This is a genomic window from Streptomyces atriruber, from assembly GCF_001418325.1.
Classification (GTDB): Bacteria; Actinomycetota; Actinomycetes; order Streptomycetales; family Streptomycetaceae; genus Streptomyces; species Streptomyces atriruber.
The window spans coordinates 278-41,475 of record NZ_LIPN01000096.1; the positions used below are offsets into that span (position 1 = coordinate 278).

The following is a 41,198-nucleotide window of genomic DNA, read 5'->3' on the forward strand; positions in this document are numbered from 1 at the left end:
CCAGGTACTGGGTGGTGAGGAGCACCGTCGTGCCCTCCCCGGCCAGCTTCCGCACGGCCTCCCAGATGGCGTTCCTGCTGTGCGGATCGAGGCCGGTCGTGGGCTCGTCGAGGAAGAGCACGGCGGGGCGGGTGATCAGACCGGCCGCGAGATCGAGGCGGCGCCGCATGCCGCCCGAGTAGGTGCGGGCGGGCCGGTCCGCCGCCTCGACGAGCCCGAACCGCTCCAGGAGCTCCTCGGCGCGCCCGCGCGGCGCGCGCAGCAGACGGGCGAAGAGCCGCAGGTTCTCGCGGCCCGTCAGATCGCCGTCGACCGATGCGTACTGCCCGACGACACCGATGTGCCGCCGGACCGCCGCCGGGTCCCGCACCACGTCGTGCCCCGCGACCCGGGCGGTCCCGGCGTCCGGCGTCTGCAGGGTCGTGAGCACCCGCACCGCGGTGGTCTTGCCCGCGCCGTTCGGTCCGAGGAGTCCGCAGACGGTCCCCTCCGCGATCGCCAGGTCCAGGCCGCGCAGGGCGCTCACGGCCGTGTCGCCGGAGCCGAAGCGCTTCTCCAGACCTTCACTAAGTACAGCGTACGTAGAAGTCATACCGTGCACGGTACATCACTACGTACGCTGTACGTAACTAACATGGGGGGCGAGGTGATGATCAATGGCGGGCCGAGCGGCCACTCCCGAAGTGATCTGGGCGCGCCCCGAGCGTGCGGGCCGCGGCCCCAAGCCCGCGTACAGCAGGACCGACATCGCGGCGGCGGCCGTCCGCATCGCCGACGCGGACGGCATCGACGCGGTGTCCATGCGGCGGGTGGCGGGTGAGCTGGGCTGCGGCACGATGTCGCTGTACAACTACGTGCCGCGCAAGGAGGACCTGTACGAGCTGATGGTCGACGCGGTCAGCGGCGAGTACGAGCTGGCCGAGGAGGCCGTGGGCGGCGACTGGTACGCCGGGATGCTCGGCATCGGCCGGCAGAGCCGGGCGATCCTGCACCGGCACCCGTGGCTGGTGCGCGTGATGTCGACGGTCTACGGCCTCAGCCCGAACGCGCTGCGGTACCTGGAGCACTGCCTCGGCGTCCTGGAGGGCCTCGACGCGCCCTACGGCACCAAGATGGAGCTCATCGCCATGGTCAACGGCACGGCGATGACGTCCGTCGCCAACGAGATCGCCGTCGCCGAGCGCACCAGGGACCTGCCCTGGTCGCCGGAGCAGGAGCAGCAGGCCCGGTCCGCCTACCTGGCCGGACAGCTGGCGGACGGGGCGTATCCGCGGCTCGCGGGGATGCTGGCGCAGGCGCCGCCGCCCGGTGACGCGGAGGAGAGCTTCGAGCGGGCGCTGCGCAGGCTCCTCGACTCGTTCCGCCCGGTGCCCTAGAGCAGGGCGAACTGTCCGTCGGGGCCCTCTTCGTGGTGGTCGAGGACGGACGCGGGCCGCCGCGCGGTGTCGGGCACGGGCAGTACGCCCGCGCCGCGCAGCTCGTCGCCGGTGATCCCTGGGCCGAGGGAGCCGGTCAACTCCTTCTGGGCGGGCGCAAGTTCCGCCATCAGGGCGAGCACGGTGATCAGTTCGAGCAGTTCGGACGTCCACGCCCGGGGCCACATTCCGGGCCGGATCGCCGCCAGCGTCCCCGCCTCGGCCGCCTCCGTGCGCAGCGCGAACCAGCGCTCGACGACGCGCACCCCGCTCACCTCGTACTCCCACGCCTCCCGCGGCACCGGCGAGATGACGCCCTCGCCGCCGACCCACAGGACCTCGTCCTCGGTGTCGTACGACAGGGCGGCGGGCCGTGCGGGCAGCGGTGCCCTGACGTACGGCCTGCGGCCGCCGGGCAGCTTCGGCCGCTCGCCGTTGCCGCGCAGCTGCAGCCAGAGCAGCCGCCGTCCGAGCTCCGTGCCCCGCGCCCAGGCACCGCCATCGCGGGTGAGCGGCACCCGGCAGCCCGCCGCCGATCCGGTTCCTGCCACGAGCACCCACGCCAGCAGGTCGCGCGCGGCGACCTCGCGGCCGAGCACGTCCGACAGGTGCGCGAGCAGCCCCGGCGCCACGTTCGGCTCCAGGCCGCCGGGGCGCCGGAACAGCGGCCGGATCCGCCCCGGCCGCCCCGCCGGGGAGCGGCCGTCCGGCAGCACCCCCGTGGCGAGGACGGCGGGCCCCGCGGCCCCGGGGACGTACCCCTGCTCGACGGCGAAGAGCTGCCCCTCGCCCGCCACCCGCCACAGCTCGGGCCGGGCGACGTCGAGGAGGCGGTGGTCGGGGATCAGCCACTGCTCGTCGAAGGGCCCGTGCAGGACGCGCACGGGCTCGGGGCAGGGTCCCGTCTCCTTGGCCAGCCTGCCCGTTCCGCCGGGGTGGCCGGGCAGCTGGGCGACCGCGGTGTGCAGGGTGCGGGCGCGCGTGGGGCGGAAGAGGGCCTCGCGGTCCGGGCCACGGGAGCGGACGAAGGTGTCCCAGCGGGCCTTCAGGGATGCGGCGTCCGGGCCCATCGGCCACCCCCGGCCCGTCCGGAGCGGTGCGACGGACCACGGCATGAGGTCCGCGAGCAGCGGCGCTTCGTCGTGCGTCACGCCCGGCATCGTACGACGTGCCCGCCCGGTCCTGTCAGAGCCTGTGTCATAACCCCGGTCGGATCAGTGGGCGTCGTCTGGTGCGTGCGATCGCAAGGCGCCGGAGCGTCCTGAGTGGGGGTCCCCCCCCCGGGCCCTTCAGGCCTGGGGGAGGAGCTACCTGGGCGTTTCGGCAACGCGGCGAGCGTGCGTGCCGGGCGGCGACCACCCGGCCGGGGTTATGACACAGGCTCTCACGTCGCGTCGAGCGTGACCGAGAAGGAGAAGCGGTCGCCGCGGTAGTGGATGCGGGCCACGTCCAGCGTGCGGCCCTCCTCGTCGTAGGTGACGCCCGTGTAGTGCAGGATCGGGCTGAGCAGCGGCACTTCGAGGAGCCGCGCGGTCTCCGGGTCGGCGAGCGTGGCCTCGACGGTGTCGGTGATGCGGCTGATGCGGACGCCCACCACGTCGCGCAGGACCTTCGTCATGGGCCAGCGCACCAGGTCGTCCAGGTCGATGCGGGCCGCCAGTTCGGGCCGGATGTAGTTGCGGGCGTGGTTGGTCGGCTCGCCCGTCTTCTCGTCGCTGCGCAGCCGGTGGTACGTGGCCACCTCGGCCGACCCCGGGAAGTGCCCGGCGAGTTCGCCGGGGAGCGGGGTGGTGCCGTGGTCGAGGAGGCGGGTGGTCATGCCCGACTGCTGGGCCACGATCGCGTCGACCGAGCCCAGCAGACGGACGGGGGAGCCGCGCCGCGCGCTCGGCTCGATGAAGGTGCCGCGCCGCCGGTGGCGGGTGATCAGCCCCTCGTCCTCCAGCTCCTTGAGTGCCTGCCGCATGGTCAGCACGCTCACTCCGTAGTGCCCCGCCAATTGCTCCTCGGTGGGCAGCCGGAGCGGGGCGTCCGGGGCGCGGCCGAGTATCGAGGCGCGCAGGGACTGCGACACCTGGTACCAGAGCGGCAACTTCCGATTCAGGACGATCGAGTCCGGGGCGAATGCGGTCACGGTCTCTCCGAATCAGAGTGGTATTGCGTCAGTTGCGGAAGTGGCGCTCCAGACCCTGCCATACGTCGTCGTAGCCGCGCTGCAGGTGGGACGCCCCTGCCGCCTGTTCCGTCGCCGTCACCGGCCACCGCGTCTCGAACATGAAGGCAAGGCCGTCATCGATCTTCTGCGGCTTCAGCTCGGCGGCGGACGCCCTCTCGAACGTCTCGCGGTCCGGGCCGTGCGCCGACATCATGTTGTGCAGCGAGCCGCCGCCGGGGACGAAGCCTTCCGCCTTCGCGTCGTACGCACCCTCGATCAGGCCCATGTACTCGCTCATCACGTTCCGGTGGAAGTACGGCGGGCGGAAGGTGTCCTCGCCGACCAGCCAGCGCGGCGCGAACACCACGAAGTCGACGCCCGCGAGGCCCGGGGTGTCGGACGGCGAGGTGAGCACGGTGAAGATCGACGGGTCCGGGTGGTCGTAGCTGATCGAGCCGATCACATTGAAGCGGTGCAGGTCGTAGACGTACGGGACGTGGTTGCCGTGCCAGGCGACCACGTCGAGCGGGGAGTGGTCGTACGTCGCGCGCCACAGGTTGCCGCAGAACTTGTTGACCACCTCCACCGGGCCCTCGACGTCCTCGTACGCGGCGACGGGAGCGCGGAAGTCACGCGCGTTCGCCAGGCCGTTGGCGCCGATCGGGCCGAGGTCGGGGAGCTGGAAGGGGGCGCCGTAGTTCTCGCACACGTACCCACGGGCCGTCGCGTCCAGGAGCTCCACGCGGAAGCGGACGCCGCGCGGGATGAGCGCGACCTCGCCGGGCTCGGCGTGCAGCAGCCCGAACTCGGTGCGCAGCAGCAGCCCGCCGTGCTCGGGCACGACGAGCAGCTCGCCGTCGGCGTCGCTGAACACGCGGTCGGTCATCGAGGAGTTGGCGTGGTACAGGTGAATGCCCATGCCGGTGCGCTGCGCCGCGTCGCCGTTGCCGCCCAGCGTCCACAGGCCCGCCAGGAAGTCCGTGCCGGGCGCGGGCTCGGGGAGCGGGTTCCAGCGCAGCCTGTTCGGGTCGGGCACCGACTCGGCGAAGGGTGCCGTGCGGACCGTGCCGTTGTCGACGCGCGTGAACTGCGGGTGCGCGGCCGAGGGGCGGATGCGGTACAGCCACGAGCGGCGGTTGTGCGCGCGGGGCTCGGTGAAGGCGCTGCCGCTCAGCTGCTCGGCGTAGAGACCGAGGGGGGCGCGCTGGGGAGAGTTGCGGCCGTGCGGCAGTGCGCCGGGCACTGCTTCGGAGCTGTGTTCGTTGCCGAAGCCGGAGAGATAGGTCAGCCCTTCGGCGGTCTTGCGTGCGTCGTGCGTGCCCGTGTCCGCCCGGTTCGCATCGGCCCGGCCCGCGTTGCCTGCGTGGTCCCCGCTCATCACACCGCTCCCTCATCAGTGATTCCTATGGAACACCGTAGGATTCCCATTTTCCTTGCGCAAGAGGAAGCGGGAATGTGAGCGATGCTCTACTCTCCCGGAATGCCCCACCCGAACCCGTCCAAGGACCCGCGCCCCGGCTCGCGCCCAGGTCCGCGGTCCGACCCGAGGCCCCCGGCCTCCATGCGCCGCGTCCCCGTGCAGGAGCGCAGCGCCGAGCGGCTGACCCGGATCCTCGACGCCTGCGCCGCCGTCCTGGACGAGTCCGGTTACGAAGCCCTCACCACCCGCGCCGTGGCCCAGCGCGCGGGCGTCCCGATCGGCTCCGTCTACCGCTTCTTCGGCAACAAGAGGGCGCTCACGGACGCGCTGGCCCACCGCAACCTCGACGCGTACGCGGAACGGGTGGCCGCCCGCGTGACCGGCATCGACCACGGCGACTGGCGCGGCGCCGTCGACGCGGCCTTCGACGAGTACCTGGTGATGATGCGCACCGTCCCCGGCTTCGGTCTCGTGGACTTCGGCATCCCCTCCGCGCCGGACGCGATGCCGGACGCGAACTCGCAGGTGGCCGAGCGGGTGGCCGCCCTGCTCGCCGACCACCTGAACCGCCCGCTCGACGCCGCCCTGCGCCGCACCGTCCTCGTCGGCGTCGAAGCGGTGGACGCGGTCCTCCAACTGGCCTTCCGCGCCGACCCGTCGGGCGACGCGGCCCTCGTCGACGAGGCGCGGGTCCTGCTGCACGCGTACTTCGCGCGGTCGCTGGACTGAGGAGGGGCGGGGCCCGACACTGAGGTGATCGCACCCGATGGCGGGCCGAGGGGGAACATGGGGCGAGTGGTGTGCGTCCACGGGATCGGCCAACAGCACATGGGCGAGAGCCAGTTGTACGCCTCCTGGCGCCCGGCGCTCGCCGACGGACTGACCCGCGCCGCCGCGCCGCCCCTTGCCGCGTCGGACGTGACCTGCGTCTTCTATGGGGACCTGTTCCGGCCCGCGGGCCGGACGCTCGCCGTCCTCGACCCGCCGCTCGACGCCTCCGACGTCGCCGAGGGGCTGGAGACCGAGCTGCTCCTGCAGTGGTGGGCGGAGGTCGCCCGCACCGACCCCGCCGTCCTGCCGCCCGACGCCCGCACCCGCGCGCCGTGCAGCGCGCGCTCGACGCGCTGAGCCGCTCCCGGTTCTTCGCCGACGTGGCGTTGCGCGCCCTGATCCTCGACCTCAGGCAGGTGCGCGCCTACCTCACCGACCCGGCCGTCCACGCCGAGGTGCAGCGCCGCGTCGTCGCGGCCGTCACCGACGACACCCGGGTCCTGGTCGGCCACTCCCTCGGCAGCGTCGTCGCCTACGAAGCCCTGTGCGCGCACCCCGAGTGGCCCGCCAGGGCGCTGCTGACGCTCGGCTCCCCGCTGGGCATCCGGCACCTGGTCTTCGACCGGCTGCGGACCGGTCCGGGCGGCAGCCCGGGGGACTGGCCGGGCCGCGTCGGGCACTGGACCAACATCGCCGACGCGGGGGACGTCGTCGCCCTGGTGAAGGACCTGCGTCCGCTCTTCGGCGAGCGGGTGCGCGGCCACCTCGTGCACAACGGCGCCAAGGCCCACGACGTGACCCGCTATCTGTGCACCGAGGAGGCGGGCAGAGCGGTGCGGGAGGGATGCGGTGACGGCTGACGAGCCCGCCACGAAGCCCGCGCCGGCACGCCGATTCCTGCTGTCGACCGCGGTCCCGGACGTGCACGCGCACCCCGAGGTGGCCCGCCCCGAACTCGCCGACGACGTGGCCCGCGTCGACCGGCTCTTCCTCGGCGAACTCGGTTACCGCAGGGGCGCGGACCTGGGCCTCGGCCCGACCCGCGAACAACTCACCAAAGGCCTGCGCGCATTCGCCACCGCCCCCGAACGCGCCCCCGACGACTACGTCGTCCTCTACCTCGCCTGCCACGGCGTCACCGCCGAACGCAGCGGCCGCCACTACCTGCTGCTCGCCGACAGCGACGCCCGCGACCTGCGGGGCACCGCCCTGCCCACCGAGGACCTCGTGGCCCTGCTGTGGGAGGACACCCCCGTGGCACGACTCCTCGTCCTCATCGACGCCTGCTACGCCGAAGAGGGTGCCGACAGCGCGCTGCGCGCCGCCCTCGAAGCTCGGCGCACCCACACCTCCGTCACCGACCCCGGCTCCACCGGCCTGGTGATCATCGCCGCCTCCCGGCGCAAGGAGGAAGCGGTCGCCGGAGCCCTGTCCGCGGCCTTCGACCGGGCGGTGCGCAGCCAGGCCACCGCCGGACACGTGCCCGCCCACATCGGCATCGGCCAGGTCATGCGCGCCATCAGGGCGGACCCCCTGGTCCCGCCGACCCAGCGGGCCAACTGGTCCGTGACGCACGCCGTCGCCGACATCCCCGACTTCCTGTCCAACCCCCGGTACGTCCCCGGTGCCTCCGGCCTCAAGCTGGAGGAGATCGACCGCATCATCGACCTGGCGGGGCGTGAACGCCGCGCCCGCACCGCCGAGTTGACCGGGTTCTTCCTGCCCAGGGCCCGCGGCACGGACGTGCCCACCGAAGAGGTCTGGGACTTCACCGGCCGCCACACCGCCCTGACCGACATCACCGACTGGCTCGCACCGCACCGCGCCGCCGACCGCCTGTGCGTCGTCACCGGCGACCCCGGCTCCGGCAAGTCCTCCCTCCTCGGCATGGTCACCGTGCTCACCGACGCGGCCCACGCCGCCGCCGTGCCCCGCACCGGACTGCCCGCGCGGCTCCCCGAACCGGGCGCCGTGGACGTCGCCGTCAACGCGTCCCACAAGACGAAGCGTCAGCTCCTGGACGCCCTCTCGGCCGCATCCGGCTGCGCGGCCGCGTCCCTCGGCGCACTCGCCGCCCACCTCCAGGCGCGCTCGGAACCCCTCGTCGTCCTCATGGACTCCCTCGACGAGGCGCTGGACCCGCACGACACGGTCGAGGAACTCATCGCCCCGCTCATCGACCCCCGGCGCCAGCTCCCGCTGCGCCTCCTCGTCGGCGCCCGCCCCCACATCGCCCGCCTGCTGCCCGCCGCGGCGAGCCGCATCGACCTGGACGACGAACGCCACGGCGACCCGCAGGCCGTCCGCGCCTACACCCGCAAGCTGCTCACCACGCCGGGATCCGTGCTCTGCACGGCGCCGCCCGACCGCGTGGACGCCATCGCCCACGCCATCGCCGAGGCGGCGGGCCGCTCCTTCCTGGTCGCCCGGATCACCGCCCGCACCACCGCCCGCGAGACCCGCGTGCCCGACCCGGACGACCGGCGCTGGCGCGACGAACTGCCGCGCCTGCCCGGCGAGGCGATGGAGCGCGACCTCGAACAGCGCCTCGGCCCGCTGGCGGGCCGGGCCCGCGACCTGCTCCGCCCGCTCGCCTTCGCGCAGGGCGTGGGCCTGCCGTGGGGCGGGGTGTGGCCGCGCCTGGCGACGGCGATCAGCGGCCGGACGTACGGGGACGAGGACGTCGTCTGGCTGACGCAGACTGCCGGGTCGTACGTGGTCGAGAGCGTCGAGGACGACGAGTCCGTCTACCGGATCTACCACCGGGCCCTCGTCGAGTACCTGCGCGAGGGCCGCAGCGCCCGGCGGGTGCAGGGCGTGGTCGCAGGAGTCCTGAAGGACCTGGACCACGCCTACGTACGCCGGTACCTCGCACTGCACGCGGCGGAGGGCGGCGTCCTCGACCCGCTGGTGGAGGACGCGGACTTCGTGCTCACCGCCGACCCGGACCAGCTCCTCGCCGCGCTGCCCCGGCTGCGCACGGCGAAGGGACGGCGGGCCGGGCGTGCGGTACGGGACGTCGAGGAGCTGCTGCGGAGCCGGTCAGGCGTACGCCGCCGCGGGCCGCCGCGAGCTGGTGGTCGCCGCGGTCCACGATGGCTTCGTACACACCCGGGTCGCGCTCCCCTCCGTCTGTGCCGGCCTCGCCACCGGCCCCCGCGGCGAGCTCGCCGTCGCCACCCGCAACGGCGTGATCCTCCTCGATGTCCCCGACACACGGCCGTGACCAGGAGTTTTGCGCTTATTGCTCGCGCGTCAACATCTTGTTAACGCTTGATAGCGAGTCCTAACGTCATCCGGACCGCCAGACCTGGTGGGAGTTCGATGGTGAACGTTAGGTAGCCCCCATGCTGACAATCCTCGGATTCGTCATGATCGCCACCTTCCTGGTGCTGATCATGATGAAGAAGATGTCGCCGATCGCGGCACTGGTGCTGATCCCCGCGCTCTTCTGCGTGTTCGTAGGAAAGGGAGCCCATCTCGGGGACTACGTCCTCGAAGGCGTCGGCAATCTGGCGCCCACGGCGGCCATGCTCATGTTCGCCATCGTGTACTTCGGCGTCATGATCGACGTCGGCCTTTTCGACCCGATCGTCCGGGGCATCCTGCGCTTCTGCAAGGCGGACCCGGTGCGCATCGTGGTCGGCACCGCCGTGCTCGCCGCCATCGTCTCCCTCGACGGCGACGGCTCGACGACCTTCATGATCACGGTCTCGGCGATGTATCCGCTGTACAAGCGCCTCAAGATGAGCCTCGTCGTGATGACGGGTGTCGCCGCGACCGCCAACGGCGTCATGAACACGCTGCCCTGGGGCGGCCCGACCGCCCGCGCAGCGACCGCACTCAAGGTGGACGCCGCCGACATCTTCGTGCCGATGATCCCGGCGCTCGCGATGGGGCTCGTCGCCGTCTTCGTCCTCTCGTACGCACTGGGTCTGCGGGAGCGCAAGCGGCTCGGCATCCTCTCGCTGGACGAGGTCCTGGAGAAGGAGACGGCCGACGAGACGGTCATGGTGGGCTCGGCCGGTGGCGACGGCGGTACGTCGCTGACGAAGAAGCCCACCGGGGGCGCGGGCGACGGCACCGACGCGGACGCACCCGGGAGCGAGGGAGCGAGCGAGAGCGACGACGGCTTCCAGGGGCTCGACCCCCACCGCGCCACCCTGCGCCCCAAGCTCTACTGGTTCAACGCGGCCCTCACCGTCCTGCTGCTCACCGCCATGATCATGGAGTGGCTGCCGATCCCGGTCCTCTTCCTGCTCGGCGCCGCGCTCGCCCTCACCGTCAACTTCCCGCACATGCCCGACCAGAAGGCCCGCATCGGCGCCCACGCCGAGAACGTCCTCAACGTCACCGGCATGGTCTTCGCGGCCGCCGTCTTCACGGGCGTCCTCCAGGGCACCGGCATGGTCGACCACATGGCCGACTGGCTCGTCGACGCCATCCCCGAGGGCATGGGACCGCACATGGGCCTGGTGACCGGGCTGCTCTCCATCCCGCTCACGTACTTCATGTCCAACGACGGCTTCTACTTCGGCGTCCTGCCGGTCCTCGCCGAGGCGGGCCAGGCGCACGGCGTCGGCACCCTGGAGATCGCCCGCGCCTCCATCGCAGGTCAGGCCCTGCACATGTCGAGCCCGCTGGTGCCCGCCGTGTACGTCCTCGTCGGCATGGCCAAGGTCGAGTTCGGCGACCACACCAAGTTCACCGTCAAATGGGCCGTGCTCACCTCGCTGGTCGTGCTCGGCGCCGGAATCCTCTTCGGCATCATCTGATGCCCACCGCGTCATCCGGGCCCGGTGGGAGGGGCTGGCTGCTCCGTCTCGTCATCGCCTTCAGCTTCGCGCAGGGGGCGGTGTCGATGGCGCGGCCCGCCGTCTCCTACCGGGCCCTCGCGCTGGGCGCCGACGAGCGGGCCATCGGCGTCATCGCGGGTGTGTACGCGCTGCTGCCGCTCTTCGCCGCCGTACCGCTCGGGCGCAGGACCGACCACGGGCGGTGCGCGCCCCTGCTGCCCGTCGGCGTCGTCCTGATCGCGGGCGGCTGCGCCCTCAGCGGCGTCGCGGACTCGCTCGCCGCGATGGCGGCCTGGAGCGGTGTGATGGGGCTCGGGCACCTCTGCTTCGTGATCGGCGCGCAGTCGCTCGTCGCCCGGCAGTCCGCACCCGCCGAACAGGACCGGAACTTCGGGCACTTCACCATCGGCGCCTCCCTCGGCCAGCTGGTCGGGCCGATCGCCGCCGGTGCCCTGATCGGCGCCGACATGGACCGCACCAGCGCCCTCGCCCTGCTCGTCTCGGCGACGGTCGCGGCGGTCTCCCTCACCTCGCTGTGGCGCATCGAGCACCCGGGGCGGCACTTCGCACCGGAACGTGGCGGGCGGGTGCCGGTCCTCGGCATCCTGCGCACCCGTGGCGTGCCCGCGGGCATCTTCATCAGCCTCGCCGTGCTCTCCGCGACGGACATCCTCACGGCGTATCTGCCGGTCGTCGGCGAGCACCGGGGCATCGCGCCCGCCACGGTCGGACTCCTGCTCTCCCTGCGGGCCGCCGCCACCATCGCCTGCCGTCTGGTGATGACCCCGCTGATCCGGCTCCTCGGCAGGACGGCGCTGCTGACCACCACCTGCCTCCTCGCCGGGCTGCTCTGCGCGGGCATCGCGCTGCCCGTCCCGGTGTGGGCCCTCGCGCTGGTGCTCGCGGTGCTCGGCTTCTGCCTCGGTGTCGGTCAGCCGCTCTCCATGACGACCGTCGTCCAGGCGGCACCGGACGGCGCGCGCTCCACGGCGCTCGCGCTGCGGCTCACCGGCAACCGGCTGGGGCAGGTCGCGGCGCCCGCGTCGGCGGGCCTGATCGCGGGGGTCGCGGGTGTGGCGGCCCCGTTCGTCATGCTGGGCGGGCTGCTGTTCGTCGCCGCGGGGCTCGGCGCACGCAAGCGCCCCGGAGGCGGCGCCGGCAGCCTCCGGGGCACTACTGACCGTGTCGAGCGGCGGGTTACGAGACGATCTTGAGGAGCTTGTTCGGCGAACCCGAGCCGGGGCTGGTCACCACGTTGGGCGTGGCACCGTTCGTCAGGGCCGAGGAGACCTGCGCCGGCGTGGCCGAGGTGTGGCCCGCCAGGTAGACCGCCGCCGCGCCCGCGACGTGCGGGGTGGCCATCGACGTACCGGAGATGGTGTTGGTCGCCGTGTCGCCGGTGTTCCAGCCCGCCTTGATGTTCACGCCGGGCGCGAAGATGTCCAGGACCGAGCCGTAGTTGGAGAAGCTGGCCCTGGCGTCCGTGTTGCTGGTGGCGCCGACCGTGATGGCCTCGGGGACGCGGGCGGGCGACGTGTTGGCCGCGTTGGTGTTGGCGTTGCCCGCCGCGACCGCGTAGGAGACGCCGTCGGCGACGGACTTCTTCACCGCGTTGTCGAGCGTGGTGGAGGCGCCGCCGCCGAGCGACATGTTGGCCACGGCAGGAGCGCCCGCGGCGTGGTTGCCCGTCACCCAGTCGATGCCCGCGACGACACCGGCGGTGGTGCCGGAGCCGTTGTTGTCGAGCACGCGGACGGCCACGATCTTGGCCTTCTTCGCGACGCCGTACGTCTTGCCCGCGATGGTCGTGGCGACGTGCGTGCCGTGGCCGTTGCCGTCCTGGGCGGTGTTGTCGCCGTCGACCGCGTCGTAGCCGTTCACCGCGCGGCCGCTGATCTCGGAGTGCGTGATCCGCACACCGGTGTCGATCACGTACGCGGTGACGCCGGTGCCCGCGCTGTCCGGGTAGGTGTAGGTGCCGGACAGCGGCAGCTTCGGCTGGTCGATGCGGTCCAGGCCCCAGGGGGCGTTGGACTGGGTCGCATCGACGTGGAGTCTCTGGTTCTGCTCGACCGAGGCGACCGCGGGATCGGCGGCCAGTCTCTTCGCCTCCGTCGCGCTCAGCTTCGCGGAGTAGCCGTTGAGCGCGGACTTGAAGGTCTTCTGCACCGAGCCGCCGTACTCGGATATCAGGTCCTTGCCCTGGCTCGTGGCGGCCTTCAGGCCCGAGCCCTCCTTCAGCGTGACGAGGTAACTGCCCTTGATCGCGTCGGCGGAGCCCGCCGCGATCACGTGGCCCTCGGCCGGGGCGGCCTGGGCGGGCAGAGCGGTGACCGCACCGAGGACCGCGGCGGCGGTGGCGGTCGAGATCGCCGCGGCGATCACAGTCTTCTTGCTGCGAAGCATGGCCATTACGAGGGAGTCCTCCTCATAGGCGGCGTGCCCGGGTCGGGCGACGCGACTGTGGGGGGTGTGCGGGATCGCACACACAGATGGGAGCGGTGAGTGCCGCTCCCGTCGCGATCAGTAGCGTGGCCGCTCCACCCGTCCGGAGCAAGAGAGTTGACGCCTTGTCATGCCACTTTCACGTTTCTGAAATCGAATACGTGACGAATGCGTGGGGTGTGTCCGGAAAACAGACCGGGGCGGGAGAGGGCGCGGATGCCGCGCGGGCACCCCGAACCGTCCGCTGAGCGGACGAGACGCTGGTCAGAGGCCTTTCGTGAATCTGAAGGAGGGACGGAGAAGGACTCGGCGGTGAGTGGAGTTCCGTCCGGGGACGCCTTCGCGGAGTCGGCCGGACGGCTCAACCGGAATGGTGTGCGGCCGCCCGAAGCGCCCGGGTGCCCGCGGCGCACCCCTCCCGCAGTCCGTCGTACTCGGCGGCCGTCAGCTGCTTGCGCGCGGAGTCGCGACGGCCGTGGTCGAGCTGCGCGCACGCGCTCTCCAGCCACCTCGGGTCCGGCTCGACGCCGACGAACGCGGCGAGCCGGGCCAGCTCTTCGTGCGGTGCGTCGAGGAGGCCCTCGTAGCCGAGCGCCATGCCCTGCCCCGGTGGCAGCTCGTCGAGGAAGCACACGCCCTCGGTGACCAGTTCGGACCACAGGTCGCCGAACTGCCGCACGGGGAAGGCGCGATCCCGCACGAGGGCGGGGTCGAAGCTCTCGCCGAGCAGCGACGCGAGGTCCGGCGGCAGTCGGCGCGCCTGCTCGGCCGTCAGCTCGGCGAGGTTCCCGACGCCCGTCAGCTCCCCGATCTCCCGCATCAGGCTGATCACGCGGTACCCGGAGTGGCGGCTCATCGACAGGGCGCAGTCCGGCCCGTCCCGGAAGAGGTGCACGAACTTCGCGTACGGGAAGGCGGCGCGCAGCCGTGGCGCCCAGCCCGTCGAGTAGCCGGAGCGTTCCACGACGGCGGTGCGGCCGAACCGGGCGCCGAGCAGCTCGAAGAGCGCCTCGTGGTGGGCGGCGGGCGCGCGCTCTGGCCACTCGACGACCGCCGCGCGGATCTCGTCGAGCAGACCGTCGGGGTCGTCGGTGAGGTGCGGCAGCACCATGAGGGAGAGGGCCGGGATGCCGGTGGTCTCGGGGGCGTACCGGCCGGAGGTGCGGTTGTAGAGGAACTCCGGCATCGGCACTCCGCTGCGGAGCATGGCCGCGAAGTATGGGGTGGGCCGGAAGAGGGTCTCCCAGAACTCCGCGCCCGGCAGCGGGCCCTCGGGGAAGGCCGCGTCACCCACCGAGGCCATGTACTCGTTGAGGCTGAGTACGTCAGGGTGGCTGTTGAGGATGCGGGACAGCGCGGTGGAGCCGCTGCGGCCCGTGCCGATGACGAAGGTCAGGCTGCGCAAGGTCACTCTCCGGGGGGCGTCGCGGATGTTCCGGGGTCCTGTGCACCTCAGCACAGGGGAGGCGTGCGCACCAGGTGGCAGCGGCACGGTGCGGAACGGCGCCGCCCCCGTCCCCTGATGCCCCTGGTGTCAGAAAACTATCAGCGCTAGTTTGTAACGCGGACGACTACCTGGAGGAATGCGATGAAGGCCCACGACGGGATGTACATCGACGGCGCCTGGCGGCCGGCTGCGGGCACCGACACCATCACGGTCCTGAACCCGGCCGACGAGCGGCCCGTCGGCCAGGTCCCGGCCGGTACCGCGGAGGACGTCGACACCGCGGTCCGCGCCGCCCGCGCCGCACTGCCCGGCTGGGCCGCCACCCCGCCCGCCGACCGCGCCGCCCTCATCGGCGCGGTCCGCGACCGCCTCGTCGCCCGCAAGGACGAGGTCGCCGAGACCGTCACCGCCGAGCTGGGGGCGCCGCTGCCCTTCTCCCAGGCCGTGCACGCGGGGGTGCCGATCCTGGTCTCCGGCTCGTACGCCGAGCTCGCGGCGACCCACCCCTTCCAGGAGAAGGTGGGGAACTCGACCGTGTATCTGGAGCCGGTCGGTGTGGTCGGCGCGATCACCCCCTGGAACTACCCCCTCCACCAGATCGTCAACAAGGTGGCCCCCGCGCTCGCCGCGGGCTGCACGGTCGTCCTCAAGCCCGCCGAGGACACCCCCCTCACCGCCCAGCTCTTCGCCGAGGCCGTGCACGAAGCGGGCGTGCCCGCGGGCGTGTTCAACCTCGTCACCGGCCTCGGCCCGGTCGCGGGGCAGGCCCTCGCCGAGCACGAGGGCGTCGACCTCGTCTCGTTCACGGGCTCGACGGCGGTCGGCAAGCAGATCGGCGCCACCGCGGGCGCGGCCGTCAAGCGCGTCGCCCTGGAGCTCGGCGGCAAGTCCGCCAACGTCATCCTGCCGAGCGCCGACCTCGCCAAGGCCGTCAACGTGGGCGTGGCCAACGTCATGTCCAACTCCGGCCAGACGTGCAGCGCCTGGACCCGCATGCTGGTGCACACCGACCGGTACGACGAGGCGGTGGAGCTCGCCGCGGCCGCGGCCGCCAAGTACGGCGACCGCATCGGCCCCGTCGTCAACGCCAAGCAGCAGGCGCGCGTGCGCGGCTACATCGAGAAGGGCGTCGAGGAGGGCGCCCGGATCGTGGCGGGCGGTGCCGAACCGCCCAAGGACAAGGGCTACTACGTCCAGCCCACGGTCTTCGCGGACGTCACCCCCGAGATGACCATCGCCCAGGAGGAGATCTTCGGCCCGGTGGTCTCGATCATCCGGTACGAGGACGAGGACGACGCCCTGCGCATCGCCAACGGCACCGTGTACGGGCTCGCGGGCGCGGTGTGGGCGGCCGACGACGCGGAGGCGGTGGCGTTCGCCCGCCGGATGGACACCGGCCAGGTCGACATCAACGGCGGCAGCTTCAACCCGCTCGCCCCCTTCGGAGGCTACAAGCAGTCGGGCGTCGGCCGCGAACTGGGTGCGCACGGCCTGACCGAGTACCTCCAGACCAAGTCCCTGCAGTTCTGACCCGCTCGACCCAGTCCTGATCCGCTCGACGCCGTCCCGAACCGCTCGACGCCGTCCGTGCGGTTCCGACCCAAGGAGTACGTGAACGTGGTCCGCGCCGCCATCCTGCCCGCCGTCGGCTCCCCGCTGGAGATCGCCGAGATAGACCTGCCGGAGCCGGGCCCCGGCCAGGTGCGGGTGCGCCTCGCAGCCGCCGGGGTCTGCCACTCCGACCTGTCCCTGTCCAACGGCACGATGCGGGTGCCGGTGCCCGCCGTCCTCGGCCACGAGGGAGCGGGCACCGTGGTCTCCGTCGGCGAGGGCGTCACGCATGTCGCGCCCGGCGACGGGGCCGTCCTGAACTGGGCACCGTCCTGCGGCAGCTGTCACGCCTGCGCGATCGGCGAGGTGTGGCTCTGCGGCAACGCCCTCGCGGGCGCCGCGGACGTCTACGCCCGGCGCCCCGACGGCAGCGACCTCCACCCGGGCCTGAACGTCGCCGCGTTCGCCGAGGAGACGGTGGTCGCCGCCAACTGCGTCCTGCCGGTGCCGGACGGCGTCCCGCTCGCCGACGCGGCGCTGCTCGGCTGCGCCGTCCTGACCGGGTACGGCGCCGTGCACCACTCGGCGCGGGTCCGCGAGGGCGAGAGCGTCGCGGTCCTCGGCGTCGGCGGGGTGGGTCTCGCCACGCTGCAGGCGGCCAGGATCGCGGGCGCCGGACGGATCGTCGCCGTCGACGTCTCCCCGGAGAAGGAGGAGTTGGCCCGCTCGGCCGGCGCCACGGACTACGTGGTGGCCTCGGAGACGACGGCCCGCGACATCCGCAAGCTCACCGGCGGGCAGGGCGTGGACGTGGCGGTGGAGTGCGTGGGCCGCGCGGTGACGATCCGTACGGCCTGGGAGTCGACGCGGCGCGGCGGACGCACCACGGTCGTCGGCATCGGCGGCAAGGACCAGCAGGTCACCTTCAACGCCCTGGAGCTCTTCCACTGGGGCAGGACGCTGTCCGGCTGTGTGTACGGCAACTGCGATCCGGCGGTCGATCTGCCGGTCCTCGCCGACCACATCCGGGCGGGGCGCCTGGACCTGGGCGTCCTGGTGACCGACCGGATCGGGCTCGACGGCATTCCGGCGGCCTTCGAGAACATGATCGCGGGCAAGGGCGGCCGGGCACTGGTCGTCTTCTGACCGGTCCCGTCTCCGCTCGGTCCCCGGCGGCTCCCCTTCGGGGTCAGTCCCCGTCGCCCGAACCGGTCAGCCGCGGAAAGGACTTGGCCCCGGCCAGGAACACGAACGTGGTCAGGACGAACGGCCAGGTGAAGGCGTGGCCGCCGGACGGTGCGAAGAGCGCCGACACGGCGGGCCCGAGCGCCGTCGCGGCGGCGGCCCCCACGAGTGCGTACGTGAGGGTCGCCGCCCGGGCCGGCAGGAAGACGCCGCACAGGGCGAGCGCCACGAGCACGGCGTTGTAGCCCATCGTGCCGTCGGCGATCCGCGCCGCGGGCGCGCCGAGACCCCACGCGGTCGCGACGCCCACGGCGTTGCCGAGGCATGCGACGGCCGCCGTGCGGGGCCCCGCGACGAGGAGGCCGAGCAGCAGCAGGGCGCCCACGTACCACTGCGGCATGAAGAAGATCTGGGCGAAGCCCGCGAGGAACCCCCGTGCGAGCTCGGCCGGTTCGACGGCCGTCGTGCCCGACGCGGGCAGGGGGAGCGCGGCCGGCCCCTGCCCGGTGTGCCAGAGCCGTCCGAAGCCGGGCGCGGCGATGGTCACCGCGGTGGCGAGCAGACAGTACGGCAGGGTGAGCGAGGGCAGGCCCCAGACACCGAGCAGCCGGACCACGGCCGCCGTCACGACCGTGACGACCACACAGCCCGCGACCGCGAGCAGCGCCGTCGACACCTGCTCCGCGCCCAGGAAGACCGCGAAACAGAGCGCCGTCAGACAGGCGTTGAAGCCCTCCAGGCCGGTCGAGACCCGCTCGTGGTCCACGCCGAGGAGCCGTGCCGTGGCCGTGCCCACGGCGGTGCCGAGAAGCCCATAGATCCCGTACTCCCAGCCCGCCGCGAAGAGCGCCGCGCTGAAGAGGAGGCCCGTGACGGCGTTCGGCAGGAAGGTGACCTGGGCCTGACCGCGCAGTACCTGCGCCGCGAAGAGCCGGACGCGGGGCGGCCCGACTGCCCGCTCTCCGCGCCCTGTTGACCCCTCTGGGCCGCCGGTCCTCGAACCCTCCGGTTCTCCGGTCGAGCCCCCGGCGTCCAGCGCATCCATTGCGTGCCCCACGGCCACTCCCGCGTTACGTCCCTGTTTCGTCCGGCAGGACGGATGCAGACTACATCTACCGAACCGCCTCGAACCACGTCATCAGGACGTCGTTGTCGAACGACTCGCGGGCCGTCACGCGGAACCGCGTGGGGTCGAACTGCCCGTCGAAGACGGGGATTCCGGCCCCCGCGACCACGGGGTAGCTCTTGACGATCAGCTCGTCGAGCTCGGGCAGCAGCGCGGCCGCGACCCGGCCGCCGCCGCACAGCCAGATGTCCTGCCCCTGCTGCCGCTTGAGGTCGCGGACCAGCGCGAGCGGGTCACCGGCCGCCACGGTCACCGCCGGGTCCGGGGCGGTGCCGAGCGAGTTCGACAGTACGAACTGACGCAGGTGCGCGTACGGGCTCGGGGTGCCGTGGGCCAGTGCCTGGCGGTAGGTGTTGTGGCCCATCAGGACCGTGTCGAAGCGCGCATTGGCGGCGTCCGCCAGGCCGACGTGCGGGCGCAGGGCGGTGGGCACGGTCTCGGGGAAGCGGGCGTTGACCCGGGCGGCGTACTCCGCGGCCCGGTCCGCGTCGCCGACGGGGTAGAAGTCGTACTCGCCCTTCGGGCCCGCGATGTATCCGTCGACGGAGGCGCCGATGTAGTACACGAGCTTGCGCATCTGGTAACTCCCCCTGTAGTACTCTTGCTGTAGTGGTCGAAACGTAGTACTTCAGATGGAGTGGTGTCAATGGTGCGCAGGAATGACGGTCGGCGGGCGGCCCTGGTCGACGCCGCCATCGAGGTGCTGGCCAGGGAGGGCGCCCGCGGGCTGACCTTCCGGGCGGTGGACACCGAGGCGGGGGTGCCGACCGGTACGGCGTCCAACTACTTCGGCAACCGCGACGACCTGCTCACCCAGGCGGGCGCCCGGGTCTACGAACGCCTGACGCCCGACGCGGCGGAGGTCGAGCGGCAGCGCTCGGCCAAGCCGGACAAGGAGACGTACGTCCAGCTGATGCGCGAGGTCGTCGGCCGCGTCAGCGGTTTCCGTACGGGCTATCTGGCGCTGCTCGAACTGCGCCTGGAGGCCACCCGGCGCCCGGAGTTGCGCGCCGTCCTCACCGAGCGCGTCCGCGCCGACCTGGCGGCCAACCTCTCGTACCACGAGGCCTCGGGGCTGCCCGGCGACGCCACGGCCGTCAAGCTGCTGTACCTGGCCTTCAACTGGCTCATCGTCGAACAGCTCACCCTGCCCGACTTCCTCTCGGACGCCGAGCGCGACGCCCTCGTCGCGGCCGCGGTGGAGCGCATCGTCACGGAGTGAGCGGGCCGGGCGCCCGGTCAGAAGGCGTCGATGCCAAGGTGCGCGGCGAACGCCCGCGCCCCGGCCGGTGTGACCCGTACGGCGCGCCCCGAGCCGATCCGCTCGCACCAGCCCGCGGCCAGCGCGTGCCCGCACAGCGCCGCCCCCGCGACCCCGGCGAGGTGCGGCCTGCGCTCGGTCCGGTCCACGCAGGACCGGGCCAGCGGCCGCCGTCCGCCGCGCGCGAGCTCGATCCCCAACTCCCCGAACCAGGCCACCCCTTGGTCGGTCAGGGCGAATCCGGTGTCCTGCCGCAGCAGCCCCCGCTCCGTCATCGCCCCGGTGACCGTGATCCCGAGCCGCCCCGCCAAGTGGTCGTAGCAGGTGCGGCCCCGTGCCATCGCGCCCGCGGCGCCGGCCTCGCGCAGCGTGCGCGGCCGCACCGGGGCCCCGGGTGCCGCGTGGGCGGCGAGGTCCTCGACGAGCTGGGCGGCCCGCGCGTCGGTCAGTCTCACGTACCGGTGCCTGCCCTGGCGGGCCTCGGTGAGCAGGCCGCCCGCGACCAGACGGTCCAGGTGCTCACTGACGGTCGAGGGCGCGACGCCCGCGTGCCGGGCCAGCTCACCGGCCGTCCAGGCCCGCCCGTCGAGCAGTGCGAGCAGGCAGGCCGCCCGCGTCTCGTCGGCGAACAGCCCGGCCAGCGAGGCGAGGGCGGGGGTGAGGGGGTCGGCGTTCTTCGTGGGGCCCGGCTTCATGCCTCCAGGATGGGGCAGGAACGGTTCGGCGCGGGCCGAACCGTCGGGGCCCTCGGGGGCCGGACCGTCAGGTGCGAGCCGTCACCTGTTCGTACTGCAGCGCGAGACCGTCGAGCAGCGCCTGCAGGCCCGTCTCGAAGGCGCGCTCGTCGATGACCTGTTGCCGGTCGGCGAGCAGATGGGCCTGGCCGAGGTGGGGATAGTCGGCGGGGTCGTACGCGGCCTCGTCGTCCACGAAGCCCCCGGCGAACGAGCCGAGCGCGGAGCCCATGATGAAGTACCGCATCAGCGCGCCGATCGACGTGGCCTGCGCGGCGGGCCAGCCCGCGTCGACCATCGCCCCGAACACCGCGTCCGCGAGTCGCAGTCCGGCCGGTCTGCGCCCGGGGCCGCTCGCGAGCACCGGCACGATGTTCGGGTGCAGGGTGAGGGCCGCCCGGTAGGAGACCGCCCAGTCGTGCAGCGCCGTACGCCAGTCCCGCGGGTCGGCCGCCTCGAACATCGACAGGTCGACCTGGGCGCTCACCGAGTCCGCGACGGCCTCGAGGATCTGGTCCTTGGTGCGGAAGTGGTTGTAGAGGGAGGGTCCGCTGACGCCGAGCTCGGCGGCGAGGCGGCGGGTGGAGACGGCCGCGAGGCCCTCGGAGTCCACGAGCGCGCGCGCCGTCCCGACGATGCGTTCTCGGCTGAGGAGGGGCTTGCGCGGTCGGGCCATGCGGCACATAGTAGGGCTGCCGCAACAAACTAGCAGTGCTAATTTAAAATCAGACGTCACGTTCCGACCGGAGAGGTGCCCACGATGAACCTGGAGCTCAGCGACGAGCAGGCCGCCGTCCGGGAGCTGGCCGAGGACTTCGTCGCGCGTGAGATCGCTCCGCACGTCGTCGAGTGGGACCGCGCCGAGAGCGTCGACCGCGGCCTCGTGAAGAAGCTCGGCGAGGTCGGCTTCCTGGGGCTCACCATCGACGAGGAGTACGGCGGATCGGGCGGCGACCACCTCGCGTACTGCCTGGTGACCGAGGAGCTCGGGCGCGGGGACTCCTCCGTGCGCGGCATCGTCTCCGTCTCGCTCGGCCTGGTCGCCAAGACCATCGCGCACTGGGGCGACGAGGAGCAGAAGCGGCGGTGGCTGCCGGGGCTCACCTCGGGCGAGCTCGTCGGCTGCTTCGGGCTCACCGAGCCGGGGACGGGCTCCGACGCGGGCAGCCTCACCACCAGGGCCGTGCGCGACGGCGGTGACTACGTCATCAACGGCACCAAGATGTTCATCACGAACGGCACGTGGGCCGACGTCGTGCTCCTCTTCGCCCGCACCGGAGACGCCCCGGGCCACAAGGGCGTGTCCGCCTTCCTGGTTCCCACCGACACCCCCGGCCTCACCCGCCGCACCCTGCACGGCAAGCTCGGCCTGCGCGGCCAGGCCACCGCCGAACTCGTCCTGGAGGACGTGCGCGTCCCGGTGTCGGCCATGATGGCGCCCGAGGGCAAGGGCTTCTCGGTCGCCATGTCGGCCCTGGCGAAGGGGCGCATGTCGGTGGCGGCGGGCTGCGTCGGCATCGCGCAGGCCGCCCTGGACGCCGCGGTGCGGTACGCCACCGAGCGCGAGCAGTTCGGGAAGACCATCGCCCACCACCAGCTGGTGCAGGAGCTGATCAGCGACATCGCGGTCGACGTGGACGCGGCGCGCCTGCTGACCTGGCGGGTCGCCGACCTCATCGACCGGGGGCAGCCCTTCGCCACGGAGTCCTCCAAGGCCAAGCTGTTCGCCTCCGAGGCCGCCGTGCGCGCCGCCAACAACGCCCTGCAGGTCTTCGGCGGTTACGGCTACATCGACGAGTACCCGGCGGGCAAGCTGCTGCGCGACGCCCGCGTGATGACCCTCTACGAAGGCACCAGTCAGATACAGAAGCTCGTCATCGGCCGTGCGCTGACGGGAGTTTCGGCCTTCTGAGTACCCACCTGAGTACGTGAGCGGATACGGCGCCGAAGGGGCCTCGCCGAAGCTGTGTCCATGACTGAGCCGCCCGTCAAGCAGCAGACCACCAACGCCTTCTACGGCCAGGCCGTGGCCTCCTTCGCCGTCTCCATCGCCGCCGTCGCCATCGGCATCGGCTATCTGGACGCCTCGGCCTGGGTGCGGGGCTTCCTCGCCATCGCCGTGCTCTATCTGACGACCTCCGCGTTCACCCTCGCCAAGGTGATCAGGGACCGGCAGGAGGTGGTGCAGATCGTGAGCCGCGTCGACCAGGCCCGCGTCGACCGGCTGCTCACCGAGCACGACCCGTTCGCCAAGCCCTGACCGGAGCGCTAAGCGCTTGCTCACCGTCAGGGGTATGGTGTCCCTTCCGAACGCTGAAGGAGTGGACATGGGAACGGCGGAGGAGACGCCCGGCGAGGAGCAGCCGTGGGGCGAGGTCAGCCCCGACGCGGCCAGGCGGCTGCTGGTCGCCGCCGTCGAGGCCTTCGCCGAGCGCGGCTATCACGCGACGACGACCCGGGACATCGCGGGCCGCGCCGGCATGAGCCCCGCCGCGCTCTACATCCACTACAAGACGAAGGAAGAGCTGCTCCACCGCATCAGCCGGATCGGCCACGACAAGGCCCTGACCATCCTGCGGACCGCCGCGGACGGCGAGGGCGGCCCCGCCGAACGGCTGGCGGCGGCCGTGCGCTCGTTCGTCGGCTGGCACGCCGCCCACCACATGACCGCCCGCGTCGTGCAGTACGAGCTGGACGCGCTCGGCGAGGGGCACCGCACGGAGATCGTCGCGCTGCGCCGCAAGTCGGACGCGGCCGTGCGGGACATCATCAACGACGGGGTGCGGACGGGGGAGTTCGACGTCCCGGACGTGCCGGGCACCACGCTCGCCGTGCTGTCGCTCTGCATCGACGTCGCCCGCTGGTTCAACGCGGCGGGACACCGGACGCCCGACGAGGTCGGCGCGCTCTACGCCGACCTCGTCCTGCGGATGGTGGGTGTGCGGACCCGGGAACTGCCTCAGAAGTAGTAGCGCGACACGGACTCCGCCACGCACGCGGGCTTGTCGCCGCCCTCGCGCTCCACGGTGACCTTGGCCGTCACCTGGACGCCGCCGTCCTTGGTCGGCGTGACGTCCGTGAGCACGGTGGTCGCGCGCAGCCGCGAGCCGACCGGCACGGGGGAGGGGAAGCGGACCTTCTCGGTGCCGTAGTTGAGGCCCATCCTCATGCCCTCGACGCGCATCGTCTGCGGCACCAGGGCCGGGAGCAGCGACAGCGTCAGATAGCCGTGCGCGATGGTCGTCCCGAAGGGGCCCTGCGCCGCCTTCTCCGCGTCCACGTGGATCCACTGGTGATCGCCGGTGGCCTCGGCGAAGAGGTCGATCCGCTTCTGGTCGATCTCCAGCCAGTCGCTGGGTCCGAGTTGCTCGCCGACACCGGCGCGCAGCTCCTCGGGCGACGTGAAGATCCTCGGCTCCGCCATGTCCCTGGCCTCCTAGACGTATGCAGAAGCGTACGGAGAAACGTACGCAGACTAAGCGCTTGCTCAGCATGGGGTGTGTGCCGACGCGTGTCAACGGACCAGCCAGTAGGTTTGAGGCGTGCCCCAGATACCGGAGAAGGTCCACGAACTCACGGTCGGCCAGCTGGCCGACCGCAGCGGCGTCGCCGTTTCCGCCCTGCACTTCTACGAGTCCAAGGGCCTCATCACCAGCCGCCGCACCTCCGGCAACCAGCGCCGCTACCACCGGGACACCCTCCGCAGGGTCGCCTTCATCCGCGCCTCCCAGCGCGTGGGCATCCCGCTCTCCACGATCCGCGAGGCCCTCGACTCGCTCCCCGAGGAGCGCACGCCCAACCGCGAGGACTGGGCGCGGCTCTCCGAGGGCTGGCGCTCGGAGCTGGACAAGCGCATCAAGCAGCTGGGCAGGCTGCGCGACCACCTCACGGACTGCATCGGCTGCGGCTGTCTGTCCCTGGACACCTGTGTGCTGTCCAACCCCGACGACGTCTTCGGCGAGCGGCACAGCGGTTCCCGGCTCCTGGTGGACCGCAAGCCCCGGCGGTGACGCCCCCCGTCGTCACCGCCCGCCCCCGGCTCACTCGTACTCCGTGCCGCCCTTGCGCGTCAGATACGCCGGGCTGACCGCCTTCGCGATGGCCCGCCCGCCCGTGACCGGGCTGTACCGCTCCACGGCGGGCCGGATCACCACACCCTCACGAAGGTGCAGGCCCTGCCCCGACACCGACTCGCGGCCCGTCGCGAGGGCCAGGACGCGGTCGGCGTCGTAGGGGCCCTCGTACAGCCTCGGCACCAGCGGCAGTGCACCGTCGAGCAGCTCCGTCGCGTCGAGCCACCGCACCTGCCCGTCGATGTCCGCGCTGACGTCGAAGACCGCGTACCCGAGCGTGTCCCTGCGGCCGTCCGCGCCGTACGTCAGGTCCTGCACCTCGTCGCCGTACACCTCGCCGAAGATGCCGACCCGCCGCGCCCCGAGCCGCTCCGCGAGCCCGGCCGCGGCGGCCGCGACGCCGTGCCCGTGGACCGCCCTCCAGTACAGGTTGCGCGGGTCCTCCTGCAGGGCCAGGGACTTGGCCCCGAACCCCTTCGACGAGACGTGGACGCGGCCGCTCTCCGCGACGTACGTCACGAGGCAGGCGGAGCCGTGCAGCTTCTCGGTCAGGACCACCGGCTCGCCGGGCGCGAAGACGTCCGGGTAGCGCTGGATGTTCTCGATGTCGACCCAGGGCAGCAGATCGGGCGCCGCTTCCACGTCGCCGCTCATCGTCGGCGGTATCGGCGGCACCCACTTGGTGACGCCGAGCAGCTCCGCGAAGTCCGTGCCGTCGGCCGCCGCCCGCGCCAGGTCGACGTCCGCGAGCGCGGCCGGGCGGCACACGATGCCCTGCGACAGCTCGCCGCGCAGCCGTACCGCCTTGACCCGGTCCCGGTTGCCGCCCGCGAGGCGTCCCGTGAGCCCCAGCTCCTCGATGAGCCCGGCGGGCAGCACCGACTGCTCGGGGATGTACACCGCGCTCTCGCCGGTGCGGTAGACGCCCTTGGCGACGACCGCGCGGTACAGGCCCACCTGGGCCAGTTCGAGGGCGTCGGCGCCCGGGTGCTCGTGGATCGTCAGCACTTCGGCGGTGACGCGCAGCGTCGACATGGTTCTGCTCTCCTCAGGGGCTTCCGGTGTACGTCGCCGGTCACTCTGCAGGGCGGCAAAACGGCATGACCACCGGAATTTCCCTGTGCTACGTCTGGCCGCAACCGGTCGCCGGGCGCCAACGTGTGTTCTACGTAAGGGAGTCCGAAGACAGGACGCCGACAGCACGTCGACACAGAACGGGGGAGAGCCGATGTCCGTTGCCATTTGCTCATTGCTGTGGGACGCCGCGCGCCATGGCAGGCAGACCGTCAAGTACGACAGTGACGGCTACCACCTGGTGCGCTTTCCGTACGGCGCCGACGACGAGTCCTACGACCCGTGGCGCATGCACGACCCGGCGAAGGGCCTCACCGGCCCGTCGGAGTACCCGGACGCCCGCTCGGGGCTGATATGGCCCAGCCACGAGGGCTGGGGACTGCTCTCCGCGATGGTCTTCTGGGAGGCGGACACGAGGGCCACCGAGTTCCGCTCGCGCTACGTCCGCGACCCGCTGAACCTGGGGACGGGGTACGACTCGACCGCGACGACCGACGTCGCGCCGACCAGGGGAGGGCAGTACCGGACCTACCTCTGGCAGATGTTCGTGCACCCGGGGACGCCCCTGGGCCTGAAGATCTCGGCACGCGGCGCGGGAGACGTGAAGCTCGCCACGCCGCTGATGCACGCCCAGTTCAAGCTGGCCATCCACACGGACGTGGTCACGCCCTGACCGGGGCGCTCCTCACGCCGACACCAGAGGGCGCAGCCGCCTCGCGCGGGCCCGCGCCACCGCGTCGGTGGTGAGGACGGGGCCGGGCACGACGATGCCGCAACCCGTGCAGACCGCTCCCGCCGACGGCTCGTGCGCCAGGCCGTGTTTCCAGGTGAGGGCGGTGTCCGCACAGACGGGGCAGGTCGCGCCCGGCGCCCGCTCCAGCGCCGCGATGAGCCGGCTCAGGACCTCGGCCAGGGGCTCGTGCGGGTGGATGTCCGGGTCGTCGCACCAGGCGACGCCGAACCCGCCCCAGGTGCAGCGGTGCCAGTCGTCGACGCTGCCGGGGCGCCTGAGCCCGTCGTGCTTCTCCTTGCGGCGCCGCTCGGCGAAGTCCGCCTCGTAGGCGAGCCAGACCGCCCGTGCCGCTTCCAGTTCGTTCAGCGCGGCCACCAGCCGCATCGGGTCCGGCGACCTGTCCTCGGGCGCGAACCCCGCCCGGGCGCACAGATGGTCCCAGGTCGCCCGGTGGCCGTAGGGGGCGAACCTCTCCAGGCACTTGCGCAGCGAGTACCGCCGCAGTGCCAGATCGCTCTTCGGATCACGCACCTGTCTCGCGAGACTCCGGAATCCGGCCATCGCCCTGCACCTCCGTCACACGTACTTCCGTACTGGTACCCGTGTTCCGCATTCGCCGGCGTCGATGTCGAGTCGAGTACATCGAGTTCGATACGACGTCGCCGAGTAGACGTATCGACACGCGATTCGGCTCCCTCATCGCGCGACCGTTTTTCGCCTGCCCCACTGAGCTGGGGTGATGCAGGCGCACGGGGGGCGCGTTGTGGTGATTCGGAAAAGGCGACGCTTGTTCATCTTTCGAGTTCGCCAACCCGCCAGTAGCCTCCGCCGCATCGGTCTTCCGCAGGATCCGGAGGAACACCCATGCGACGACGCATCGTCAGGCTCAGAACTCTCACGGCGGGAGCGGCGCTCGCGCTCGGCGCCTCCCTGCTGGCGCCCCTGCCGGGGGCCGCGGTCGCGGCGCCGGAAGCGGCCGCCGGGAAACCGGCCGCCGCCGAGGAGAACGACTACTGCGGCAGCCAGTGCGCCGAGGTCCTGCCGCCCGGCGCCAGCGGCAACGCGACGCTCGCCGAGATCCTCGCGCACCGCGTCTTCGGCACCCAGCCCGCCCACGCGGACGACCAGCTGGGTCCGTACGACGCGCTGTCCTCCGGCTATCCGTCGCTCACCGACGACAAGCTCACCGAGTTCTTCAACGACGCGTCCTTCGGGGTGCCGGGCGACCAGGTCGCCTCCGTCACCAAGCCGCGCGACGACGTGACGATCACCCGCGACAAGAAGTACGGCGTCCCGCACATCAAGGGCACCACGCGCTACGGCACCGAGTTCGGCGCGGGCTTCGCCGCCGGGCAGGACCGGCTCTGGCTCATCGACCTCTTCCGGCACATCGGGCGCGGCCAGCTGACCTCGTTCGCGGGCGGCGCGCTCGCGAACCAAGGCCTGGAGCAGCAGTTCTGGCCGCAGGCCCCGTACACCGAGCAGGACCTGGAGAAGCAGGTCGACTACATCAGGTCGACCCAGGGCGAGCGCGGCAAGCAGGCGATGGAGGACGCGCAGGCCTACATCGACGGCCTCAACGCCTACCGCAAGAAGTCGAAGGACGGCCGCTACTTCCCCGGTGAGTACGTCCTGACCGGGAAGATAGACGCGATCACCAACGTCGGCGAGATCGAGCCCTTCAAGATCACCGACATGATCGCCCTGGCCTCCGTGGTCGGCGGTCTCTTCGGCAACGGCGGCGGCGGAGAGGTCGAGTCCGCCCTCTCCCTCCTGGAGTCCCAGAAGAAGTACGGCGTCGAGAAGGGCACGAAGGTCTGGGAGTCCTTCCGCGCCCGCAACGACCCCGAGGCCGTCCAGACCATCCACGACGGCACGAGCTTCCCGTACGCGGGCAAGCCCGAGAAGGCGCGCGGCACCGCCATGCCCGACCCGGGCTCGGTCGAGCGCGAACCACTCGTCTACGACCGCGAGGGCGGCGCCAGGACCGGCGCCAAGGACCCGGTGCGGGCGCCCAAGAAGCTGAAGCCGCTGCAGGGCATGTACGACAAGGGCGTGCTGCCCTCGGACCTGTTCCGGGCCGACGGCCACAAGAAGGGCATGTCCAACGCCCTGCTCGTCTCCGGCAAGCACACCGCGAGCGGCAACCCCGTCGCCGTCTTCGGCCCGCAGACCGGCTACTTCGCGCCCCAGCTCCTCATGCAGCAGGAGCTCCAGGGGCCCGGCATCAGCTCGCGAGGCGTCTCCTTCGCGGGCGTCGGCATGTACGTCCAGCTGGGGCGCGGCCAGGACTACGCCTGGTCGGCCACGTCCGCCGGGCAGGACATCACCGACACGTACGCCGTCGAGCTCTGCGAGCCGGGCGGGGGCGCCCCCACCAAGCAGTCGGCCGGCTACCTCTACCGCGGCACGTGCACGCCCATGGAGAAGATGGAGCGCAAGAACGCCTGGAAGCCGACGCTCGCCGACTCCACGGCCGCGGGCTCCTACCGCATGCAGGTCTTCCGCACGAAGTACGGCATCGTCACGCACCGCGCGAGCGTCGACGGCAAGCCCGTCGCGTACGTCTCGCTGCGCTCCACCTACCGCCACGAGGCCGACTCCATCATCGGCTTCCAGATGCTCAACGACCCCACGTACGTCAAGGACTCCGCGACGTTCAAGAAGGCCGCGCAGAACATCAGCTACGCCTTCAACTGGTTCTACGCCGACTCGCGCGACATCGCGTACTACAACAGCGGCGCCAACCCCGAGCGCGCGGACGGCGTCGACCCCGCCCTGCCGGTCGAGGCCGAGCAGGACCTCGAATGGCGGGACTTCGACCCGGCGGACAACACCTCGGCACAGACCCCGCCCGCCGAACACCCGCAGTCCGTCAACCAGGACTACTACATCTCCTGGAACAACAAGCAGGCCGACGACTTCAGCACGGCCGGCTTCGGCGTGAGCGCCGTGCACCGCGGCGACCTGCTCGACGGGCGGGTCAAGAAGCTCACCGAGGAGGGCGGCGTCACCCGCGCCTCGCTCACCCGGGCCATGTCCGAGGCGGCCGTCACCGACCTGCGCGGCGAGCAGGTGCTGCCCGAGCTCCTGAAGGTGCTGCGCAGCAAGCCGGTCACCGACCCGCAACAGGCCAAGGCCGTGCAGCAGCTGGAGGCCTGGCGCAAGGCGGGCGCACAGCGCAACCAGACGGCGGCGGGCACCAGGACGTACGCCCACCCCGACGCCGTGCGCATCATGGACGCCTGGTGGCCGCTGCTCGTCGAGGCCGAGTTCAAGCCGGGCCTCGGCAAGGAGCTGTACACCGCCCTCACCTCGCAGCTCGCCACCGACGAGGCGCCCTCGGCCGGGCACGGCCCCACCGGGGCGCACGCCGGATCGGCCTTCCAGTACGGCTGGTGGGGCTACGCCGACAAGGACCTGCGCAAGGTCCTCGGAGAGCCGGTGAAGGGCGAGCTCGCCGACACCTACTGCGGCGGCGGCAAACTCGACGCCTGCCGCGACGCCCTGCTCGCCACCCTCGGGCAGGCCGTCGCCAAGCCCGCCACCGAGGTCTATCCCGGCGACGACACCTGCAAGGCCGGCGACCAGTGGTGCGCGGACTCCGTCATCCACCGGGCGCTCGGCGGCATCACGCACAAGCCGATCCAGTGGCAGAACCGCCCGACGTACCAGCAGGTCGTCGAGTTCCCCCGCCACCGGTAGACCGGAATCCCTCAGGACCGGGCGATCCGCCCTGCGGCGAACACGACGCGTGCCAGCTCCTCGTGGCACACGTCGCTGTGCGCGCCGGAGGGCGGACCGCCCCGGCGCACCACCGACGCCGCGTCGATGCTCACGCACCCGTCGGCAGGCACCTTCTCGCCGAGCTCGATGCGTTTGGTGCCGTCCACGGACCGGATGCCGTTGTAGCCGATGGCGCCCCACCGCTCCCACAGGTTCAAGAAGCCGGAGGAGTCACCGGCCAGCTTCGACGCCAGCGGGTACATGCGGCCGAGGGCGTCGTCGTGGTGCGAGTAGCAGGAGACCAGCGGCCCGTCGATCCGCTTCTGCATCCCGTGCAGGGCCCCGCCCCGTGCCGTGTCGTGGGGCAGCCGCTCCGCGAACGTGTAGTGCGAGAAGGCGCCTTGGAGGAGCGTCACCGACTTCACCGCGCGCACGTCGGCGGGCATCCCGCGCAGCGCGTACGAGACGAGCCGGGCGCCGAAGCTGTGCCCGATCATGTGCACCCTGATCCGCGGCACATCGGCGGCGAGCAGACCGATCGCGGGCCCGAGTCCCAACTGGCCGACCGCGCCCGCCCGCCGCTTCATCGCGTAGTACGTGCCCTGGCGCAGCAGTTCGTGGGCGCCGTCCCAGATCCGGGCGCGCAGGTCGCCGAGGAGGAGGGGCCGCCCGGTGTCCGCGCGGGCGGCGGCGAACACCTCGCAGACCTGCACCGCGTCGTCGGTGAGCATGGCGGGCTCGCCCGCTCCGGTGTCCTGGCCGAAGTGCCGGGCGGGATGGGACTCGCGCAGGGAGACGAGCTCGCGCACCTGCCGCCCGAACTCGTACACCTGGGACGGCACTTCGGAGCGCTCGGCGAGCAGTTCGGCGATCCGGTCGAGGGTCGCCGCGTGGTCGGGGAAGGCACGGTCGAGCGCCTTCCGGGTGGCCGCGTCGAGCACGGGCTCGCCCGGCGGGGCGGCGGCGACGGGCGCCGCCGACGGGTCGAAGTCGGGGATAGGCTCGTCGGGGAAGCGGATGGCGGGCCACAGCACTCCCACGTAGCCGAGGCGCACCCGCGCCCCGGCGAGGTCCGGGCAGGGTGCGAAGAAGCGCCCGTACAGCTTCCGGGCGTCCTTCTTCTCGTTGTTCCAGCCGTGCGCGAAGACCAGCAGATCGGTGACGCGGGCACGTTCCGCGCCGGCCAGCAGCTGCGCGCGCTGCGCGGTGTCGACGTCGCCGTCGGCGTCGAAGGTCAATTCCCAGTAGGGCTCCACGCCGGTATGGTCCTGCCGCCCGGACAACCTGGCCAGATGCCGCGCACGATCTGCCGGAGCCGGTTCCCACCCCCGTGGGGGACCGGTCCGGCAGCGGCGCGGTCGGCGCCGTGCGGGTGCTAGGCCCTGCACTCCCTGGCCCAGCGGTTCACGGGCGGCAGCCAGCACAGCACGACGACCGCGACCGCGGTGAGCAGCGCGGCGAAGCTCAGCGCGACGACGGAATCCGGTTCGTAGTCACCGAGGATCAGGAAGTGCGGGAACAGGGCGACGACGGCCGAAATGGTGAGCAGGACGCGCGACCAGACCGCTGCGCCCTTGCGGGCGACGAGGGCGAAGACGAGCACACAGACCGCGGTGAAGACGGCGAATCCGGCACGGGCCGAGAGGGTGCCCGCGCGGTCGCTGATCAGTTCGTCCCATATCGGGCCGCTCAGGGCCTTGATGTCGGCCGCGGTCGTCCCCGACGGCAGGCCCACGACGTCCGGGTGTTCCGCGATGACGTCGTTGATGTTCTCCTCGGCCATCTCCTCGCCGCCGGCGAAGACGAGCACCGCGCCGATCGCGGCGGTGACCGCAGAGACGACCGACGTCCAGAACAGGGCGGCGAGGGTGCCGGGTCGCTTGGCCGCGCGCCGCGTGGGGGGTGCGCCCGCACCGTGCGGTGCGACGGACGCGGGGGCGGCCTGGTAATGGCTCACGAGCGTAACTCTCCTTGCAGAGATGATTGAACGAGCGGGATTGATCCGACCATTCCACGGGTACCGGGAACGCATCCAGCATTTTCTGGAAGAAATCCCCAGATAATTTGTGCTGAACTCCGGATCAGTTTCCCGCTGTGGTTATGCTGCATGGCCGTAAAAGAAGAGGGAGTCGGAGAGCGAGAACGCGCACATGGCATTATCAGGTCCGCAGCAGTACCCCACGGATCTCCTTGACACCACGATGGACCAGTTGCGCACGCTGCTCGCGGTGCACGAGAGCGGCACCGCGCTCGCCGCGGCCCGTCAGCTCGGCCGCGAGCAGTCCAGCGTGCAGAAGCAGCTGGACACGATGAACCGCACGTTCGGGACGCTGTGCGGGGAGGCGCTGGTCCTCAAGCGCGGACGCGGCAAGGACGTCCTGTTCACCCCCACCGGAGAGGCCCTGGTCGAACTCGCGCGCCGCACCCTGGACCAGTGGACGGAGGGCATCCACGACGCCAGACGCCGGCTCGGCAGAACCCTCTCCGTGGGCTCGACCCGCTACACGCTGGGGTTCCTCCTCGACGCCGTGGAGCGCGTCAGCGAGGTGTACGAACGAAGAGGCGTCGACCTGAAGGTCACCCACGTCCGCACCGGCGACCTCTTCGCCAAGCTGCAGGCCAAGGAGCTCGACCTGGTCTGCGGCAGCATCGTGGTGACCGAGGGGCAGGAGGCCGAGCTCGACCCCTACGAGATCGTCGAGTGGCGCCGCAGCGGCCTCTCGCTGCTCACGAACCTGCCCGAGGAGCGCCTGCCGGGCCCGTCCGTCACCGCGGGCACCCTCCCGGGACTGCCCCTGGTGGTCTCGGCGGGCGGCCTCATCGCCCGCTTCCTCACGGCCTGGTACGGCCCCGACTACCGCCAGCACCTCTCCGTGGCCGCCGAGATAGAGGCCGCGCACTACGGCTTCGAGCTGCTGCGCTCGAGCGTGGTCAGCGGGGCGATGCTGGTCACGCGGGGCATCGGGGAGGCGGCCGAGAACGGCGGCCTCCCCGAGGCGGGGGGCCTGCGGCGGCTCGACATCATCGGGGACGTCGGGCCGCGGACCGAGGTGCTCGTGGGGGTGTTCACACGGCGCGGCGACCGCGCCTCGTGCGGGCCCGGGCACCCGTTGAACCTCTTGTGGGAGGCGTTGTCCAAGGAGAACGAACGCTGGTGGTTCAGCCCCTGAATTCCGCTTCCCGCATTTACGGGAAGACCGTCTCGGGTGGGTGCAGAAAATGGTCTAGACGTGTGGAGAAATTCGGTCGGTGTGCCTTGTGGCACGTGTATGTCGCGGAATTCGGTCGCGGAATTCGGTCGCGGTTCACGCGAGTTCTCGTTCCCGGGTCTCCGGCAGTGCGAGGACGCACAGCAGCGACACGACGGCCATCGCGCTCACGTACCAGCCGACCGACGACGAACCGAACGCCGACTGCAGCCGGGTGGCCACCAGCGGCGAGACCGCACCGCCGAGCACACCGCCCAGGTTGTACGCGAGCGAGGCGCCCGAGTAGCGCACGTTCGCCCCGAACAGCTCGGGCAGATAGGCGCCCATCGGGCCGTACACCACACCCATGCAGAAGAGCGCGCCGCCGATCGCCAGCGCGACGAGCACCGGCTGCTCGGTGTCGAGAAGCGGGAAGAGCACGAGCCCCCACACCACCGCGAGCGCCGAGCCCGCGAGAATGAGCCTGCGGCGCCCCGCGCCGTCGGAGCGCGTCGCGGCGAGCCAGGTGCCGGCCGCGAGGAAGAGGCAGGCCACCAGGGAGAGGCCGAGCATGGTGTTGCGCGAGATGTGCAGGGTGCCGGTGGCGTAGGAGAGGCAGTAGGTCGTGGCGGTGTAGAAGAGGCCGTACGCGACGACCATGCCGCCCGCTCCGAGCAGCAGTTCGCGCGGGTGGCGGCGCAGCACGTCGAGCGTGGGGACCTTGCTGGCCTCCTGCGCCTCCATGACCTTCGCGAACACCGGCGTCTCGCTGATCCGCAGCCGCACGAACAGGCCGACGCCGACCAGCAGGAACGAGAGCAGGAACGGCACGCGCCAGCCCCAGGAGCGGAACGCGTCGTCGGAGAGCGCGGACGAGAGCAGCCAGAAGACACCCGTGGCCGCGAAGAACCCGACGGACGGGCCGAGTTGGGGGAAGGCCGCGTACATCCCGCGCTTCTTCTTCGGTGCGTGCTCCACCGCGAGCAGCGCCGCGCCGCCCCACTCGCCGCCGAGCCCGATGCCCTGCAGGAAGCGGAGCAGGATCAGCAGCAGCGGCGCCCAGATGCCCCACGTGCCGTAGCCGGGCAGGAGCCCGACGAGTGCGGTCGAGAGGCCCATCAGGAGCAGCGAGGCCACCAGTACGGACTTGCGTCCCACGCGGTCGCCGAAGTGCCCGAAGATCACCGAGCCGATGGGCCGGGCCGCGAACGCCACCGCGTAGGTGGAGAACGAGGCTAGGGTGGCGTTGACCGGATCGAGGGTCGGGAAGAACGCCTCGTTGAGGACGAGTGCGGCCGCAGTGCCGTAGATGTAGAAGTCGTAGAACTCGATGGCCGTCCCGATGAAGGAGGCCACCGCCACCCGGCGCATGCTCTCGGCGCTGCCGCCCGCGTCCCCGGCCGGGGCCCCGTCCGCGGCGTGGACCCGCTGTTTCGATGTCGCTGTCGTTTCGCTGTGCACGAGCGGCACTCTCGTGGTGGATGTATGGGGCAGTCAATACTTGATACGGCCGGTCTCGGTCACTGAGACCAGCGGTGGGCCGCGGTGACCTCGTGCAGGTGGATGAGGATGTCGTGCGAGGGCGCGAGCCGGATCTCGTACGGGCCGTCGGGCCACCCCGATCCGATGCTGCGGGTCACGCGCGCCCGGCTCAGCCACTTCCTGGCGTCCGTCGGCAGCCCGCGCAGGTCCACGAAGTAGTCGTCGAGGCCCACCTGGTCGAGCGTGTACTCGTTCATGCCGCGCGTGGCCGGGCCCAGGGAGATCGGCTTCCACTCCTCGCCGTCCGCGGCCTGGGCCAGGAACGCCCCCTGGTTGAAGGTGAATCCGATGTTCACGTACCGCTCGCCCAAGCGATCGCGCAGGAAGGCGCCCTGCATCTTCGGATAGCGCGGGTCGTAGGTCTCGTACGCGACATGGGCGTTGTGGGCGGAGAGGAGGACCTTGTCGCCCGTGCGCCGCTGCCACCACGCCGTGTTCCGGGCCATGACCCGGTCGCGGTGCAGCATGGCGGCGGTCTTGCCCTCGACGGTGTCGAGGGGGAGGGCGTACATCTCGGCGGTCTGCGCGAGGGACCGGGCGTGGTGCAGGACGAGCCCGAAGTCGGCGTCGGGCACGGCGTGCTGACGTTCCCTCAGGAGCCGGTACGCCTCGTCAGCCTGCTTCGCCAGCGTCTTGCGCTCGGCGAGGGGGCGGCCCATGTGCGTGTCGCCGTCCGTGAGGAGGCGCAGCGGCGCGTGCAGTTCGGTGATGCGCGGCAGCAGGTCCGGCTCGTGCTCGCGCACGTGGTCACGTACGCCGTCGAACAACTCCGGGCCCTGCTCGGGGTAGTTGACGTCGTTGCCCATGAAGCGCAGTTCGCGGTCCGGGTGACGCTCGTTGTGCGCCCGCATCCAGCGCAGCAGATGGACGTACTCGTCCGTGTCCCAGGGGGTCCTGGCCAGCTCGCGGTGGACCAGCTCCCGCGTGTCGCCGCTGCCGCCGCGGACATGGGCGTCGAAGCGCAGTCCGGTCGTCCAGCTGACCTCCTGGGAGAAGGTGCCGAACCCCTTCTCCCCGACGAGGTGGCGGAAGACCCTCTCCTTCATCGAGAAGAACTCGTGAGAGCCGTGGGTCGCCTCGCCCAGGCCCACCACCGTCGCGTCGCCCACCATCGCGCTCAGCGGCCGCAGGTCCTCGGTGCCGCCGTGCGGCTCGGTGGACCGCAGGGGGTGGGCCGCCCGCTCGATCGCCGCGACCGGGTCCGTGGCCTGCGCCGCGACCGGCTCCGTGGCCTGCGGGGGCGGAGTCCCGCGGTGCGTCACCCGTGTCATGTCGTTCCTCCCGGTTTCGCCCGATGCCTCACGGGGATCACGGTCCCGCGCGGGACCGGTCCCGCACCATCCGGCAGGCACCCTCATGACCGGTGGGGTCTGCCCCATTTCGCCCCGAGCGTGTACGTTCTCCGCCATGGCGGAATTCATACTGGTTGCAGGCGCGTGGCTCGGCTCCTGGGCATGGGAGGACGTGGCGCGCGACCTGCGGGCCGCCGGACACGGCGCCCATCCCCTCACGCTCTCCGGTCTCGCCGACAAACAGGACCTCCCTGCCGGGCAGCAGACCCACGTACGGGACATCGTCGACGAGGTGGAACGCCTCGATCTGCGCGACGTCGTCCTCGTCGGGCACAGCTATGCGGGCATCCCCGTCGGGCAGGCCGCCGAGCGCATCGGCGACCGGCTGACCCGCGTCGTGTTCGTCGACGCCGACGTGCCGGTGGACGGCGAGTCGTTCGCCTCCCTGTGGTGGCAGGGCCAGCCGGTGTTCGAGGCCATGCTCGACGAGGGCGACGGCCACTGGGTGCTGAACGCGGCCGACTTCGACGGGCAGGGCCTCGACAGCGAGCAGGTCGGCAGAATCGCGAGCGGGTCGACACCGCACCCGGGCGCGACCCTCACCGAGCCCGCCGTGCTGGAGCGCCGGCTCGGCGACCTGCCCGCGACGTACGTCAAGTGCCTGCTCGACGGCGAGGAGCCGAACGACGACGTGGCCGACCTGCTCAAGAGCGAGCGCTGGCGGCTCGTCGAGATGGACACCGGGCACTGGCCGATGTTCTCCCAGCCGCACGAGCTGGCGAGGATCCTCCACTCCTGCGCGCGGGCGTGAGCGCCAGACCCCGGGCGTGATCGGCAGGCCCTAGGAGTAGTGCAGGTAGCGGCCGCGCACCGCGCGGAAGCGGGCGAGCTCGTCCTGCCAGGCGCCGGTCACCTCGTCCGTTTCCGCGCCCGCGTCGATCATCGTGCGCACCAGCGCCGACCCCGTCAGCCGGTCGATCCAGTGATCGGGGCGCCAGGCGAAACCGCTCCAGGTCCGCTTGGCCGTCACCAGGAGCGCGATGCCGGTGCGCACCGCGTCGTACGACTCGCGGTCGTGCACATGGAGCTGGACGCCGCCGATGGTCTTCCCCTGGAACTTGGAGAAGCTGGGGGAGAAGTAGGCCTCCCGGAAGTGGACGCCGGGCAGGCCGAGCGCGCCGAGCGCCGCCGCCCATCGCCGGTCGATGCCCGCGGCGCCGAGCAGCTCGAAGGGCCGGGCGGTGCCCCGCCCCTCCGAGAGGTTCGTGCCCTCGAACAGACAGGTGCCCGCGTAGACGAGGGCGGTGTCGGGCGTCGGCATGTTCGGGCTCGGCGGCACCCACGGCAGCCCCGACGCGTCGAAGAAGTCGCCGCGCCGCCACCCCTGCATCAGCACCGTCTCCAGCTCGACGGGGTGCTTCAGGAACTCGCCGTTGAACAGCAGCGCGAGCTCCGCGACCGTCATCCCGTGCGCCTGCGCGATTGGCTCGCGCCCCACGAAGCTCGCGAACCCCCGGGCCAGGACCGGCCCGTACGCGTCCCTGCCGGTCACCGGATTCGGCCGGTCGAGGACGACGAAGCGGCGCCCGGCGCGCCGCGCGGCCACCATGCAGTCGTACAGCGTCCAGATGTACGTGTAGAAGCGGGCGCCGACGTCCTGGATGTCGAAGACGAGCGTGTCCGCGCCCGAGCCGGCGAAGACGTCCGCCAGCTCCTTGCCGCTCTTGCGGTACGTGTCGTGGACGGGCAGCCCGGTCGCCGGGTCGTCGTGCCGTCCCTCGGAGCCACCGGCCTGCGCGGTCCCGCGGAAGCCGTGCTCGGGGCCGAACACGGCGGCCACGTCCACCCGCTCGTCGGCGTGCAGGACGTCCACGATGTGGCGCGCGTCGCGCGTCACCCCCGTGGGGTTGGTGATCACACCGACGCGCCGTCCTTCGAGGAGCGCGTAACCGTCGGCGGCCAAGCGCTCGAAGCCCGTGCGCAGCGGCCGCGCACCGGCTCCCCGAGGGGTCACGGCGGTGCCTGCGGCCGTGGCGAGCAGTCCTCGCCTGGAGAGTTCCATGGCCCCGCACGCTAGCGCCCGCACGGCCGGAAACCGGCGAACCCGGCCCGTCCGCCCCCCTTTCGCCACGACATACCGACTGGTTAGTCTGCCAGCGAAGCCGAGCCGCGGGCCGAAGGAGAACGATCGTGGAAACCCTGCAGGACAAGGCAGTCGTCGTCACGGGCGGAGGCGGCGGCATCGGGGCCGCGCTGGCCCGCCGCTTCGCCGCCGAAGGGGCGCGCGTCGTCGTCAACGACCTGGACGCCGCCAAGGCGAAGACCGTCGCCGACGAGATCGGCGGCGTCGCCGTGCCGGGCGACGCGTCCACGATCGTGCCGCGGGCCCGCGAGGCGCTCGGCGGCACCGTCGACGTGTACTGCGCCAACGCCGGGCTCGGCTCCGGCGGCAGCGAGGCGGCGCCCGAGGAGGTCTGGGCCGCCGCCTGGGACGTCAACGTGATGGCCCATGTGCGGGCGGCCCACGCGCTGCTCCCCGACTGGCTGGAGCGCGGCAGCGGCCGCTTCGTCTCCACCGTCTCCGCCGCCGGTCTGCTTACCATGATCGGCGCCGCGCCCTACAGCGTCACCAAGCACGGCGCGTACGCCTTCGCCGAGTGGCTCTCGCTCACGTACCGCCACCGCGGCATCAAGGTCCACGCGATCTGCCCGCAGGGCGTCCGCACCGACATGCTCGCCGCCACCGGCACCGCGGGCGACCTCGTGCTCACGCCCACCGCCATCGAACCGGACGACGTCGCCGCCGCGCTCTTCGAAGGCATGGCAAAGGACCGCTTCCTGGTCCTGCCGCACCCCGAGGTGGCCGCGTACTACCGGGCCCGCGCGGAAACCCCCGACAAGTGGCTGACGGGCATGAACCACATCCAGCAGAAGTGGGAGGAGACCGAGCGGTGAAGGACCTCACGCCCACCGGATCCCCGTACGCGGCCAAGCCCTGGCTGGCCCGGCTCAACGGCGCCCAGCGCGCCCCCGTGCACCCCGCGGCCTCCGTGCCCGACGCGTTCCGCGAGGCCGTCGCACGAGCTCCCGAACACACCGCCCTCGCCTACTTCGACGGTCGCCTGAGCTACCGCGAGACCGACGCCCTCAGCGACTCCGTGGCGGGACACCTCGCCGCGCGCGGCATCGCCCGCGGCGACCGCGTCGCGATCCTCCTGCAGAACACCCCGCACTTCGTGCTCGCGCTCCTCGGCGCCTGGAAAGCGGGCGCCACCGTCGTCCCCGTCAATCCCATGTACCGGTCGGCGGAGGTCGGGCACGTCCTCGCGGACGCCGGGGTGACCGCGCTGATCTGCTCGGACCGCGCCTGGGAGACGTATCTGCGCGACACCGCGGCCGACTCGCCGGTCCGTGTCGTCCTCACCGCCTGCCAGCTCGACCTGCAGACCCGGGGCGACACCCGGGTCCTCGACTTCGAGCGCCTCCCGGCCGCCGCCGACGCCGACGACCTGATCGAGGTCGCGCGCCAAGGCCTTCCGGCCCCGGCCGACCGTGCCCTCGCCGCCTCGGACGTGGCGCTGATCAGCTACACCTCGGGCACCAGCGGCACCCCCAAGGGCGCCATGAACACCCACGGCAACATCACCTACAACGCGGAACGCCAGCGCACCGGATCCGGGATACCGGAAGGCGCCTGCTACTTCGCGATGGCGCCGCTCTTCCACATCACCGGCATGGTCGCGCAGGTCGCCGCGTGCATCGCCAACGCCGGGACGCTCGCGCTCGCCTACCGCTTCGAGGCCGGGGTGGTCCTCGACGCCTTCGCCGAGCACCGGCCCGCCTACACGGTCGGCCCGTCCACCGCCTTCATGGCGCTCGCCGCCCATCCCTCGGTGACCCGCGCCCACTTCGACTCCTTCGCGATGATCTCCTCCGGCGGCGCGCCGCTGCCCCCGGCCCTCGTCGAGAAGTTCCGCTCGTCCTTCGGCCCCTACCTCCACAACGGCTACGGCCTCACCGAGTGCACCGCGCCCTGCGCCTCCGTGCCGCCGGGCCAGGAGGCCCCCGTCGACCCGGCCTCCGGCACCCTGGCCGTCGGCGTCCCGGGTCCCGAGACGGTCGTACGCATCGTGGACGACCTCGGCGCCGAGGTGCCGTTCGGGGAGCACGGCGAGATCGTCGTCCGCGGACCCCAGGTCGTCCCGGGCTACTGGCAGCGGCCCGACGCCACCGCCGAGGCCTTCCCCGACGGGGAACTGCGCACCGGCGACATCGGGTTCATGGACCCGGCGGGCTGGCTCTACGTGGTCGACCGCAAGAAGGACATGATCAACGCGTCCGGCTTCAAGGTGTGGCCGCGCGAGGTCGAGGACGTCCTGTACACCCACCCCGCCGTCCGCGAGGCGGCCGTCGTCGGGATTCCCGACAGCTACCGGGGCGAGACCGTGAAGGCGTACGTCAGCCTGCGCCCCGGCAGCGACACCGGCCCCGCCGACCTGACCGCGTACTGCAAGGAACGGCTCGCCGCGTACAAATATCCGCGCGAGGTCGAGGTACTCGAGGAGTTGCCGAAGACGACAAGTGGGAAGATCCTCCGGCGGGAACTGCGTTCCCGCCCACGAAACAGCAGGTGACGCGAAAGGCAGGTGGCGGCAGTGGCCCGAACGACGGACGGTGACGGCACGCCCGTACCGCAGCGGCTCCTCGCCGCCGCCACCAGGCTCTTCGCCGACCAGGGCTACGACCGCACGTCGGTCCAGGAGATCGTGGAGGCGGCGGGCGTCACCAAGGGCGCGCTGTACCACTACTTCGGCTCCAAGGACGACCTGCTCCACGAGGTCTACGCCCGGCTGCTCCGCGTCCAGCAGGAGCGGCTCGACGCCATCGCGGACGCGGACGCGCCGGTCGCCGAGCGGGTCCGCGACGCCGCGGCGGACGTCGTGGTCAGCACCATCGACAACCTCGACGACGCGTCGATCTTCTTCCGCTCCATGCACCACCTGAGCCCGGAGAAGAACAAGCAGGTCCGGGCCGAGCGGCGCCGCTACCACGAGCGCTTCCGGGCCCTGATCGAAGAGGGACAGGAGTCGGGCGTCTTCTCCACGGCGACCCCGGCGGACCTGGTGGTGGACTACCACTTCGGGTCGGTCCACCACCTGTCCACCTGGTACCGTCCCGATGGTCCCCTCAGCCCCCAGCAGGTCGCCGACCACCTGGCCGACCTCCTCCTGCGGGCCCTGCGCGCCCCGTAAGCGGCGCGCCCC

37 protein-coding genes and 1 pseudogene are annotated in these 41,198 nt (G+C 72.0%); 20 read left to right on the forward strand and 18 right to left on the reverse strand.

Going from position 1 to position 41,198, the window contains the following annotated elements:
• Positions 1-592: ABC transporter ATP-binding protein (locus tag AOK03_RS11090; protein ID WP_244177567.1), on the reverse strand; the 592-nt coding region annotated here is incomplete at its 3' end.
• Positions 593-656: 64 nt separating this feature from the next.
• Between AOK03_RS11090 and AOK03_RS11095 the strand changes: the two genes are divergently transcribed.
• Complete coding sequence (locus AOK03_RS11095; RefSeq protein WP_055565029.1) at positions 657-1,376, forward strand: TetR/AcrR family transcriptional regulator; 720 nt, start codon at positions 657-659, stop codon at positions 1,374-1,376.
• On the opposite strand, the gene AOK03_RS11100 is transcribed toward AOK03_RS11095, so the two are convergent.
• From AOK03_RS11100 to hmgA, 3 genes are all read right to left on the reverse strand, one after another.
• Complete coding sequence (locus AOK03_RS11100) at positions 1,373-2,575, reverse strand: type ISP restriction/modification enzyme (RefSeq protein WP_055565030.1); 1,203 nt, start codon at positions 2,573-2,575, stop codon at positions 1,373-1,375. The genes AOK03_RS11095 and AOK03_RS11100 overlap by 4 nt on opposite strands.
• A gap of 224 nt (positions 2,576-2,799) precedes the next feature.
• On the reverse strand, positions 2,800-3,549 hold the full coding sequence (locus tag AOK03_RS11105; protein ID WP_055565031.1) for a GntR family transcriptional regulator: 750 nt from the start codon (positions 3,547-3,549) through the stop codon (positions 2,800-2,802).
• A gap of 28 nt (positions 3,550-3,577) precedes the next feature.
• A complete protein-coding gene (hmgA, locus tag AOK03_RS11110) occupies positions 3,578-4,948 on the reverse strand; it encodes a homogentisate 1,2-dioxygenase (protein ID WP_055565032.1) in 1,371 nt (456 codons plus the stop codon).
• 183 nt (positions 4,949-5,131) lie between these two features.
• Between hmgA and AOK03_RS11115 the strand changes: the two genes are divergently transcribed.
• The 5 genes and pseudogenes from AOK03_RS11115 to AOK03_RS11135 all read left to right on the forward strand — a co-directional run bounded on the left by AOK03_RS11115 (position 5,132) and on the right by AOK03_RS11135 (position 11,771).
• The gene (locus tag AOK03_RS11115) at positions 5,132-5,719 is read left to right on the forward strand and encodes a TetR/AcrR family transcriptional regulator (RefSeq protein ID WP_055565033.1); all 588 of its coding nucleotides are present in this window, start codon (positions 5,132-5,134) and stop codon (positions 5,717-5,719) included.
• Positions 5,720-5,776: 57 nt separating this feature from the next.
• Positions 5,777-6,621, forward strand: a pseudogene (locus AOK03_RS11120) (hypothetical protein).
• The gene (locus AOK03_RS11125; RefSeq protein ID WP_208609524.1) at positions 6,611-9,031 is read left to right on the forward strand and encodes a caspase family protein; all 2,421 of its coding nucleotides are present in this window, start codon (positions 6,611-6,613) and stop codon (positions 9,029-9,031) included. Before AOK03_RS11120 ends, AOK03_RS11125 begins: the two are co-directional and overlap by 11 nt.
• 77 nt (positions 9,032-9,108) lie before the next feature.
• Positions 9,109-10,536 carry a CitMHS family transporter gene (locus tag AOK03_RS11130; protein ID WP_055565034.1) on the forward strand — a complete coding sequence of 476 codons (1,428 nt, stop codon included), beginning with the start codon at positions 9,109-9,111 and terminating at the stop codon, positions 10,534-10,536.
• A complete protein-coding gene (locus tag AOK03_RS11135; RefSeq protein ID WP_055565035.1) occupies positions 10,536-11,771 on the forward strand; it encodes an MFS transporter in 1,236 nt (411 codons plus the stop codon). Before AOK03_RS11130 ends, AOK03_RS11135 begins: the two co-directional genes overlap by 1 nt.
• On the opposite strand, the gene AOK03_RS11140 is transcribed toward AOK03_RS11135, so the two are convergent.
• Together AOK03_RS11140 and AOK03_RS11145 are read right to left on the reverse strand one after the other, a co-directional pair.
• Positions 11,755-12,969, reverse strand: a complete 1,215-nt coding sequence (locus tag AOK03_RS11140) for a S8 family peptidase (protein ID WP_055565036.1) — start codon at positions 12,967-12,969, stop codon at positions 11,755-11,757. The genes AOK03_RS11135 and AOK03_RS11140 overlap by 17 nt on opposite strands.
• Positions 12,970-13,363: 394 nt before the next feature.
• Positions 13,364-14,413, reverse strand: coding sequence for a sulfotransferase (locus AOK03_RS11145; protein ID WP_244177568.1), 1,050 nt, complete (start codon positions 14,411-14,413; stop codon positions 13,364-13,366).
• 177 nt (positions 14,414-14,590) lie between these two features.
• On the opposite strand from AOK03_RS11145, the gene AOK03_RS11150 reads away from it, so the two are divergent.
• Positions 14,591-15,979 (forward strand): aldehyde dehydrogenase family protein, encoded by a 1,389-nt coding sequence (locus tag AOK03_RS11150; protein ID WP_055565037.1) that lies wholly within the window; start codon positions 14,591-14,593, stop codon positions 15,977-15,979.
• 87 nt (positions 15,980-16,066) lie between these two features.
• The gene (locus AOK03_RS11155; RefSeq protein WP_055565123.1) at positions 16,067-17,146 is read left to right on the forward strand and encodes a Zn-dependent alcohol dehydrogenase; all 1,080 of its coding nucleotides are present in this window, start codon (positions 16,067-16,069) and stop codon (positions 17,144-17,146) included.
• A 43-nt stretch (positions 17,147-17,189) separates the two neighbouring features.
• Here the strand turns inward: AOK03_RS11155 and AOK03_RS11160 are convergent, their stop codons facing one another.
• Both AOK03_RS11160 and AOK03_RS11165 read right to left on the reverse strand, forming a co-directional pair.
• Positions 17,190-18,242 carry an urea transporter gene (locus AOK03_RS11160; protein ID WP_244177569.1) on the reverse strand — a complete coding sequence of 351 codons (1,053 nt, stop codon included), beginning with the start codon at positions 18,240-18,242 and terminating at the stop codon, positions 17,190-17,192.
• A 55-nt stretch (positions 18,243-18,297) separates the two neighbouring features.
• Entirely contained in the window at positions 18,298-18,888 is a 591-nt protein-coding gene (locus AOK03_RS11165; RefSeq protein WP_055565038.1) for a dihydrofolate reductase family protein, read from the reverse strand.
• A gap of 69 nt (positions 18,889-18,957) precedes the next feature.
• Between AOK03_RS11165 and AOK03_RS11170 the strand changes: the two genes are divergently transcribed.
• Positions 18,958-19,533 (forward strand): TetR/AcrR family transcriptional regulator, encoded by a 576-nt coding sequence (locus AOK03_RS11170; RefSeq protein ID WP_055565039.1) that lies wholly within the window; start codon positions 18,958-18,960, stop codon positions 19,531-19,533.
• Positions 19,534-19,550: 17 nt separating this feature from the next.
• On the opposite strand, the gene AOK03_RS11175 is transcribed toward AOK03_RS11170, so the two are convergent.
• Both AOK03_RS11175 and AOK03_RS11180 read right to left on the reverse strand, forming a co-directional pair.
• On the reverse strand, positions 19,551-20,267 hold the full coding sequence (locus AOK03_RS11175; protein WP_055565040.1) for an ArsR/SmtB family transcription factor: 717 nt from the start codon (positions 20,265-20,267) through the stop codon (positions 19,551-19,553).
• Between the two features lie 67 nt (positions 20,268-20,334).
• A complete protein-coding gene (locus tag AOK03_RS11180) occupies positions 20,335-20,991 on the reverse strand; it encodes a TetR/AcrR family transcriptional regulator (protein ID WP_208609526.1) in 657 nt (218 codons plus the stop codon).
• 75 nt (positions 20,992-21,066) lie between these two features.
• Here AOK03_RS11180 and AOK03_RS11185 point away from each other — a divergent pair, with 75 nt between their 5' ends.
• The 3 genes from AOK03_RS11185 to AOK03_RS11195 all read left to right on the forward strand — a co-directional run bounded on the left by AOK03_RS11185 (position 21,067) and on the right by AOK03_RS11195 (position 23,275).
• Complete coding sequence (locus AOK03_RS11185; protein ID WP_055565042.1) at positions 21,067-22,218, forward strand: acyl-CoA dehydrogenase family protein; 1,152 nt, start codon at positions 21,067-21,069, stop codon at positions 22,216-22,218.
• A gap of 60 nt (positions 22,219-22,278) precedes the next feature.
• The gene (locus AOK03_RS11190) at positions 22,279-22,566 is read left to right on the forward strand and encodes a YiaA/YiaB family inner membrane protein (RefSeq protein WP_055565125.1); all 288 of its coding nucleotides are present in this window, start codon (positions 22,279-22,281) and stop codon (positions 22,564-22,566) included.
• Between the two features lie 67 nt (positions 22,567-22,633).
• The gene (locus AOK03_RS11195; RefSeq protein ID WP_055565043.1) at positions 22,634-23,275 is read left to right on the forward strand and encodes a TetR/AcrR family transcriptional regulator; all 642 of its coding nucleotides are present in this window, start codon (positions 22,634-22,636) and stop codon (positions 23,273-23,275) included.
• Here the strand turns inward: AOK03_RS11195 and AOK03_RS11200 are convergent.
• On the reverse strand, positions 23,266-23,730 hold the full coding sequence (locus AOK03_RS11200) for a MaoC family dehydratase (RefSeq protein WP_055565044.1): 465 nt from the start codon (positions 23,728-23,730) through the stop codon (positions 23,266-23,268). The two genes, AOK03_RS11195 and AOK03_RS11200, sit on opposite strands and share 10 nt — an antisense overlap.
• A 118-nt stretch (positions 23,731-23,848) precedes the next feature.
• Here AOK03_RS11200 and soxR point away from each other — a divergent pair, with 118 nt between their 5' ends.
• Positions 23,849-24,316 (forward strand): redox-sensitive transcriptional activator SoxR, encoded by a 468-nt coding sequence (gene soxR, locus AOK03_RS11205; protein ID WP_055565045.1) that lies wholly within the window; start codon positions 23,849-23,851, stop codon positions 24,314-24,316.
• A gap of 30 nt (positions 24,317-24,346) precedes the next feature.
• Here the strand turns inward: soxR and AOK03_RS11210 are convergent, their stop codons facing one another.
• Complete coding sequence (locus AOK03_RS11210) at positions 24,347-25,414, reverse strand: RNA ligase (ATP) (RefSeq protein ID WP_055565046.1); 1,068 nt, start codon at positions 25,412-25,414, stop codon at positions 24,347-24,349.
• A gap of 193 nt (positions 25,415-25,607) precedes the next feature.
• Between AOK03_RS11210 and AOK03_RS11215 the strand changes: the two genes are divergently transcribed.
• Entirely contained in the window at positions 25,608-26,126 is a 519-nt protein-coding gene (locus tag AOK03_RS11215) for a hypothetical protein (protein ID WP_055565047.1), read from the forward strand.
• Positions 26,127-26,138: 12 nt separating this feature from the next.
• On the opposite strand, the gene AOK03_RS11220 is transcribed toward AOK03_RS11215, so the two are convergent.
• Positions 26,139-26,747, reverse strand: a complete 609-nt coding sequence (locus tag AOK03_RS11220) for a hypothetical protein (protein WP_055565048.1) — start codon at positions 26,745-26,747, stop codon at positions 26,139-26,141.
• A gap of 303 nt (positions 26,748-27,050) precedes the next feature.
• On the opposite strand from AOK03_RS11220, the gene AOK03_RS11225 reads away from it, so the two are divergent.
• Complete coding sequence (locus AOK03_RS11225; protein WP_055565049.1) at positions 27,051-29,891, forward strand: penicillin acylase family protein; 2,841 nt, start codon at positions 27,051-27,053, stop codon at positions 29,889-29,891.
• 11 nt (positions 29,892-29,902) lie between these two features.
• Here the strand turns inward: AOK03_RS11225 and AOK03_RS11230 are convergent, their stop codons facing one another.
• A complete protein-coding gene (locus AOK03_RS11230; protein ID WP_055565050.1) occupies positions 29,903-31,168 on the reverse strand; it encodes a hypothetical protein in 1,266 nt (421 codons plus the stop codon).
• A 119-nt stretch (positions 31,169-31,287) separates the two neighbouring features.
• On the reverse strand, positions 31,288-31,869 hold the full coding sequence (locus AOK03_RS11235) for a hypothetical protein (RefSeq protein WP_244177570.1): 582 nt from the start codon (positions 31,867-31,869) through the stop codon (positions 31,288-31,290).
• 193 nt (positions 31,870-32,062) lie between these two features.
• Here AOK03_RS11235 and AOK03_RS11240 point away from each other — a divergent pair, with 193 nt between their 5' ends.
• Complete coding sequence (locus tag AOK03_RS11240) at positions 32,063-33,082, forward strand: LysR family transcriptional regulator (RefSeq protein ID WP_055565051.1); 1,020 nt, start codon at positions 32,063-32,065, stop codon at positions 33,080-33,082.
• Between the two features lie 135 nt (positions 33,083-33,217).
• Here the strand turns inward: AOK03_RS11240 and AOK03_RS11245 are convergent, their stop codons facing one another.
• Both AOK03_RS11245 and AOK03_RS11250 read right to left on the reverse strand, forming a co-directional pair.
• Positions 33,218-34,471: an MFS transporter gene (locus AOK03_RS11245; protein ID WP_055565127.1), complete on the reverse strand. Its 1,254-nt coding sequence runs from the start codon at positions 34,469-34,471 to the stop codon at positions 33,218-33,220.
• Positions 34,472-34,620: 149 nt separating this feature from the next.
• Positions 34,621-35,913 carry an erythromycin esterase family protein gene (locus tag AOK03_RS11250; RefSeq protein WP_055565052.1) on the reverse strand — a complete coding sequence of 431 codons (1,293 nt, stop codon included), beginning with the start codon at positions 35,911-35,913 and terminating at the stop codon, positions 34,621-34,623.
• 136 nt (positions 35,914-36,049) lie between these two features.
• On the opposite strand from AOK03_RS11250, the gene AOK03_RS11255 reads away from it, so the two are divergent.
• Positions 36,050-36,745, forward strand: coding sequence for an alpha/beta fold hydrolase (locus tag AOK03_RS11255; protein WP_055565053.1), 696 nt, complete (start codon positions 36,050-36,052; stop codon positions 36,743-36,745).
• Between the two features lie 30 nt (positions 36,746-36,775).
• Here the strand turns inward: AOK03_RS11255 and AOK03_RS11260 are convergent, their stop codons facing one another.
• Complete coding sequence (locus AOK03_RS11260; RefSeq protein WP_055565054.1) at positions 36,776-37,996, reverse strand: exo-beta-N-acetylmuramidase NamZ family protein; 1,221 nt, start codon at positions 37,994-37,996, stop codon at positions 36,776-36,778.
• Between the two features lie 125 nt (positions 37,997-38,121).
• Between AOK03_RS11260 and AOK03_RS11265 the strand changes: the two genes are divergently transcribed.
• Genes AOK03_RS11265 through AOK03_RS11275 form a run of 3 tightly spaced genes read left to right on the forward strand, consistent with a single transcriptional unit; the run spans position 38,122 to position 41,186 of the window.
• On the forward strand, positions 38,122-38,889 hold the full coding sequence (locus AOK03_RS11265) for an SDR family oxidoreductase (protein ID WP_055565055.1): 768 nt from the start codon (positions 38,122-38,124) through the stop codon (positions 38,887-38,889).
• A complete protein-coding gene (locus AOK03_RS11270; RefSeq protein WP_055565056.1) occupies positions 38,886-40,568 on the forward strand; it encodes a class I adenylate-forming enzyme family protein in 1,683 nt (560 codons plus the stop codon). The genes AOK03_RS11265 and AOK03_RS11270 overlap by 4 nt, the downstream gene beginning before the upstream one ends.
• A gap of 21 nt (positions 40,569-40,589) precedes the next feature.
• Positions 40,590-41,186, forward strand: coding sequence for a TetR/AcrR family transcriptional regulator (locus AOK03_RS11275; protein WP_055565057.1), 597 nt, complete (start codon positions 40,590-40,592; stop codon positions 41,184-41,186).
• Positions 41,187-41,198 lie beyond the last annotated feature (12 nt).

Bases quoted from the DNA above. Each gene is read 5' to 3' on its own strand.
- AOK03_RS11095 (WP_055565029.1), top strand. From the start codon at position 657: ATGGCGGGCCGAGCGGCCACTCCCGAAGTGATCTGGGCGCGCCCCGAG.
- AOK03_RS11100 (WP_055565030.1), bottom strand. From the start codon at position 2,575: ATGCCGGGCGTGACGCACGACGAAGCGCCGCTGCTCGCGGACCTCATG.
- hmgA (WP_055565032.1), bottom strand. From the start codon at position 4,948: ATGAGCGGGGACCACGCAGGCAACGCGGGCCGGGCCGATGCGAACCGG.
- AOK03_RS11115 (WP_055565033.1), top strand. From the start codon at position 5,132: ATGCGCCGCGTCCCCGTGCAGGAGCGCAGCGCCGAGCGGCTGACCCGG.
- AOK03_RS11130 (WP_055565034.1), top strand. From the start codon at position 9,109: ATGCTGACAATCCTCGGATTCGTCATGATCGCCACCTTCCTGGTGCTG.
- AOK03_RS11135 (WP_055565035.1), top strand. From the start codon at position 10,536: ATGCCCACCGCGTCATCCGGGCCCGGTGGGAGGGGCTGGCTGCTCCGT.
- AOK03_RS11140 (WP_055565036.1), bottom strand. From the start codon at position 12,969: ATGGCCATGCTTCGCAGCAAGAAGACTGTGATCGCCGCGGCGATCTCG.
- AOK03_RS11150 (WP_055565037.1), top strand. From the start codon at position 14,591: ATGAAGGCCCACGACGGGATGTACATCGACGGCGCCTGGCGGCCGGCT.
- AOK03_RS11165 (WP_055565038.1), bottom strand. From the start codon at position 18,888: ATGCGCAAGCTCGTGTACTACATCGGCGCCTCCGTCGACGGATACATC.
- AOK03_RS11170 (WP_055565039.1), top strand. From the start codon at position 18,958: ATGGTGCGCAGGAATGACGGTCGGCGGGCGGCCCTGGTCGACGCCGCC.
- AOK03_RS11175 (WP_055565040.1), bottom strand. From the start codon at position 20,267: ATGAAGCCGGGCCCCACGAAGAACGCCGACCCCCTCACCCCCGCCCTC.
- AOK03_RS11180 (WP_208609526.1), bottom strand. From the start codon at position 20,991: ATGTGCCGCATGGCCCGACCGCGCAAGCCCCTCCTCAGCCGAGAACGC.
- AOK03_RS11185 (WP_055565042.1), top strand. From the start codon at position 21,067: ATGAACCTGGAGCTCAGCGACGAGCAGGCCGCCGTCCGGGAGCTGGCC.
- AOK03_RS11190 (WP_055565125.1), top strand. From the start codon at position 22,279: ATGACTGAGCCGCCCGTCAAGCAGCAGACCACCAACGCCTTCTACGGC.
- AOK03_RS11195 (WP_055565043.1), top strand. From the start codon at position 22,634: ATGGGAACGGCGGAGGAGACGCCCGGCGAGGAGCAGCCGTGGGGCGAG.
- AOK03_RS11200 (WP_055565044.1), bottom strand. From the start codon at position 23,730: ATGGCGGAGCCGAGGATCTTCACGTCGCCCGAGGAGCTGCGCGCCGGT.
- AOK03_RS11210 (WP_055565046.1), bottom strand. From the start codon at position 25,414: ATGTCGACGCTGCGCGTCACCGCCGAAGTGCTGACGATCCACGAGCAC.
- AOK03_RS11215 (WP_055565047.1), top strand. From the start codon at position 25,608: ATGTCCGTTGCCATTTGCTCATTGCTGTGGGACGCCGCGCGCCATGGC.
- AOK03_RS11220 (WP_055565048.1), bottom strand. From the start codon at position 26,747: ATGGCCGGATTCCGGAGTCTCGCGAGACAGGTGCGTGATCCGAAGAGC.
- AOK03_RS11225 (WP_055565049.1), top strand. From the start codon at position 27,051: ATGCGACGACGCATCGTCAGGCTCAGAACTCTCACGGCGGGAGCGGCG.
- AOK03_RS11240 (WP_055565051.1), top strand. From the start codon at position 32,063: ATGGCATTATCAGGTCCGCAGCAGTACCCCACGGATCTCCTTGACACC.
- AOK03_RS11245 (WP_055565127.1), bottom strand. From the start codon at position 34,471: ATGCGCCGGGTGGCGGTGGCCTCCTTCATCGGGACGGCCATCGAGTTC.
- AOK03_RS11250 (WP_055565052.1), bottom strand. From the start codon at position 35,913: ATGACACGGGTGACGCACCGCGGGACTCCGCCCCCGCAGGCCACGGAG.
- AOK03_RS11255 (WP_055565053.1), top strand. From the start codon at position 36,050: ATGGCGGAATTCATACTGGTTGCAGGCGCGTGGCTCGGCTCCTGGGCA.
- AOK03_RS11260 (WP_055565054.1), bottom strand. From the start codon at position 37,996: ATGGAACTCTCCAGGCGAGGACTGCTCGCCACGGCCGCAGGCACCGCC.